Source organism: Neolewinella antarctica (genome assembly GCF_011927835.1).
GTDB classification, from domain to species: domain Bacteria; phylum Bacteroidota; class Bacteroidia; order Chitinophagales; family Saprospiraceae; genus Neolewinella; species Neolewinella antarctica.
Window position 1 is genome coordinate 1 of the sequence record NZ_JAATJH010000005.1, and the last position, 57,671, is coordinate 57,671.

At 53.6% G+C, this 57,671-nt stretch carries 50 protein-coding genes (1 of these 50 running past the window's edge); 23 read left to right on the forward strand and 27 right to left on the reverse strand.

Translation table 11 applies throughout. The features are described from left to right. Positions 1-533 precede the first annotated feature (533 nt). The 4 genes from GGR27_RS14200 (at position 534) to GGR27_RS14215 (ending at position 5,459) form a co-directional block, all read left to right on the forward strand. Positions 534-2,783 (forward strand): TonB-dependent receptor, encoded by a 2,250-nt coding sequence (locus GGR27_RS14200; protein ID WP_168038461.1) that lies wholly within the window; start codon positions 534-536, stop codon positions 2,781-2,783. A 23-nt stretch (positions 2,784-2,806) separates the two neighbouring features. Then, the gene (locus GGR27_RS14205) at positions 2,807-3,691 is read left to right on the forward strand and encodes a DUF4249 domain-containing protein (RefSeq protein WP_168038463.1); all 885 of its coding nucleotides are present in this window, start codon (positions 2,807-2,809) and stop codon (positions 3,689-3,691) included. A gap of 586 nt (positions 3,692-4,277) precedes the next feature. Next, a complete protein-coding gene (gene hisIE / locus GGR27_RS14210) occupies positions 4,278-4,886 on the forward strand; it encodes a bifunctional phosphoribosyl-AMP cyclohydrolase/phosphoribosyl-ATP diphosphatase HisIE (RefSeq protein ID WP_168038465.1) in 609 nt (202 codons plus the stop codon). A gap of 126 nt (positions 4,887-5,012) precedes the next feature. Continuing rightward, complete coding sequence (locus GGR27_RS14215) at positions 5,013-5,459, forward strand: GatB/YqeY domain-containing protein (protein WP_168038467.1); 447 nt, start codon at positions 5,013-5,015, stop codon at positions 5,457-5,459. Positions 5,460-5,537: 78 nt separating this feature from the next. On the opposite strand, the gene GGR27_RS20470 is transcribed toward GGR27_RS14215, so the two are convergent. The 12 genes from GGR27_RS20470 to carA form a co-directional block, all read right to left on the reverse strand. Further along, positions 5,538-9,059, reverse strand: coding sequence for a M36 family metallopeptidase (locus GGR27_RS20470; protein ID WP_168038469.1), 3,522 nt, complete (start codon positions 9,057-9,059; stop codon positions 5,538-5,540). A 365-nt stretch (positions 9,060-9,424) separates the two neighbouring features. Then, a complete protein-coding gene (locus GGR27_RS14225) occupies positions 9,425-10,180 on the reverse strand; it encodes a ribonuclease H-like domain-containing protein (RefSeq protein WP_168038471.1) in 756 nt (251 codons plus the stop codon). Between the two features lie 77 nt (positions 10,181-10,257). Then, complete coding sequence (locus tag GGR27_RS20475; protein ID WP_168038473.1) at positions 10,258-11,145, reverse strand: OmpA/MotB family protein; 888 nt, start codon at positions 11,143-11,145, stop codon at positions 10,258-10,260. Between the two features lie 33 nt (positions 11,146-11,178). Next, positions 11,179-11,964: a M48 family metallopeptidase gene (locus tag GGR27_RS14235; protein ID WP_168038475.1), complete on the reverse strand. Its 786-nt coding sequence runs from the start codon at positions 11,962-11,964 to the stop codon at positions 11,179-11,181. Positions 11,965-12,065: 101 nt separating this feature from the next. Next, positions 12,066-13,325: a 3-phosphoshikimate 1-carboxyvinyltransferase gene (locus GGR27_RS14240; protein ID WP_168038477.1), complete on the reverse strand. Its 1,260-nt coding sequence runs from the start codon at positions 13,323-13,325 to the stop codon at positions 12,066-12,068. Positions 13,326-13,442: 117 nt separating this feature from the next. Beyond that, the gene (hisA, locus tag GGR27_RS14245) at positions 13,443-14,162 is read right to left on the reverse strand and encodes a 1-(5-phosphoribosyl)-5-[(5-phosphoribosylamino)methylideneamino]imidazole-4-carboxamide isomerase (RefSeq protein ID WP_168038479.1); all 720 of its coding nucleotides are present in this window, start codon (positions 14,160-14,162) and stop codon (positions 13,443-13,445) included. Between the two features lie 289 nt (positions 14,163-14,451). Continuing rightward, a complete protein-coding gene (gene sucD / locus GGR27_RS14250; protein WP_168038481.1) occupies positions 14,452-15,324 on the reverse strand; it encodes a succinate--CoA ligase subunit alpha in 873 nt (290 codons plus the stop codon). Positions 15,325-15,504: 180 nt separating this feature from the next. Beyond that, positions 15,505-15,834: an FtsB family cell division protein gene (locus GGR27_RS14255; RefSeq protein WP_168038483.1), complete on the reverse strand. Its 330-nt coding sequence runs from the start codon at positions 15,832-15,834 to the stop codon at positions 15,505-15,507. Positions 15,835-15,936: 102 nt separating this feature from the next. Beyond that, complete coding sequence (locus GGR27_RS14260) at positions 15,937-16,392, reverse strand: hypothetical protein (RefSeq protein WP_168038485.1); 456 nt, start codon at positions 16,390-16,392, stop codon at positions 15,937-15,939. A gap of 126 nt (positions 16,393-16,518) precedes the next feature. Beyond that, entirely contained in the window at positions 16,519-17,856 is a 1,338-nt protein-coding gene (locus tag GGR27_RS14265) for a sugar porter family MFS transporter (RefSeq protein ID WP_209037951.1), read from the reverse strand. A gap of 225 nt (positions 17,857-18,081) precedes the next feature. Continuing rightward, complete coding sequence (eno, locus tag GGR27_RS14270; protein WP_168038489.1) at positions 18,082-19,377, reverse strand: phosphopyruvate hydratase; 1,296 nt, start codon at positions 19,375-19,377, stop codon at positions 18,082-18,084. Positions 19,378-19,602: 225 nt separating this feature from the next. Then, positions 19,603-20,709 (reverse strand): glutamine-hydrolyzing carbamoyl-phosphate synthase small subunit, encoded by a 1,107-nt coding sequence (gene carA, locus GGR27_RS14275; protein ID WP_168038491.1) that lies wholly within the window; start codon positions 20,707-20,709, stop codon positions 19,603-19,605. A 197-nt stretch (positions 20,710-20,906) separates the two neighbouring features. On the opposite strand from carA, the gene GGR27_RS14280 reads away from it, so the two are divergent. Continuing rightward, the gene (locus GGR27_RS14280; protein WP_168038493.1) at positions 20,907-22,229 is read left to right on the forward strand and encodes an ATP-binding protein; all 1,323 of its coding nucleotides are present in this window, start codon (positions 20,907-20,909) and stop codon (positions 22,227-22,229) included. 220 nt (positions 22,230-22,449) lie between these two features. On the opposite strand, the gene GGR27_RS14285 is transcribed toward GGR27_RS14280, so the two are convergent. The 3 genes from GGR27_RS14285 to GGR27_RS14295 all read right to left on the reverse strand — a co-directional run bounded on the left by GGR27_RS14285 (position 22,450) and on the right by GGR27_RS14295 (position 25,639). Continuing rightward, positions 22,450-23,148 (reverse strand): 3'-5' exonuclease, encoded by a 699-nt coding sequence (locus GGR27_RS14285; RefSeq protein WP_168038495.1) that lies wholly within the window; start codon positions 23,146-23,148, stop codon positions 22,450-22,452. Then, positions 23,148-25,088, reverse strand: coding sequence for a DUF294 nucleotidyltransferase-like domain-containing protein (locus GGR27_RS14290; protein ID WP_168038497.1), 1,941 nt, complete (start codon positions 25,086-25,088; stop codon positions 23,148-23,150). Before GGR27_RS14290 ends, GGR27_RS14285 begins: the two co-directional genes overlap by 1 nt. Before the next feature lie 101 nt (positions 25,089-25,189). After that, on the reverse strand, positions 25,190-25,639 hold the full coding sequence (locus tag GGR27_RS14295) for a hypothetical protein (protein ID WP_168038499.1): 450 nt from the start codon (positions 25,637-25,639) through the stop codon (positions 25,190-25,192). 305 nt (positions 25,640-25,944) lie between these two features. Between GGR27_RS14295 and GGR27_RS14300 the strand changes: the two genes are divergently transcribed. Next, entirely contained in the window at positions 25,945-26,829 is an 885-nt protein-coding gene (locus GGR27_RS14300; protein ID WP_168038501.1) for a glycoside hydrolase family protein, read from the forward strand. An 82-nt stretch (positions 26,830-26,911) separates the two neighbouring features. Here GGR27_RS14300 and GGR27_RS14305 read toward each other — a convergent pair whose 3' ends face one another. Beyond that, positions 26,912-27,613, reverse strand: a complete 702-nt coding sequence (locus tag GGR27_RS14305) for a hypothetical protein (RefSeq protein ID WP_168038503.1) — start codon at positions 27,611-27,613, stop codon at positions 26,912-26,914. A 364-nt stretch (positions 27,614-27,977) separates the two neighbouring features. Here GGR27_RS14305 and GGR27_RS14310 point away from each other — a divergent pair, with 364 nt between their 5' ends. The 4 genes from GGR27_RS14310 (at position 27,978) to GGR27_RS14325 (ending at position 34,303) form a co-directional block, all read left to right on the forward strand. Next, positions 27,978-29,549 carry an OmpP1/FadL family transporter gene (locus GGR27_RS14310; RefSeq protein WP_168038505.1) on the forward strand — a complete coding sequence of 524 codons (1,572 nt, stop codon included), beginning with the start codon at positions 27,978-27,980 and terminating at the stop codon, positions 29,547-29,549. A 242-nt stretch (positions 29,550-29,791) separates the two neighbouring features. Further along, entirely contained in the window at positions 29,792-30,817 is a 1,026-nt protein-coding gene (locus tag GGR27_RS14315) for a Kelch repeat-containing protein (RefSeq protein WP_168038506.1), read from the forward strand. 801 nt (positions 30,818-31,618) lie between these two features. Beyond that, a complete protein-coding gene (locus GGR27_RS14320) occupies positions 31,619-32,056 on the forward strand; it encodes an energy transducer TonB (RefSeq protein WP_168038508.1) in 438 nt (145 codons plus the stop codon). Positions 32,057-32,368: 312 nt separating this feature from the next. After that, positions 32,369-34,303, forward strand: a complete 1,935-nt coding sequence (locus GGR27_RS14325; protein ID WP_245184680.1) for a sensor histidine kinase — start codon at positions 32,369-32,371, stop codon at positions 34,301-34,303. 48 nt (positions 34,304-34,351) lie between these two features. Here the strand turns inward: GGR27_RS14325 and GGR27_RS14330 are convergent, their stop codons facing one another. Next, complete coding sequence (locus GGR27_RS14330; RefSeq protein ID WP_168038510.1) at positions 34,352-35,158, reverse strand: LytR/AlgR family response regulator transcription factor; 807 nt, start codon at positions 35,156-35,158, stop codon at positions 34,352-34,354. Positions 35,159-35,334: 176 nt separating this feature from the next. Between GGR27_RS14330 and GGR27_RS14335 the strand changes: the two genes are divergently transcribed. After that, positions 35,335-35,733, forward strand: coding sequence for an ANTAR domain-containing protein (locus tag GGR27_RS14335; RefSeq protein ID WP_168038512.1), 399 nt, complete (start codon positions 35,335-35,337; stop codon positions 35,731-35,733). Positions 35,734-35,814: 81 nt separating this feature from the next. Here GGR27_RS14335 and GGR27_RS14340 read toward each other — a convergent pair whose 3' ends face one another. Beyond that, positions 35,815-36,753 (reverse strand): hypothetical protein, encoded by a 939-nt coding sequence (locus GGR27_RS14340; protein WP_168038514.1) that lies wholly within the window; start codon positions 36,751-36,753, stop codon positions 35,815-35,817. A gap of 597 nt (positions 36,754-37,350) precedes the next feature. Here GGR27_RS14340 and GGR27_RS14345 point away from each other — a divergent pair. The 11 genes from GGR27_RS14345 (at position 37,351) to GGR27_RS14395 (ending at position 49,016) form a co-directional block, all read left to right on the forward strand. Next, positions 37,351-38,175 (forward strand): DUF2515 family protein, encoded by an 825-nt coding sequence (locus GGR27_RS14345; protein ID WP_168038516.1) that lies wholly within the window; start codon positions 37,351-37,353, stop codon positions 38,173-38,175. A 335-nt stretch (positions 38,176-38,510) separates the two neighbouring features. After that, positions 38,511-39,272 (forward strand): carbonic anhydrase family protein, encoded by a 762-nt coding sequence (locus tag GGR27_RS14350; RefSeq protein ID WP_245184681.1) that lies wholly within the window; start codon positions 38,511-38,513, stop codon positions 39,270-39,272. Positions 39,273-39,471: 199 nt separating this feature from the next. Next, positions 39,472-40,167: a DUF2490 domain-containing protein gene (locus tag GGR27_RS14355; RefSeq protein WP_168038518.1), complete on the forward strand. Its 696-nt coding sequence runs from the start codon at positions 39,472-39,474 to the stop codon at positions 40,165-40,167. Between the two features lie 81 nt (positions 40,168-40,248). Beyond that, complete coding sequence (locus GGR27_RS14360; protein WP_168038520.1) at positions 40,249-41,046, forward strand: mechanosensitive ion channel family protein; 798 nt, start codon at positions 40,249-40,251, stop codon at positions 41,044-41,046. Then, positions 41,043-41,846: a magnesium transporter MgtE N-terminal domain-containing protein gene (locus GGR27_RS14365; protein WP_168038522.1), complete on the forward strand. Its 804-nt coding sequence runs from the start codon at positions 41,043-41,045 to the stop codon at positions 41,844-41,846. The genes GGR27_RS14360 and GGR27_RS14365 overlap by 4 nt, the downstream gene beginning before the upstream one ends. A 173-nt stretch (positions 41,847-42,019) precedes the next feature. Further along, the gene (locus GGR27_RS14370) at positions 42,020-43,375 is read left to right on the forward strand and encodes a magnesium transporter (protein WP_168038524.1); all 1,356 of its coding nucleotides are present in this window, start codon (positions 42,020-42,022) and stop codon (positions 43,373-43,375) included. Between the two features lie 19 nt (positions 43,376-43,394). Further along, the gene (gene nhaA / locus GGR27_RS14375) at positions 43,395-44,705 is read left to right on the forward strand and encodes a Na+/H+ antiporter NhaA (RefSeq protein ID WP_168038526.1); all 1,311 of its coding nucleotides are present in this window, start codon (positions 43,395-43,397) and stop codon (positions 44,703-44,705) included. 475 nt (positions 44,706-45,180) lie between these two features. Continuing rightward, positions 45,181-46,278, forward strand: coding sequence for a Gfo/Idh/MocA family protein (locus tag GGR27_RS14380; RefSeq protein WP_168038528.1), 1,098 nt, complete (start codon positions 45,181-45,183; stop codon positions 46,276-46,278). A gap of 94 nt (positions 46,279-46,372) precedes the next feature. Beyond that, positions 46,373-46,915, forward strand: coding sequence for a mechanosensitive ion channel domain-containing protein (locus tag GGR27_RS14385; RefSeq protein WP_168038530.1), 543 nt, complete (start codon positions 46,373-46,375; stop codon positions 46,913-46,915). 199 nt (positions 46,916-47,114) lie between these two features. Then, positions 47,115-48,077, forward strand: coding sequence for a calcium/sodium antiporter (locus GGR27_RS14390; RefSeq protein ID WP_209037952.1), 963 nt, complete (start codon positions 47,115-47,117; stop codon positions 48,075-48,077). A 141-nt stretch (positions 48,078-48,218) separates the two neighbouring features. Continuing rightward, entirely contained in the window at positions 48,219-49,016 is a 798-nt protein-coding gene (locus GGR27_RS14395; RefSeq protein ID WP_168038532.1) for a patatin-like phospholipase family protein, read from the forward strand. A gap of 139 nt (positions 49,017-49,155) precedes the next feature. On the opposite strand, the gene GGR27_RS14400 is transcribed toward GGR27_RS14395, so the two are convergent. The 6 genes from GGR27_RS14400 to GGR27_RS14425 form a co-directional block, all read right to left on the reverse strand. Beyond that, positions 49,156-49,512 (reverse strand): VOC family protein, encoded by a 357-nt coding sequence (locus GGR27_RS14400; RefSeq protein WP_320060359.1) that lies wholly within the window; start codon positions 49,510-49,512, stop codon positions 49,156-49,158. 115 nt (positions 49,513-49,627) lie between these two features. Continuing rightward, positions 49,628-50,206 (reverse strand): NUDIX domain-containing protein, encoded by a 579-nt coding sequence (locus GGR27_RS14405; protein WP_168038534.1) that lies wholly within the window; start codon positions 50,204-50,206, stop codon positions 49,628-49,630. Then, the gene (locus GGR27_RS14410) at positions 50,199-50,555 is read right to left on the reverse strand and encodes a DUF4406 domain-containing protein (RefSeq protein WP_168038536.1); all 357 of its coding nucleotides are present in this window, start codon (positions 50,553-50,555) and stop codon (positions 50,199-50,201) included. Before GGR27_RS14410 ends, GGR27_RS14405 begins: the two co-directional genes overlap by 8 nt. Positions 50,556-50,619: 64 nt before the next feature. Beyond that, complete coding sequence (locus GGR27_RS14415; protein ID WP_168038538.1) at positions 50,620-51,216, reverse strand: Crp/Fnr family transcriptional regulator; 597 nt, start codon at positions 51,214-51,216, stop codon at positions 50,620-50,622. Positions 51,217-51,398: 182 nt separating this feature from the next. Continuing rightward, entirely contained in the window at positions 51,399-52,337 is a 939-nt protein-coding gene (locus GGR27_RS14420) for a sterol desaturase family protein (protein ID WP_168038540.1), read from the reverse strand. A 297-nt stretch (positions 52,338-52,634) separates the two neighbouring features. Beyond that, the gene (locus tag GGR27_RS14425) at positions 52,635-54,074 is read right to left on the reverse strand and encodes a M14 family zinc carboxypeptidase (protein WP_168038542.1); all 1,440 of its coding nucleotides are present in this window, start codon (positions 54,072-54,074) and stop codon (positions 52,635-52,637) included. Positions 54,075-54,543: 469 nt separating this feature from the next. Between GGR27_RS14425 and GGR27_RS14430 the strand changes: the two genes are divergently transcribed. After that, positions 54,544-54,975: a hypothetical protein gene (locus tag GGR27_RS14430; RefSeq protein WP_168038544.1), complete on the forward strand. Its 432-nt coding sequence runs from the start codon at positions 54,544-54,546 to the stop codon at positions 54,973-54,975. Between the two features lie 282 nt (positions 54,976-55,257). On the opposite strand, the gene GGR27_RS14435 is transcribed toward GGR27_RS14430, so the two are convergent. From GGR27_RS14435 to porX, 3 genes are all read right to left on the reverse strand, one after another. Continuing rightward, on the reverse strand, positions 55,258-55,728 hold the full coding sequence (locus GGR27_RS14435) for a GNAT family N-acetyltransferase (RefSeq protein WP_168038546.1): 471 nt from the start codon (positions 55,726-55,728) through the stop codon (positions 55,258-55,260). A gap of 119 nt (positions 55,729-55,847) precedes the next feature. Continuing rightward, positions 55,848-56,954, reverse strand: coding sequence for a hypothetical protein (locus GGR27_RS14440; protein ID WP_168038548.1), 1,107 nt, complete (start codon positions 56,952-56,954; stop codon positions 55,848-55,850). 113 nt (positions 56,955-57,067) lie between these two features. Further along, positions 57,068-57,671, reverse strand: partial view of a T9SS response regulator signal transducer PorX gene (gene porX / locus GGR27_RS14445; protein ID WP_168038550.1) — the end only. 953 nt of this gene lie beyond the right edge of the window; only the last 604 of its 1,557 coding nucleotides appear in the window; its start codon lies off the right edge, out of view; it ends in the stop codon at positions 57,068-57,070.

Consider the following 57,671-nt stretch of genomic DNA (forward strand, 5'->3'; position numbering starts at 1 on the left):
AAGGGTTACTGGTTCATACATTTGGTAAAATAACAGCCGCAATCCTTGGCAGAATGGATGAATTAGAGCTTATTTAGCCCATGATTCGCATTAATATTGATCCAAGGGTCAACTTTAATGTTCGGACCCGCCATTTTCGGAAACGAGGCTTCGTTTGGTTTGGTGTTCAGGCTGATGAATTAGGTTCCGATTGGGACCTATGGATTACTCACCTAACCCCTGCTGACGATGCTAACGGTACTCCGGCAACTACGCAGCGCTTTATCGGAGTACACATTGCCGCAGATGGCGATCAACAGAATACACGTGCTAGGCTTCTTAGCTTTAAAGATGCCACATCCTTCTATCAGCGTAGAACGAGTGGTTTAGCCGGGCTTCACAGTGCAACGCACAACGCCGAGGATGGTGGCGAGAGTCCTGAAACCACTTGTAACCTTTAATCTCCACCAATAAATCCAATCGTTATTTTAAAGGTTTTGAACAGCAGAAGAGGCAACGTCAGGGGAAGAACATTTCTTTCCCTGACGTTTGTTATGTTATGGACCACGTTTTTGTGTGGGCAACAGGATGGCAGTAGGGTATTAGCGGGCAAAGTTATCAGTGCCGACTCGTACGAGCCAATCATCGGGGCTACTATTTTCAGTGGTCAGAGAGGCACCCAGACGAATGAGGATGGCCTGTTTTCTATCCGCGTTGGCCCGGACGATTATCTAATCGTATCAGCTTTCTCCTTCAGGCCTGACACTATTCCCGTAAATACGATTGACTTCGGTGATCCCAAGCCAATAACGCTGCAGGCCTACACGTTTTCCGCGGTAACCGTACGGGCGAGGCGACCAAGGTCCGCCGTGCGGACTATCTCACCGGAAATAGCAGAATTAAGGGAACTACCTTCGTTACTGGGCGAGCAAGACTTACTACGCAACCTCAGTTATTACCCCGGCGTAGCGAACGGAGTGGAGGGCACGACCGGACTGCACGTCAGGGGCGGGGAAAGTGATCATAGTTTGCTGCTGTTGGATGGTGGAACCATATACAATAGCGCACACGCACTGGGTTTTTTGTCGGTGTTCAATCAAAACACGGTCAGTTCGGTCGATCTGTACAAAAGTTATATTCCGCCAACCTTTTCCGGGAGACTGGGCGGGGTGCTGGACGTAGCAACCAGAACGGGGAATAAGGTCAAATCCTCTGGGGAACTGAGTCTGGGCCTGATCAATTCAAGTCTCCTTCTGGAGGGGCCCATTGGTAAGGATACCACGCTGTCTTATCTCCTTGGTGCCCGGGGCGCGTACACCGCCCCGCTTACCTTGGCGACCAGTTTGTTCAGTGGGGGCGGGCCACGCATCAACGTAGGGCTTTACGACGTAAACTTCTCCTTGCACAAGTCACTATCAAATCTTGGTGATCTTTCGTTGCGCATCTTTCAGGGGAATGATTTCTACCTCGTATCTGCAGAAGACGACGACTTACAAGGATCGTACCGACTTAGTTGGGGCAATTCAGTAGTAAACCTTCAGTACGCACTGCCACTGCGGAACAATATGTTGAGTAAAACTACGCTCGTGCGCACCCGCTACGCCAATCGCTCCCTGATCAGCTCCTCCTTCACCGACCAGGAAGAACAATCGCTTTCCACCGTAGCGTCCATTACCGAAACCCAACTCAAACAATCTCTCGTAGCCGCTTTAAATCGCCATAGCTTGACCTGGACGGGCACCATGTTACGTCGGCGGCTTGCACCGGCGGATGTAGAATTTGACGATCAACCCACCGCAAACTTCGACAGCTACGTATTATCCACATCCATGGAGGACCAGTTTTCTTACGGCGGGTTCGACGTAGCTCTCGGGGTAAATTTGCGTAGATCCTGGCAGCCCAACCCGCGGTTTAATTTCACTTCAATCGAACCCCGGGCGGGAATCAGCCGAACAATGGGCGAAATGGGTAGGCTTTATTTTTCCTACACGCGCATGTTTCAGCGATTACACCGAGTGACCGCCTTTGCGGGGACCCTGCCGTACGATCTATGGCTTCCCTCCTTTGCATCCATCCCCCCGCAAGCCAGTCACAATTTCTCGCTTGACTATTCCCGCCAGGCTGCTACCATCAATTTTGAGGCGGGCCTATTCTACCGGACGTTCACCGGACAGGTCGTTCCCGGAATTAATAATTTTAACCTCTCGGGAGATGCTGGCCTCAACACGAATTTACTGGCTGCCAACGGCACGGGCAACTCGTACGGCGTGGAGCTGTTGTTCGAACGGGAGATCGAGGACGGGAAGTTTAGTTTTGCCTATACGTACTCCCGCAGTTTCCGCCGGTTTCCCGAAATAAACGATAATCGTAGATTTCCCTTCCGTTTTGATCGACCCCACGATCTATCACTAACGTACCGACAAGAACTGTCGGATAAGTGGTCCGTATCCGGTGGGTTTGTTTTGCAGTCCGGAATTAATTACTCCCTACCGACGGCATTTATCATTTCACCGAACGGTGATCCCGCGCCAGTATTTACGGACCGCAATAATGCGCGACTACCTACCTACCATCGTCTTGATTTGATGTTCAGCAAGTTCGGCACTACCAAGCGAGGCTACCGTAAACGATTGGACCTCGGATTTTATAACGTATACGCACGCGCTAACCCAAGCTTTGCTATCGTGAGGCAAAGTTTTATTAGAGAAACGTTTGCCGGCCCCGATGTAGCCAGAAGTTTGTTTCTGCTCGGTGGCGCGGTATTTAGAATAATCCCAACCGTTAACTACTCCGTACAATGGTAAAGTGTCTTAGTAAATTATGTCTTTTGCTAATTATGATGGGGTGCGGATTACTCGTCGTTAGTTGTAATTCAGGATTGCTTGAAATAGAACTACCCGACCAAAACAGCGAACAGATCGTGATGTACGGCTTTGTGGATACGGCGGGCGCGGAAATTCAACTTGCCCGCGCTGGAAACCCGAACGATACCTTCTTTCTGGCGGAAGATCGGTCGGTTGGCGGGGCGCTGGTAGCAATAACGAACCTTAATACGGGTGAGCAAATTTCGCTACGGGACCAAGGGAATGGAAGGTATACGTCGATGGATAGTTTTCAGTCCGATGCGTCGTATACCGTATCCGCTACCGTGCCGGGGTACGGAGAAATAATGGCCCGCGACATTGAAATTCCTCTTCCACTCCTGTCTAGCGAGTTACTACTCACGAACTTAGACCTCGATACTAATAACGTTATTAGAGCTAACCGTATTTCCGCCAGTATAGCCTTGAGTTACCTTAAGTACCCTTCGTTCTCAAATGGGATAACGTTATTTAATTTAATAGGCGAAGGATCGGTTAACGGAAGAGACAGAATATCACCGGACCTACTGGAAGAGATAACCGTCGGGTGTGGTTTCCAGAGCGGCGCTTTACTGGTTTGGCCGAATGATTGTTATGTTAATACTGATGAGGTTACCATACCGATACTAGTTCGGCAAGAAATAGAAGGCAGCAATGCACCAGATTCTTTACTGTTGAGATTATCCGTGGTGCAGAAAATATTTGTGGACAACGTTCAGTCGCTAAACATAAATACCTTTAATTTCGACAATATATTTATTGAAGCCAATACTTACCAGTCGAACATTTCCGGAGGTCTGGGGGTGGTTTCTGGTAGGTCCTTTAGCGAGCACGTGGTTCCTTTACGGTAGAACAGAGAATGTATATGGAATTTTCATAAGTTCCTACGTACGTGAGTTGAAGTTAGCGTGACTATATATTTGTTGAAGGCGGTGTAGCGTAGTGATTCGCGGCAGGTCGGAACAGGACTTATAAACTCTAATGAGTACGCTGGTTAAAAGGCTGGATATGACTGTGCCGGGAAGCAATCTATTGTTCTTCGTCGAAGCCATACCACCGAACGACGTACGGCCCGGATCATCCGATTGAATACGTGGGAAGCATAAATGTCGTCTGTTGGAGTCAAGGTTGCTCCGCGTCCGGACTAACCAGTGCGAAAGCAGTCAAGACAAGGATGGAAGCTAAAGTCCCGACACGCCTTATTACGTGATCGGCCGTACTATACGGCGTGCACTCGATCTATCCCGCTGAGTACAAAGAGCTCTCGATGAGCTTCGCTACTGCCTCCAGCGATTAATTACCGCACTTGGCCGGCCGCGGCGTTCGCCGCGTGGCAAGTGGTAAGCAGTTGATCACGAAGGCACATCTAATGGAACTGCCCTACTGATTCACGAGGCTACCGGGCTAAGAAAACAATATACTGCATACCTTTGCGCCATGAACGAATTGAACCTCGACCAGCTAGCCTTCGAAAAATCTCCCGACGGCTTAATTCCGGCGATCGTGCAGGATGCGAATACGCGGGTCGTCCTGATGCAGGGCTACGTAAATCGGGCGGCAATCGATAAAACAATAGCGAGCGGATTGGTAACATTTTACAGCCGCAGCAAAGATCGGCTCTGGACGAAGGGGGAAACCAGTCGCAACTACCTCCACTACGTAAGCATGGCGGCGGATTGCGATAACGACAGCATCCTGATCCAGGCAAAACCGAACGGGCCCGTGTGCCATACTGGAAAAGATACCTGCTGGGGAGAGACCAACCAGGGTGAGTTTCTGGACCACCTTGAACGGACCATTCAGGACCGGCGGGACAACCCCAACGAAAAAAGCTACACCAGCCAACTTCTTGCCCGGGGCATCAATAAAGTCGCCCAGAAGGTCGGTGAAGAAGCCGTTGAGTTGGTGATCGAGGCCAAGGACGATGACAAGGATTTGTTCCTCGGGGAAGCAGCCGACCTGATGTACCACTACCTCGTTCTGCTGGCGGCAAAAGGGTACAGCCTGGAGGACGTCCGGGAAGTGCTCCGGAGTCGGCACCAGTAAACTTTGCTTTTCTCGTTTTTAACCTTGCACCCGCGCCCGCGCCCACTTCACGGGACCATCCACCACCACGTGCAACCTTTCCCTACCGCGCACGCGTTGAAGAGCGGTACCAAAACCACCCAACAGATGACCCTCGAACAGCGCATTACCGCCGACATGAAAACCGCCATGAAGAGCCGGGACAAAGTGAGTCTACGGGGCATCCGCGCCGTCAAAAGCGCCATCCTGCTCCAGAAAACGGACGGCTCCGGCCAGGAACTCGACGGTGACGGTGAAATCGCCCTCCTCCAAAAACTGGTGAAATCACGTCAGGACAGCCTCGACATTTATACCAAGCAGAACCGTGAGGACCTCGCCGTGACCGAGCGCGAAGAGATCGAAGTAATCAGCAAATACCTCCCCGAGCCGCTTTCCGAAGCTAAACTGGGCGAGCTCGTGGAAGGCATCATCACCAAAACCGGCGCTTCCAGCATGAAGGACATGGGTAAAGTGATGGGCATGGCCAACAAGGAAGCCGCCGGGCGCGCCGACGGAAAAAGCATCGCCGCCATGGTGAAGGCGAAGCTGAGTTAAACGCCCCCACGCCAACAAAAAAGCCCGCCGTACGAACCGTACGGCGGGCTTTTCTACGTGCGTTTAGTTAAGTCCAGCTTACCGGACAGTCAGTTTGATCGTATTCACCCGGTCAGCCCCGGTCACCTGAACGACGTAGACACCCGCTGGTAACTGGTCCGTGGCAAAAGTGGTAGCATTTACGCCCGGTACAAGCCGTAGCTGCTTCAGTGCGAGCGACCGTCCGTCAATCGTGAGTAACCGCACCGTAGCCGAACCGGCCCGCTGCGCGGTGATGCGCACGTTGGTCACCGCGGCGGCGGGGTTGGGGAAAACGTTTACGGTTGTCTCGCCCGGGAGCGGATCGGGCGTGCTGCTGACAACGTCGTTACCACCGTTAGCGATCACGCCGAGGTTACCCGTCAGCGCGCGAACGTTGTCGCCATCGTCGGAGGTGAGCACGGCGGCGGATTCGTAGTTGACCACGTCGAGCACCTCGATGTCGTCGATCCACCAGCCCCGGCCGCGCGCCCGCGAGTCGGATATGAATCGAAACCGAAAGTAAACTTCCTGGCCGGAAAATTCGCTCACGTCGATAACAATCTCCCGAAAGCCTTCGCTGTCACCCCAGAAGGAGCCTCCCCCGGTGAGGGTTTGGGTAGCGACGGGAGAGACTTCCCCCCGGTACGCGCCACGCAGAAATTTGTCGTCACCCACCCGCGTCCAGTTTGTCCGGTCGGTACTGGTTTCGACGATGCCGGCGTCCCAACCGGCCTGCGTCCGGTACTTGGTGAAAAAGCGTAAACCCGGTTGGTCGCCCCGGATGGTGATGGGCTCGGCCAGTTGTAGCGCCTGGTCGTTGGTTTCGTCGGTGTTAATGATGTACCAGGACTGGTCTCCCGAGAATGGCGTCGTGTCCGTCAGCATCCACTGGCGATCACCCGCAAGCGTCGTTACTTCCCAGTTACCACCGTCATCCTCTGCTCCGTCGAAGAAGTAAGTCGTGGAGGCGATGGTTTCGTCGCTCTCCACGTTGTACTGGATGGAGACCTCCTCCTCGAAGGCCAGGTCACCGACCCGGAAGCGGATCAAATTACCCTCGACCGTGAAGTCGTCCACCCCACTAACCGAGCGCTCGAGGAGCGTCATTCCTTCCGGTATGGTGTCGGTAATAACGACGTTTTGGGTCGTTGTTTGGCGGTAGCTGAAAGCTTTTAGGAAGTAGCGAACTTCCTCACCGGCGTCGATAAAATCGGAATCAACGGATTTGCTCAGCGTGATCTCCTCCGTGCAGTAGGGCGTCAGGTCGTTGCCACCGCGGTTGTCCGTCCGGTCGTCGGCGGTGCCCCCGTCGGCGGAGAAACCAAGCCCCCGGTCGGCAAAAACCTGGTACAGTTCACACTGGCTTTCGCTGGCAAAAACCAACCTGTTCGCTTCGAGGATACCGTCGCGCGCGTCGAGCATGGTGGGGTTACACTTCGTGTACTTCATGCCCTCGACGACGAGCTGCACGGCCCTGTTGTTGCCACCGGTGCCGTTGATCAGGTCCTCGTCGAAACCGAACTGATTAACGTAGAGCCAGTAGACATCCCAGAGCGTCGCGGCCCATACCTCCCCCAGGGGATGCGGGGCACCCCGCTGGCCCGTGAAAATGATGTCGTCGTAGGATTTGTCGTTGATCGCGCGGTCCGTGCTGTACGGTTGCGAGCGAATACCCCCGTCCGTAGTCTCGCCGCTGATCACGTAGTTGCCGATGCCGCGCACTTCGCTGCCGTCCGGGTTGTCCTGATTGGTCCGGGGCGTGGAGGCCAGGGTAAAGAAATCCGACCAGCCTTCGCCCATTTGCTCGTCGTTGTTGAGGCAGCGGGTGTTGGAGGGGCCACCGACGAGGCGGTTGGAAACGCCGTGGCCAAATTCGTGGGCGATGATGCCGGCGTCGAAATCACTGTCGATGGCGCTGACGCCGATGTCTTCCAGTTTTATGCGCACGCGGTCCCCGTCGTCGAGCGCGGCGATGATCAGTTCACAGTCAGACTGTTGCATGGAGACGGCGGGGATCGTAATTTCTACGTCGCTGGTCCCCCCGAGCGTCTGGATTCGGTTCGCGTTATTGCAGACGATCACGGCGATGGCGCCGGCCGCCTGGGCGTTTTCTACCTTGGTTGTAAACAAGCACGTACCCCGGGTAACGAGGGCAATTTTCCCTTCCAGGAATTCACCATTAATGAGCGAATCGCAGGCGAAGTTACCGTCCGCCGTGCCGTCATCCGCCCGTGCGACGTCTCCTTCGTAAGGGCCGTTCCGTGCTACGCTAGGGCCAAAACTCGCGCTTCCCGTAGGGTAGAAACCCGCGATGGAGCGGGGGGCGAGTACCAGTACGTTACTATCCCGCGGGTTGAAAAGCTGCATTTGCATTCGGGGGCGGTCACCATCGTCGGGCGTAAAGAAGTTGGCGTTGTTGATGCCGCTGGCGTCCTGCACTTCGGCACGGACTGGGTCGCCATCCGCACCGCGCCCGCCGTAGTTGTTCTCCTGGAAGTTGCCCGCTGCTTCGTCAAATCCGGCCAGAAAGAGCCAGTCGTGCATTTTGTTGACGGTATAAAAGGACTGTACCATGGCGGCGGGGAGGATCGAATCCGCCCGCAGACCGGCCGCAAAGGGGAAATCAAACACCAGCCCCGCGCCGCCCTCGGCGGTTTCTCCGTCGGGGATGCCGTCGTTGCGGCCGTCCTCCCCGGGCGGGTCGCGGTCGGGATAGGCGTAGACGTTGTTGCCGCGGGTAATGGTGAATTCGGCACCCGCCCGCCCGTTGGTGTCGTGCCAGCCGAACGGGGAGGCAGTGAGGTCGGCGGGGTTGACCTCCAGCGTGCGGTCACCGTGGAGGGGGGACTCTTCGCCGAACGGAATGACCCGGTAACTAGCGCCGTCGACGAGTTCTTCCGTTGGGCGGAGAGCCAGTGGCGTAGCGGTTCTGCAGTCGGCGGCCAGGTCATGTTGGTGTTGGCTACCGAAGGCGCAGTGAAGGACGAGGTTACTGGTCTTGATCAATTCGCCGGTCGCGGCGTCGATCAGGACGAGGTAATAGTTGGCATCGGTTTGGTGCTGGTCGATCAGTATCCGCCAGGTAAGCCGCACGCCGTCGGGGCCGGGCAGATATACCAGCTTAGCACCGAGGGGCACGGAAGAGACGGCGGGCCAGACGAAGCGCTGTTCGCCCGCTACCTCCTCGGTAAAAATGGGCTGGCCGAAGGAAGGCGCAACGGAGGCGGCCGCGGCGTGTACGGCTTTGTGGGCGCTGAACGCGGGTGCCGTGGGTAACCCGAAAGAAGCCAAGTTCGCTACCAGGTCGATGGACTCGGAAACGACTCGTTTGTCCCGTAGGTGCACGATGGCTTGCGCGTTGAATACCGGAATACCGGCGTGGTACTGCTCCAAGTAAATATGCTCCGTGCCGTCGGGAGAAGCGTAGGCGTCGGTTACGCGCAGGTCGCGCACGTCGGCGTACGTAAGGCCGAGTTCATGGGGGCGCTTCTGTAGGTAGGCGCGGGCTACGCCTGCGGACTGTGCGGAGAGTCCCACCCCCACAAAAAGTAAGAGTAGTGCAGTAAAATATAGTTTCATGGGGACGCAGATTTACTGGCAACGATCAGGGTACGAGAGAAATACTTCTACGGCGTCGTAGGGTAGGAACCGGCCGCGGCGATCGACCGCTGGCTCGGGTGAATTCTCCAAAACTAAGCAACACCTGCTCAAATAGGTTAGGCTAAGCCGCTCAATTTTATGCGGTTATGGGTAATAGCCCGGGCCACGACACTTTGTGGGTGCCAATTGTACCGCAATCTCTAGCCCGATGAAGAGTAGCACCGTCGCCGAGCCGACGGGCAATCCATAATTTACCCATTTCCCCAACCCGAATAGCATACCCTACCGGGGCGCCCGGTACGGCCCTGCTTTGTACGAACACACCCGGCACCCGCGTCCACGCCCTACTGATCCGCGTACTGTACCTGTTCTTCCTCCAACAATGGCTTTAATTGGTAGCGCAGAAAAAGTTGGGCCGTTGCCAGTACGTCCTTTTCACAGTACGTAGCGATCCGGGGTAGATCGTCTTCCTCCCAAAAAACACGCCCGACGTCACTACCGTCGATGTCGTCCTTGGGCGTGGGAAAGCCGAAAACGCCGGCGAGTAACTTGAGGGAGGTGTAGTTCTTGTAATCCCCGAATTTCCACAGCGCCAGGGTGTCCAACAAATGCTTCGTTTCCCAGGGCTTTTTACCCACGATGTCCAACATGCGCGGCAATTTCAACTGGTTGATCACCGTGCGCCGGCACATGTACGGCACATCGAACTCCTTGATGTTGTGGCCGCAGATGAACTGGGTTGCCGTGTCGCCGTAATACTGGTCGAGCATGGTATTAAAGTCATGTAGCAGCTGCTTTTCGTCATTATCCGCGAAAGATTTGAGGCGAATGCGCAGCCGCTTATCGGCCTTATCGCGGAAGACAAACCCAACACTAATGCAAACAATCTTACCGAATTCCGCAAAAATACCCGCCTTTTCCAAATAGCTATCGGCAATCTCTTCTTCGGTCAGTTCCTCATTGTACCGACGCAACGCCGAAGGTGCCTTATAGCCCCAGAGTTGCTGCATCGTCTCGCCCATCTCGGCGTACGAGCGCGCGCCACTGACGGTTTCCACGTCGAGGAACAGTACTTTGGTGATGTCGATATTATCTAGCATAGCGGAGGAGAATTAAGTCCGCAAGATACGACAAATTGTATCTTTATGCGTATTAAAACACATTTATTCGCAATTTGCTAAAGCTTATCCAGTTCCCGGAGCAGGTTGCCGACATTGTTGCGCAGCACGAAGTCCACGCGGCGGTTCCGCGCGCGGCCTTCGTCGGTGGCGTTGGAAGTCAGGGGGCTGAATTCACCGTTGCTGGCCGCCATGACACGATTGGCGCTCAGGTAGTACGTACTGGTCAACTCCTCCGCGAGGCGGGTGGCGCGCAGCGAGGCGTATTCCCAGTTGTTGGTGCCCTTCCTGGGGTTGGGCTTGTTGTCCGTGTGGCCCACGACGGTTAATTTCAGCAGCGGGTCGGCCTGGAGGGCGTCCATTACCCCGCGCAGTACAACTTCTGCTTTGTCGGACAGCCTGGTGACGGAGCGGGGCGTAAAGAGTAAATCTTCCTGTACGCTCAGGCGTAACTCGCCGCCGGAAATACTGATGCGGTAGCCGTCGGTGGGTAACTTGCTGACGAAAGCGGTGTCCATCGCCACGCCGGCCCTGTCCAATCCGGCCGCAAACTTTTTGACCAACGCCGCTTGGTTCGTCTTCAGGCTATCCCGGGAAGCAATGGCGTCCGCGGCCTCTTTTTTGATGGTCACTAGTTGCCCGACCAGCCGGGAGCTGGTGTTACTCATGTTACCCCTCAATTTGTCCAGTTCGTCTTCCTGCGCGGCCATTCGGTCCTGCAGCTTGTCCTGTGTGGCCAGTAGCATCTGGTTGCCGCCCCGGGCGTTTTCGAGCTTGAAGAGTAGCGATAGAATACTGTCCTGCTGGTTCTGAATGCTGTCGCCGAGCGACGCCGCGCGGGCGTCGTAGGCGCGGCCCACCCGCTTGAATTTTCCGGAGCTAACGCAGGAAGTGAAAAATAACACGGACAGCAGCACCGTAGCACCGGAAATAGAAAGTATACGCACGTTGAGAGAATTAGTCAGCCGTAAAAATACACCTTAGCCGGCAAGCGGCGTCGGGTGAAACAGCAGCCCGCCCCCGTGCTTAAGCAACCACTCGTCGTAGGTCTTGTAATCCGGCAGCGCCCGGGCCACCTGCGCCCAGAAGCGAGCCGAATGATTGGCCTCCACCAGGTGCGCCAGTTCGTGGATGATCACCGCATCCATCACCTCCCCCGGCGCGAGCAAAAGGCGGGTGGCTACGTTGATATTCCCCTTACTGGAGCAACTCCCCCAGCGGGCGTAGGTATCGGAAAGTTTGACGACGTTGATGGGTCGCTGAAAGTGGCGGTCGTTGAGTTCGTGAACGCGCGCGGTAACTTCCGGGAGGTGCCAGCCGGCAAAGAATTTGGCGAGAAGCTTGGGAAGTAACACACCCCTTTCCAGGCGGGGGTCCGCTTCGTTAACGGTAACGAGTACGCTCCCGTCGGGCTGAATTTTGATGCCGTGACCGCCACCCTGCTTCGTCCGCAAATTGATTGGATAAGTTTTGCCGCGAATGGTAAACGTGTAGGCGGAAGCCAGCGCCCGACGTTGAAACCGCGCAAAACTAGCCGGCTTTTTTGAGAAATGAGTCCGCGCCCAGTCCAGCATTTTACTGATTTGATTTTCCCGTTCGCCGGCGGTCAGTCCGTAAGGGATGCGAATAATCAGGCCGTTCTGGGTAATGGAGGCGCGGGCGTTCGCGCGGCCGCGTTCGGTGATGGTGCGGACGGGCAAGTCGATGTCGCCTAGCCGGAGCACGTCGCGGCGTTCGCTCACTTTTTTCGGTCGTCGTCTGGCCATGGGCCACAAGAAACGACATCCTGAGTCAGTGCAAATAGCGTACTCAATTTTGGGCGCGGTCGCGGGTGCCGGGTAAGTTAAAAAAGCGGGGGAGATGAGTACTATCCGATAGCTCGGTACTCAATCCCCAACTTCTCCAGATCCCGATAAAAGTCCGGGTAGGATTTGCCGACGACCTCCGGGCTTTCGATCCGTACGTTACTCCGTACCGCCAGTGGGGCCAACGCCATGGCCATTCGGTGGTCGTGGTAGGTGGCGAACGTCGGGGGCGCGTCCGTGAAGGTGGCCTTTCCATCCTGGCCAAAGTACTGGAGGCCGGATTTGCCCGACATCTGTGCGGGAATCTTGTAGAGCGCGACGCCGAGTTTCCCGAGTTCCGTTTTCATGGCCCCTACCCGATCAGTTTCTTTAATGAACAGCGTCTGCAAGCCGGTAAATAAGCCCTGAGTTCCTAACCCGGCACACGTAGCCATCAGCGTTTGTGCGATATCCGGGCACTCGACGAAGTTTTGCTCGAAGAACTCCGGCGCGGCTGTTCCGGCCGATTTAATAACTCGCACACCGGTTTCGTTGAACTCAGATTTTACCCCAAACCGCTCGTACAGTTGAGCCACCACGGCATCTCCCTGCACGCTATCGGTAAATAACCCGTCTACTTGAATGTCGGCGGATTCGGGAGCCAGCGCCGCCAAACTATAATAGTAACTGGCTGCCGACCAGTCCGCCTCCACTGTGAATTCCTTCGCCTGGTAGTCTTGCGCCTCAACTTCGATCGTCTGGCCCACCCAACTGTGCGCTACGCCAAAATACCGCATCAACGACAGCGTCATCTTAATGTAGGGAACGCTAACGATTTCCCCTTCCAGCGTTAGTTTTAAGCCATTCGGCAGGGTCGGCGCCAGCATGAGCAAGCTCGAAATGTACTGGCTGCTGGTGTCGGCGGCGATGGTGAGTTCGGCCGCTTTGTCCAGCTCACTAAACCCAATCTTTAGGGGTGGGTAACCTTCGGTCTCCACGTACTCGATGTCCGCCCCGAGCGTCCGCAGCGCGTCGACCAAAATACCGATCGGCCGCTCCTTCATGCGCTGGCTGCCGGTAAGGATTTGGTGGCCGGGGCGGCGGCTGAGATAGCCGGTGAGAAAGCGGAAAGTCGTGCCGGCGGGGCCTGCGTCGAGTACTGCTTCCTCACTCTTCAGTAAGTTTTCCAGCCGAACGGTGTCGTCCGCGGCGGCGAGGCGGTGAATTGGGAAGTCCTGTTCACACAGCGCGCGAATGATCAGCGCGCGGTTGGCGATGGATTTCGAGCCGGTGAGCTGGATTTGCCCTTTGAGCGGACCTCCGGGGTAATTAAGTTCGTACATGTAAATATTCTGTAGGTCGAGGGCCTCTGGCCCGAATGCTCGTGCGGCAGCGCTATCACACCCCGATAACTATCGGAGTTGGGCAAAACCGACGAATTCAGCAGCGCAGCTAACCCCTCAACCTTGGTAACTAACTAATTCCTCCAAACTGATACGGCCCTCGTAAAAAGCCTTCCCGACGATAACGCCGTAACACCCCATGTCCCGCACGGCATCCAGGTCTTCCGTAGTCGCCACCCCACCACTAGCAATAAGCTTCAACTCAGGATTCTCTTTGATAATGCGCGCGTACATCTCAACCGAAGTACCCGCCAGCATCCCATCCTTACTAACGTCCGTACAAATCGTGTACCGCAAACCCTTGGCCACGTAGTTCGTGATGAATTCATAAACCCCCAACTCACTACTCTCCTCCCATCCAGAAACGGCAATTTTACCGTGCTTCGCATCGGAACCGAGAATGATCTTGTCCGCACCGTACCGCTCGATCCAACCCATAAATACATCCGGGTTCTTGACGGCAATCGTGCCGCCCGTCACCTGGCTCGCGCCGGATTCAAAGGCAATGCGCAGGTCTTCGTCAGACTTCATACCGCCGCCCCAGTCGATTTCCAAATTTGTTCCGGAAGCGATTCGTTCCAGTACTTTCTGATTAACGATACCCCCACCGCGCGCGCCGTCGAGGTCGACGACGTGGATCTTTTTCAGGCCGGCCGCTTCGAATTCGCGGGCCTGGGCGAGGGGATCTTCGTTGTAGACGGTTTTGCGGCCGTAGTCACCCTGGGTTAGGCGGACGCATTTGCCGTCGATTAAGTCTATGGCGGGGATTATTTGCATGGTTCGCAGTTACACATCTGATGAACTTTTTCAGCAAATCGCTTCGCGACTTACCTAAAAAGATGCATCCGATGAGAACTGCTTTGTCCTGGGGGTGGGACGTGCAATTTCATCGGATGCAATTGAGTATTAGTTAAATCTAGCTTCGGTGCTCATCCGATGCGGTAACTAGACGGAGCATCGGTTCTAGCTGCGCTGCTGCCAACGGCGGTCATCAGATGTATCTTTTAGGTTCACGCGAAGCGTGAGGCTAAAAGTTCATCGGATGTGTAACCGATGCGAACTAACCTTACTTCTTCAAAGCCGCCACCATAGTCTTACCAATATCCGCCGGAGAGTTCACCACGTGGATTCCACACTCCGCCATGATCTTCATCTTGGCTTCCGCCGTGTCTTCGTGGCCGCCAACGATCGCGCCGGCGTGGCCCATAGTGCGTCCTTCGGGGGCCGTTTGGCCGGCGATGAAACCGACGACGGGCTTCGTGCCGTGCTCTTTGATGTAGTAAGCAGCGTCGGCTTCCATCGTTCCGCCGATCTCGCCGATCATGACGATCGCGTCGGTGTCGGGGTCTTCCATGAGGAGTTGGACGGCGTCCTTGGTGGTCGTGCCGATGATGGGGTCGCCACCGATTCCGATGCAGGTGCTCTGGCCCATGCCGGCTTTGGTGATTTGGTCGACGGCTTCGTAGGTAAGCGTACCGGAACGAGACACGATACCGATGCGGCCGGGGGTGTGGATGAAGCCGGGCATGATGCCACACTTGGCTTCACCGGGCGTCATGACGCCGGGACAGTTGGGGCCTACGAGGCGTGTATCGTAGTCCTTAATGTAAGAACGCACCTTGACCATATCCTGGACAGGAATGCCTTCCGTAATGCAGATGATGACCTTGATACCCGCCGCGGCGGCTTCCATAATCGCGTCACCGGCGAATGCTGGCGGGACGAAGATGACGGATACGTCCGCATTCACTTTTTGAACGGCCTCCTTGACGGAGTTGAAAACGGGGACGCCTTCCGCCTCCTGGCCACCCTTACCGGGCGTTACGCCGCCAACGAGGTTGGTGCCGTATTCTTTCATCTGGCCGGCGTGGAAACCACCTTCCTTGCCGGTGATGCCCTGGACGATGATGTTGGAATCTTTTCTTACTAGTACTGCCATGGTGTTGGTCTTTGGTCTTTAGTGTGGTGATTCGGTACGGCGTGGCTATTTCACCACTTGACTTTGTACCTGCGCAAGCGCCCAGAACTGTGGACGCCAAACGCTTGGGGCCGCGAAGATAAGCAACGCGGGGCGGGGGTAGAAATGGAATTTTATAAAGGCTCGAATCTACCCGGTCGACTAGCGATCCTTAGTCTTGTCGACAATGATGAACACGTCCTCGTCGTCCTTTTGCATATAGTAGCTCTCCCGCGCGAACCGTTCGCGGTTGCTTTCCATGTCCTGCTTTTCGGCTTCGGCGCGGTCGATTTTACCGTCGAAGGCGTGGAGCTCGTTTTCCAGCCGGTCGACGGTGGAGCGAAGTTGGAACTGGGTGAGCACGTCGTGGCGGTCGAAAAAGACCATCCAGGCGGTGAACAGGACGAGGGCGATGAAGTAGCGGTTGCGGACGTACGGGGGAAGCTTGTTGAGAATTTCCTGGACGGGGTCTTTGGGTTTGCGGGCGGGCATTGGGTGAAGGTAAGGTATTGTTGGAAGGTGCTGAGTATAAATAGCAAGCCCCCCGGACGAATCACCCGGGGGACTTCAATTACCTTAAACGTAATTTTCTGTTTACTTACCGCTCAACTTATCCGCTCCGGCTTGCAGTGCATTCGCCAGTGCGTCGAGGCCGGGTGCCTTATCGCTCACGTCGCGGGTGTTACCGGCCATGGACGAGAGGATGCCCGAGATCTTTTCGCCGTCGAGGTCACCGCCCAGCAAGAACTCTTTCTTCAGCTCGGCTAGGTCATCAACGATGGCATCAGTGCCGTCAAACTGGCTCAGTTTCGTAATCCAGCCGTTGATGTTGTTTGCGGCAGCTTCGGGGGAAAGCGCGGTGATGTCACCACCGGCGGACTGTACGGCCTGCACCGTAGTTTGTAGGAAGCCGGCGGCTTCAGTCTGCTGGGCTGCCATTGGGTCCTCTACCGCGGTGGTTACTACGTCTACGTCGGAATCCACGGTTTCGGTAGCGTCTCCGCAGGCAACAAAGAATAGCGCGAGGATCAAAAGGGGAAAAAATTTCATGCTGAGTGGTTTACGGTTCCGAACCCAAATTCACACATAATGTTCGCTTCCACTGCGGCTTGAGGGCTAGGCGCTAAGCGGCTATTCCGTACGCGGTCGTCCCGGCAGCCATCGGGGCCGGGAAGGTTACAAAACAGGCCGGTTAGTCCGTAAGATGACCCCCAGATCCTCCAACGGCACACCCTTCGTTTCGGGCATCATCCGCCACACGAAGATCAGTTGCAGGACCATCATGAAGGCGAAAAAGGCGAAGACCGGTGCCGTGCCGACCTCGGTAAACAGCACGGGCACCAACGACGGAATGATCGCCGCCAACACCCAGTGCACGGAAACACCGAACGAAACGCCACTGGCCCGCAGGTGATTCGGGAAGATCTCGCTCAGAAAAACCCAGATAACCGTCCCCTGCCCGATTGCGTGGGAAGCGATGAATACGAATAAGAAGAGCGGTACGTACCAACCCTGCCAATTCAGTCCGAACGCCAGGGCGACCAAACTCAGGGAGATGATGTAGCCCACCGAGCCAATGTACATCAGCTGTCGGCGGCCAAATTTATCGATCAGCGACAACCCGATTAGCGTAAAGACAAGATTAACCACACCCACCCCAACGCTACTCAGCAGCGCCGAACTCTGCTCCAGACCGGCCGTCTCGAAGATGCGGGGCGCGTAGTAGAGAAAGGCATTGATGCCAGAGAACTGGTTGAAAGCAGCTAGTAAAAATGCTAGGATTAAGGGATAGCGATAGCGGGGCATGAAGATCGATTCCGAATGATCCGCTTTACGGTCATCCTCGGCTATTTCCGTCATCATGGCACCCGCGTCCGCGCCCGGATTGATGAGCTCCAGCACCCGCTTCGCCTCTTCGGGTTGATTCCCCTGCACCAACAGCCAGCGTGGCGAACGGGGCACGCCGAAGACCAGCAGGGTGTAAATAAGCGCCGGAATCGCCTCCACGCCGATCATCCACCGCCAGGCATTCTCGCCAATCCCACTCAGTAAGAAGTTCGACAAAAAAGCCACGAGAATGCCAAAAACGATGTTGAACTGGTACGTCGCCACGAGTTTCCCCCGGTCGGCCGCCGGGGCGATCTCGGAAATATAAGCGGGCGCGGCGATCGTACTCACGCCAACACCGACGCCCCCCAGAAACCGCAACGCGGCAAACAACCATGGGTCGCTCACCAGAGCGGAGCCCAGCGCCGAAACGAAGTAAAACACCCCGATCCAGATCAGCGTCGTCTTCCGCCCGAGCCGGTCCGTCGGGATGCCCCCCAGCAGCGCGCCGGCCACCGTGCCCCACAACGCCGAAGCCATCACGACGAAGCCGTGAAACAGCTCGCTCCGCCCCCACAGCTTTTGCAGTGAAAGGTCGGCCCCGGAAATAACCACGGTATCGAAGCCAAACAGGAAGCCGGCGAGGGCTACGGTAATGGACCAGAAGAATATTTTGTTGTTTTTCAAGGGGGCGGACTTTGGTGTAAAGTACACTTTTGGTGCCTTTTCACTGACCGATCACAAACGCGAAGCCAGGGTTGGCCCTGCCGTCCCTTCCAATCATGCCGGGAAGGAAGTGGGTGACGGGGTAATTTCGGGCGGGGCCGACCTAGGAGGATGGTCTAACCACAACAAAAAGAGCGGCACCAACCAAAGTCGATGCCGCTCTCCTGATTAAATCGTTCGGGCTACCTACCGCCCAATCTTCCGCAACAAATCACGCCCCGGAAAGTAAGCCGTACTCCCCAACTCCTCCTCGATCCGGAGCAACTGGTTGTATTTAGCGACCCGGTCGGAACGACTGGCGGAACCCGTCTTGATCTGACCACAGTTCAACGCAACGGCGAGGTCAGCAATCGTCGTGTCTTCCGTCTCGCCGGATCGGTGGCTCATTACGCTCGTGTACCCGGCACGGTGGGCCATGCTGACGGTATCGATCGTCTCGGTCAGCGTACCGATCTGGTTGACTTTTACCAGGATGGAGTTGGCGGAACCTTCCTCGATGCCCCGGCTGAGGCGCTCGGTGTTGGTCACGAACAGGTCGTCACCAACGAGCTGGCAGCGGTCGCCGAAGCTCTCGTTGAGCGCGGCCCAGCCTTTCCAGTCATCCTCGTCGAGGCCGTCCTCGATGGAGAAGATGGGGTACTTATCCACCCACGTCTTCCAGTAGTCGACCATGGCGGCGGATTCGATCTTGCGGCCGTCGGATTTGTGGAAGTGGTACAGGTTTTCTTTCGCGTCAAAGAATTCAGAGGCGGCGGCATCCATGGCAATCATCATGTCTTCACCGGGCTTGTAACCGGCTTTCTCGATGGATTCCAGGACGATCTCGATCGCCTCGTCGTTGCTCTTGATGTTAGGGGCGAAACCACCTTCGTCACCGACGTTGGTGGAATAACCCTTGCTTTTCAACACTTTTTTCAGGTGGTGGAAAGTCTCCACGCCCATCCGTAAGGCTTCCGAAAAGGTGTCAGCGCCGAGGGGGATGATCATGAATTCCTGAAAGTCGATGCTGTTGTCCGCGTGGCTGCCGCCGTTGAGGATGTTCATCATCGGCACGGGCATCGTGTGCGCGTTCACGCCGCCGACGTAGCGGTAGAGCGGCATGTTTTGCTCCAGGGCGGCGGCCTTGGCGCAGGCCAGGCTTACACCGAGGATGGCGTTAGCACCGAGCTTATTTTTGTTGGGCGTGCCGTCGAGTTCGAGCATCGTCTCGTCGATGTAGCGCTGGTCGGTCACGTCGACGCCGATGAGCTCGTCGGCAATTTTCTCTTCGATGTTGGCCACGGCCTTGAGGACGCCCTTGCCCATGTACACGTCTTTGTCGTTGTCGCGGAGTTCGACGGCTTCGTACTTACCCGTCGAGGCACCGGAGGGCACGGCGGCCCGGCCGATGATGCCTTCGCCGGTGATGACTTCTACTTCTACGGTTGGGTTGCCGCGGGAGTCTAGGATTTGGCGGGCGCGGATGTCTAGGATGCTACTCATGGTGTTACTTTATTTTGGTGGTTTTGATTTTTTTGTCCCGACTAAGTCGGGACAGGTGCAGGGGAAGTTGGATTAAAGAGATGGGAGTAAAGAATATAGAACGTTGCACTCGATCGCTTCGCTCACTCGGCCGTGGTGTTTCATGGACTATGCCCCGTACCTAGGCCCGGCCGAAAAGGCGAAGCGACCCCGACCAAATACGGGACCATCTTTATTCTTACCTCTTTACTCTTTCTTCTCCCTAATAAGCTCCACAAACTGATCAAACAAATAATCAGCATCGTGCGGCCCGGGGCTAGCTTCCGGATGGTACTGCACTGAAAAAGCCGGCTTCCCAACGATGCGGATGCCCTCGATCGTGTCGTCGTTGAGGTTCCGGTGAGTAATTTCTACCTTATCAAGGTTGGCCGCGATGGCTTCCGGGCTCACCCCGAAACCGTGGTTCTGGCTGGTGATCTCGGATTTGCCGGTAATGAGGTTCTTGACGGGGTGGTTGATGCCGCGGTGGCCGTGGTGCATCTTGTAGGTGGGGATGTCTACGGCGCGGGCCAGGATCTGGTGGCCGAGACAGATGCCGAACATCGGCTTTTCTTCTTCCAGCATGGCTTTGGCCGTGTCGACGGCGTAGTCCATCGCGGCGGGGTCGCCGGGGCCGTTGGAGATGAACAGACCGTCGGCATTGAAGGCGCGGATTTCGTCCATGCCGGTTTTAGCGGGGAAGACCTTGACGAAGCAGTCGCGGCGGAGGAAGTTGCGCAGAATATTTTTCTTGGTACCGAGGTCGAGCACGGCGACGCGGTATTTTGCCTGCTCTTCTTCCCCGAGTGTGTAGGCTTCCTTGGTGGTCACCTTGCTGGATAGTTCGAGGCCGTCCATATTGGGCGCGGCGGCGAGTCGCTTGTTGAGCTCGTCCAGGTCGAAAATTTCGCTGGAGATGATGCCGTTCATGGCACCCTTCGTACGGATGTGGCGAACGATGGCACGGGTGTCGACGTCACTGATACCCACCAGTCCGCCTTGCTCCAGGTAATCCTGGATGGAAGCGTTGGCCAGGTTTCGGCTGAAGGGAATGGTGAAGTTCTTGACGATCAGCCCCGCGATCTTGATGGAGTCGGACTCGATGTCCGCGTCGGCCGTTCCGTAGTTGCCGATGTGGGCGTTGGTGGCCAGGAGGATTTGTCCGTAGTAGCTGGGGTCGGTGAAGACTTCCTGGTAGCCAGTCATGCCGGTGTTGAAGCAAATTTCACCGACGGTGGTGCCGATCTTGCCGGCGGCTTTGCCTTCGAAGGTGGTGCCGTCGGCGAGGAGGAGGATGGCGCGTTGTTGATCCATGGGCGGGTGTGTGGGGTGGATTTGCGCAAATATATGGTATTGGGGAGTAGGTATGCGGGTTTACCGTAGTCGTTATTAGTTACACTTTCTGATGATTTCCGTAGCCTGGGTTCCTGGAATCTTCGTTCCTGAAACCTGCATTTCCGAAATCTGCATTTCAGAAATGCAGGTTTCGGAAATTCCCTTACCTTTATAGCATGCAATTTTATGGAAGATCGATGGAACTTGAAGCGCTTGCGAGATCGCGCGAGCGGAGTCTGAAAAATAGTCAATTCACTGTATTAATTGGCAGACGCCGCGTCGGGAAGACTCGTCTCGTTTTACAAAGCTTAGACGGTGAAGATTACCTCTATTTCTTTGTCAGCAAAAAAACGGAGAAGCTGTTGTGCAGAGATTTTGCCGAGGAGATTCAACGCACGTACGGGGAGACAGTACTTGGCGAAGTGACTGAATTCCAGACAATTTTCAAATACTTATGTCGAGTAGCGCAACAACGCACGGTTCATCTATTTATCGATGAGTTTCAGGAGTTCACCAGCATTAACCCATCGATTTATAGTGACTTGCAACGCGACTGGGATTTGAACAAGGACAAGATGAGTATGAATCTAATCGTCGGGGGTTCGATCCAGTCAATGATGAATCGACTCTTTCTGGATTACAAAGAACCACTTTTTGGCCGAGCGTCCTCAATTTTACGCGTCCAGCCATTTAGTCTACGTACGCTAAAGGAGATAATTAGAGACCACAATCCGACGGTTACCGCAGAAGATCTACTGGCTATCTATACCATAACTGGGGGAGTCGCTCAGTACGTTGAATACCTGGTTGATAACCAAGCGTTGACCCATGACGCCGTATTTACCGCTATTTATCATCCCCAATCCCCCTTATTAACCGAAGGAGGGAACTTACTGATTCGGGATGTGGGCAAGGATCATGCTGTTTACTTTTCCATATTATCGCTCATCGCTTCAGGGTTCACGACCAGGCCAAAAATTGAAAGCGTTTTACAAAAGCCAATCGGTGGTTACTTAACCAGACTTGAGAAGATCTACGGCATCTTGAAAAGAAACCGACCCATTTTCAGTAAAGAAAACTCAACGGATATTCACTTTTTCATCGCCGATAACTTTCTCAGGTTCTGGTTCAGATTCGTTCATAAATACCAGAATATGGTAGAAGCAAATAATCTTAAAGCCCTACTAGAAATAACAAAACGCGATTACAGAACCTACGCTGGTTTAACCCTGGAGTCGTTTATGCGGCAAGAAATGATTGAAAGTAGCAACTACACTAACATCGGAAACTACTGGGAAAGAGGCAACAAAAACGAAATAGACGTCGTAGCCGTGAACGAACTCGACCGAACCGCCATCATCGGCGAAGTCAAATGGCAAAGAGACCGCGTTAATCTTGCCAAATTAGAAATCAAAGCGGAGAAGATGGTTCGGGAAAATTTGAAGGGTTATCAAATTACTTATCAGGCATTCGGAGTGGAGGACATTCAAGTTACCTGACTAACTGATGTTACGCAGATTTTTACCACATAAACACAAAAGCACAGGAAAGCGGTGTTCGGCTTTGCCGAATCACCACTTGCTTATTCTTTTGTGTTTTGCTTCGCAGTACTTCGTGCTGTGTGGCATAATCCGGTTACGTAAGATAAATTAAATAAGTAGGCGCTTTCACCACGCGTACCTACGCAAATCCTCCCTGCACCCGCGACCGCGCCCCGAACTACAAATCCTCCACCAACAGCGCCCGCCCCACCCGGTCCCCCAGCCGCCCCGTCAGTTTCAGCCACAACACCGCCGTGATGTAAGCATCCCCCAGCGCCGTATGCCGGTCCGAAAGCGGAATGTTGTAGCGGCGCGCCAAACTATCCAAACCGAACGTTTCCGGGGGCGTCCAGTAGCCGGCGGGCTGAACGCGCTGGGCGAGTTGGCCAGTATCAATGACTCGATTACGTAGTGGGCCGGCGCCCGCACGAATCAACGCCCGGTTAATAATCTCCACATCAAAGCCAATGTGGTGGCCGACGATGATACCGTCCGCACCGATGAATTTCACGAACCGGCGCAGCAGCTCCGCCTCGCTGTCGTAGACGTAGCGCCCGGAATTCGGAATGATGCCGTGAATGGCCACCGCGCGGTGATCGAGTTGGTCCGGCGGCGTGGGCAGGTAGGCTTCGAACTGTTGCCGCACGAAGATCGTCCGGTCCGTAACCGGCAAGCCCGCCAGACTCAGTAATCGGTCTTTTTTTACGTCCAGGCCCGTGGTCTCGGCGTCGACCACGCAAATGCGCGCGGTACTTAAAGGGTGACTTCCGGGCAAGGTACCGGCCAGGCAAGCCGCCGTGTATTGTTGGTACCAGACTGGCCAATCCGGGTCGATCCGCGTACTTTCTCCCGGCAATAATTTATTCCACCAAGCCATCAGCGAAGGAAATTGAGTTGGAACCGCGTTTCTAATCGCATCTGCATGTCCCCGACCGGGTTGAAGCTATTCCGCAGCAACACCCGCTGCATACTCGTCAACTCTTTAGGCTCCAGGTAGCGGCCGGAGTCCTGCCGACGCAGACCCACCGTGGCCCGCAAACGAATCAACACTTCGTAAGCCTGCGCCGCCTCCCGGTACCCACGCGCGTTCTGCGGCTCCAGTTCCGCCATCGTTTCGTACCGGCGGAAGGTGTTGTTGACGTTACCGACCCTGGCTTCCAGCATGAGCACCCGGGCGGCATCCGTTAGTGGGCGCATCGCGCGGGATTTCAGGTCGAACTGGTTCTTGTGCTCGCCCGATCGCTCCACGACGAAGTTGCGAAAGAAGGTGAGTGGGCTAGGATAGTTGACCGCCATTTGGGCCAGAGAAGCCAGGAAACGGGTTCGACTGCCGGGGCGCTCCCGGAAGATGTGTTTGGTGAGCTGCGCCGGCAAACTCCCGTCGCCCCAGACGCCGCGGAAGTCGAAAAAGATACTGACGTTGAGCAGATTTTCGGCCGTATTATCATCCATCCAGTGGGTGAACTGCTCCTTCCACTTACTCACCGGGAGGCACCAGGCGGGGTTACTGGCCATCATGTCGGCCGTACAGTATTCGAAGCCGACTTGGTTCAGGGATTCGGTGACGTAGCCGGCTAGTTGCAGAAAATAATCTTTAACGGTGTTGTAGCGGGCGGCGGGGACGTCGGCAAAAATGAGCGCGTTGTCCTGGTCGGTGCGTAGGAGTTGTTCGCCCCGGCCCTGGCTGCCGAGGGCGAGCCAGTCGAACAGCGCGGGCGGGTTGCCCCGTCCATCGGCCTGCATCCGGGCCAAGCCCATTTTGATGCAGGTGCGGATGATCTCGTCGTTGAGCCGTGTCATGATGGTGGTAATGAAGACGATGCTTACCTCCTGTTCGAGGTAAGTGGCCAGCATTCGTTCGGCGCGCTCGCGCAGGGTACGCAGATAAGCGGCGGACTTAGCGCGGCCGATCTCGCGGATCAAGACGGCCGGGTTGTTGCCCTGCAGTACGAGCAAGTCATGCTTACTGACGACCCCGGTGATGGGGCTGTTCCGCGTGCCGTCTTCCGTCTGGACGAGGTGGTTGATGCCCCTGCGCAACATCTCAATCTGCACGTCGGCGGCCGTCAGCGTGGGGCCGATGCAGACGACGGGTTTTTTCATGAGCTTGATCACCCCGTCCTGCGGGCTACGGACGCCGGTAGCTACTTTGCTCCGGAAATCGCGGTCGGTGATAATACCGACGGGGTGGTGCTCGCGGCTGACGACGACGATGGAGCCGACGTTGTGCTCCGTCATCAATTTCGCCGCGTCGACGATGCGGGCGGTGGCGAAGCAAGTGATCGGCTGGCGAAGGTTGCCCAGGCGTTGGGACTCCAGCAAGCCGAACGCGAGGGATTCCGCGCCCAGTTCGGCCGTGGCTTCCGGGCTGGGTTTGGTGGCCGTGATGGCGTAGCGGTTACTGCCCGCCATGGTCGCCGCGAGGAATTGGGTGACGCGTGGGTACAGCGGCAACAACTCCCGAAAACCGGCGGTATTGATGGCGTAAACAAGGCTTTCTTCGGCGGCGCGGGCGAGGAAGAGGTAGTTGTCTTCCGCCAGTAAGGGCCGGATGCCGAAAACGTCGCCTTCGCCACAGCGTTCGACGAGCTGTTCGCCGGCATCGTCGACGCGGAACAGTTCTACGGCACCTTCCTTGACGACGAAAAAGCGGTCGCGCGGGGGTTCGCCGGGGCGGAACACTACGGTGCCGGGCGTCAGGTAAGTCACCTCCACGCGGCTGGCTACGCGTAAGAGGGCAGCCTCGTCGTCGACGTAGTTGAAGGGCGGCACGTCCTTGAGGAAATCGTAGAGGCGGCGGGTGACTTGGTTGGCCATGGCGTGACCAAGGTAGGGACTTCGCTCGGGTTTTTTGCGCGGTCGCGGGTGCCAAGTTTTGGGGATAAGAAGCAAAGGAAGTCAGCTACTCCCCGAGTCAATTACAACTTCCGGAACTTCTGTAGGCAGGGCTCGATGCACAGGTATTCCAGAATCAAATCCCCGTCGGCAAAACTCATTCCCAGGGGGGCTTGCAGCGGCGGGACGTTACGGCAATCCTCGGGGGAAAGGAGCAGTTCATCCAGGTTGAACTTGCCGTCCGTGAGCACCGTCAGCGAGTTCGTTTCCGTCGTAAATTCACAAATAATGCTGTTGGACTGGTAGGTGCTGTCCGTCAGAAATTCGATCGTCCGGCTACTGGTGACGGGTTGGAAGGTGCCGGAGCCGTCGCCCGGGTCGGCCAGCACTTCAATGAGTTGCCACTGACCGGTAAGGGTCATGGGTGTGGTAGGGTCGGGGTCCAGAAAAACTAATGGGTCTTCGTCGTCTTCGCAGGCGGTGAAAGCTAGTAGGCAGATGAACAAGGGGTAAAGAAAGTGACGGGGTTTCATGACGTTTGAATTTAGAGGGTGAATTGATAATGAAGGGGGGGAACACACAAAACACATAAGTAGAAAGAGAAGCACAGAAGCTGGTACGCGTTACTTAGTGTTGCTTTTGTTCTTTTCGTGCATTGTGTGTTAGAAAATCGCCCGTACGGACCTGACGGTAGAATCAGGCGGGCGATCTCAGCTGGTAAGGACGTTGTTTCGTGCTGCCCGCGTTGGTGATAGAACTAATCAAAATGGACTACGAAGCGGTTGCTTCTTGCTTTCGCGTACGATCTTTACTGGTGCCCCCCATTCAAATCTCGCTCATGTTACTTTCAGCCCGTGCCCTAATTTTGTTGCTCCTTCCGTGCTTCCTCGGCACCTGCGCCCGCGCCCTCCCCTACCCGAAAACGGTCCGCCTCCCGCCGCAGCTAAAGGAAGCCTCAGGCTTGGTAATCGACGGCGAAAACTACCGCTTCCACAACGACAGTGGTGACGGCCCCTACGTCTACACCACCGACCGGATAGGCCAAATAAAGTACGTGGACACCCTCGCCGCCGATGCTCACGACTACGAAGACATCACCCGCGACCCCGCCGGCAACCTCTACCTCGCCGACACGGGGAACAACCGGGGGAAGCGCACGGACCTGCGTATTTATCGCTATAATAGGACTAGCCGACGAACGGATACGATCAAGTTTCACTACCCCGGCCAGGACGGCGGTGGCCGCGACGCGCCGAGTAATTACGACTGCGAAGCGATGGTCTACCAGGGCGGCTACCTCCACCTGTTTACTAAGGACCAACTCGGCGGCAAAAAGCAATTCAACATCTACCATTTCCGCGTCCCGGCCAGCCCCGGCGACTACGCAGCCGAGCTCATCGATAGCCTCTACCTGCCCCGCCGGGTGGTGACGGCGGCGGCGCTGGATAGCGTAAATAAGCAACTCGTGCTGACTTCCTACAGCTTCAAGATGGTCCTCGGTATCATCCCCACGAGCGCGGCTTCGCTCATTACAATCAGTGACTATCCGGCGGGGCGCTTCCTCTCCGGAGATTTACGCCGGCAGAATCTGAGCTGGGGTGCCCCGACGCAGTTCGAGGCGGTGGACTTCCTGGACGACAAGTGGCTGTACGTTTTTAGCGAGGGGACGGTGGTGCGGCGGCGGGCGGTGGGGAAGTTGAAGCGGAGGAAGGGTGGGCGGTAGGGAGAATTAGGCGGTTTGGTCGGGATAAACGAAAACGTGGGGAAGCATCCCCACGCTACGAGAGACGACCCTCCGGGCCTAGCTAGTCTTCCTCCGGGATTTCGTCGGGATAAGCGGTAACGACGTAATCATTAGCGGGGTTGAAGGCATCCAGCCAGTAGTCGGAGCTGAAGACGGTGATTTCGGTGGCGCCGTTTTCGCCGGGTTTGGTGGTGACGTCCCAGGTGATGTTGGGGGCGGAGGGGAAGGATTCGCTAGCCAGTTCGTCGCCGTAGAGGCGGTGGAGAAGGGCGTGGTCGTCCATGCCGCCGGCGAGAAGGCGGAGCACGAAGGCGGGGGTGAGCTCGGTGAGGTGTTCGGCACCGGCTTTCTTTTCGGGGGTGACGCTGATGGTGACTATGCGGCCATCGACGCGGGGGAAGCCGCCGTTGTAGGCGCGGTAGAGGAGGCTGGCGGCGCGGAAGAAACCGCGGTGCTTGTCGGGCTCGGGGTATTCTTCCCAGAGTTTTTCGCTGGCCATTTCGTGGCTGGCGTTTTCGATCTGGCCGGTGTTCAGCTCTTCGTCGGTGAAGACGTGCTTGAGGAGAAGCTCGGCGGATTCGGGTTTGTCGAGGTCGGCGAGGGACATGCAGGCCATTTCGGCTAGTTCCTCGTCGCTCAGGGCGCTAGTGTCGCCGTATTCGGTGGCGTCGAGGATGGCGCGGTAGTCGGCGGGCGTCCAGTCGGTGGGGACTTCGGCGATGGATTCGGAGCCCAGGGGGCGTACTTGGTAGGTTGGGTGCATTTTTGGTCTTTGGTCTTTGGTCTTTGGTCTTTGGTCTTTGGTCTTTGGTCTTTGGTCTTTGGTCTTTGGTCTTTGGTCTTTGGTCTTTAAGGTAAGGTATGGTCTTTCGGGTTCGGTTACGACAAGGTTACGCCACAAAAAACAATGCTTCTCTTTGCTTAAACCAGGCACCTGCGTCCGCGCATCGAAAAACCATAACTAGTTATTAGGCCTGAAGGCCAAGCCGGCGTTAAACAATCCTTACGATCCACCATTCCGTCGCCCACTAAGTGAACCCCGTGATTAAATTGGTTTTAAGTAGGCGGAACCGACCGCTGAAGTTGTTTCCTTTGCAGTAACCAAGCTACGCTAAATTCACCCGACCATGACGCGCCTCCCCCTTCTCGCTGCCTTTTTTCTTTGCCTGTTCGGCGCGGACGCCTTCGCCCAGGCCGACCCGCCGCCGCGCTTTCTACCCGTCCGGGTGGAGGATGCCCTGAGGTTTGGCAACACGAACGTGATGGGTTCGGCCCGCTTCATGGGCACCGGCGGCAGCATGACGCCGATTGGCGTGGACTTCACCAGCCTGCACACTAACCCCGCCGGCATCGGGTGGAACCGGAGTTCCTACGCCGCGCTATCCGCCGGCTTCGCCAACACCGCCACGAACGCTAACCTGCGCCGTATTTCGGGCAGTAATGAGTCCACGAGTGAGTCCGCCGGCAGCTTTTCCGTGCCCAGCGCCGGGCTCGTCTGGTCGGGCGACACGCGCTCGCTCCTGTGGCCGACGCTTAACTTCGGGTTCAGCTTTACCCGTTTGGCCGACTACAACGAAACCATCAACTACGGCGGTCAGAGCCAGGGCTCCATCATCGACGCCATCGTGGAGGACTTCATCGACCTATACGACGCTGATTTCGGCGACACCGGAGAAGGCTTCCGGGCCGATTTGATTTTGGACATTGAAGACCGAATCGGTGAAGGGGCCCTCCTACCGTTCGAAGACGATCGTATCCTGCGGCTCGATGAGCTGGGTTTCTACAGCGAATTCAACCTCGACGTTAACGAGGGCGCGGAAATCGAGCGGTCCGGCACGGTCGAGCGCAGCGGCAGCATGAACGAGCTGGCCTTCGGTGTGGGTGGTAACTACGACAACAAAGTACTCTGGGGGCTCAGCATCGGCATCCCTTTCATGCAGTTCACGGAAAACAAAACTTACCAGGAGATCGACCGCGACAACCAGTTGGAAAACTACGAAGACGCTTCCTTCAACGAAAGCCTGGAATTAGACGGCACCGGCGCCAACTTCAAACTGGGCGCGATCTACCTGCCCACGCCGGAAGCCCGCGTGAGCGTTTCCCTCCAGACACCGACTTTCTGGACCATCGACGAAACGTACTTCACGGACCTGGAGTACAACTACACGGCGGACGACGAGGCCAGGGGCGGTAACGCGCTGAGCCCCGTCAGCCAGGCGGTCGTCAACCTGCGCACGCCCTGGCAGTTCAACGCCGGGTTCGGCTACCTGATCAACCGTAAGGGTTTCCTCTCGGCCGACGTGAACTACACCAACTTTGCCGGTAATGAATTCAGCACCGAGGATTTCGCCACGCTGGAAGAGGCCGCCAACGACGATATCGACGCTACCCTCAAGAGTAGTATCAACGTCCGCGTGGGCGGCGAGATCAACATCGACCCCCTCCAGGTCCGGGCCGGCGTCGGTTACCGCACGGTGCCCACCCAGGATTTTCGTTACGATGAGTCCGAAAGTTTACTAACTTATTCCGGCGGCGTCGGCTACAACGCCGGCAAGTTTTTTGTCGACGTGGCGGCGCGCTACGAGGGTGGCAACGCTTTTTATGCCCCCTACAAAAGCTTCGATTTCGAACCCCAGGTGGTCGATACGGATCGCTCGCGGATCACGGGCGTGATTACGGTAGGGTTCCGGGGCTTCTGATCGGCGTCGGGGATTGTGGAAAGGATCAATTTTCACGGTGGCGCGGACGTAGATGCGGGGTTTGTGGGTAGCGCAGTGGATACTGGCGGAAGTCTCAAATGCGCTAGTCATCTAATTTGAGGCCACGTCCCGGCAACTCACTACGGGGCAATTCATAAACACCGCAACTGGTTGTTTCTCCCGCCCCCACCCTAAAACCCGTTAACTAATAATACCTTGGGTGCCCACCCAATCCCTCCGTCGTGCGCTACCTATTTTCCTTACTGCTGCTTGCTACCCTTACGGCTTGTTTCATTCCGCCCAATGGTGCTGACTCCGAGACCGGGATGGCCGATGAAGTCAACCTCACTGGCCTTTGGGATTCCGTCACGATTGCTGATGGCTCTTCCCCCACCGCCCGCCACGAAGCCGCCTTCGTGCGGGTCGGCGAAAAAGCTTACCTCCTCGGCGGCCGGGGCGTGCTGCCCGTCGACGTGCTTGACCTCGCAACGATGACCTGGACGGCGGGTGCCAGTAGCCCCGTCGAGATCCACCACTTTCAACCCGTCGTTTACCGCGGTGAGATTTACCTGATGGGTGCCATGACCGGTCGCTACCCCGGTGAAGTGCCCTTACCGGAGATTCACATCTACGACCCGATTCAGAACGAGTGGCGCACGGGGGCTACCATCCCTGAGTCTCGCCGCCGGGGCGGTGCCGGCGCCGTACTGCACGACGACCAGATCTACCTCGTCTGCGGCATCACCGACGGCCACCGGGGCGGCCACGTTGCCTGGCTCGATCGCTACGACCCGCGGGCGGACGCCTGGGCGCAACTCCCCGACGCCCCCCGCCCCCGCGATCATTTTCAAGCGGTTACCCACGAAAACAAGATTTACGCCGCCGCCGGCCGCACGACCGTTGCCGCCGCAGGGCCCTTTGGCAACACGATCGGCGCGGTCGACGTGTACGATATTCCTTCCCAGACCTGGCGCTCCTTACCCGACAGCTTACCCACCCGGCGAGCCGGTAACGCGGCGATTGTTTTGCGGGACCGCCTGTGGCTTCTCGGTGGCGAATCCAACACCCAAAAAGTGGCCCACGCCGAAGTAGAGGTCCGCTCGCTACCGGACGGCACCTGGGAGTCACTGGACAGCCTGAGCCGCGGGCGGCACGGAACGGGCGTAGTCCGCTACGGCAATCAGCTAATTATGGCGAGTGGTTGCGGCAACCGCGGTGGCAAGCCGGAGTTAGCGGACGTGATCACGGCGGAGATTGCGGTGAAGTAACGCACTTGCCGCCCGCCCAAATCGCCCGTGAGCCTTGCTTACGTCAGCTCCGACGGGAGTGAACGTGCCGCCTCCCCAGCGAAAAATCGCTAAAAAAGGAGGTTTGCAATCGTTACTTGCCTGACAATAACTCCCCGTTCCCTGAGAAATACCCCCCATTCCCTGATGTCATTAAATCACAAATTGAAATAACCCCCATATTTGCACTGTTAGCGATTGAAAAGCTTTGATAAATTCACTTGTACAACACTTACAGTTTACGATTCCTTAAATATTGAACAACAACACATTATTCACACTGTTTGAGTAAATCCGCTGAGAGACGGAGACGCTTACTGCCGCCGGGGCCACATCTAAAAAGATGGGCCCCGGTTTTTTTGTGCCCACTGTCGAACGTTCGCTACCGCTGAAGTCAACCCCACCAGTATTCTCCCGTCACGTACGGGCCAGCCCACCGTGTGCCCCGGTAAAAACCAGTTGCACCATTTATTTACTGACACGCAGCGCTTTTTTTTCTTACCACAAAGAGCAGTCACCCTTTGTGGCCTCTGCGTGCTGTGTGGTTAAGCCCTTTGCGTAAGATCAGTAGGTGAGAGAGGGCGGTCTGCCACTTGCCGGGGTCCGTTACTCGGGCACGCTACTCACCCGCCGCCCTGCCTGCCGTCTATTTCCCCGTCCCTGGTTATTGGTTACCGTTCCCTGATTTAAACCTGTATTTAGTCGCTCAGTCCCCCATATTTGAATCATCAGTAGCATAACTACTGCGGTTAGCACACTTTCAAACACATCAATTTTCACCTTATGATCCGCCTCACTACGCTCTTTCTGTTCGCCTGTTTTTCCTTCTACGTCTCCGCACAGGAAATGGCTTTTCAGGGAGACCCGTCCACGGACGCACTACTGGTTGCGCCCGCCCCCGCCCCGGCCGTTTACTTCGCGGACCGCATGGTCCCCGCCTTCCCCGCCGAGGAGGGCAACTTTGCCGATTTCATTCACCAGAACCTGAAATACCCAGAATTGGCCCAGGACTACGCCGTGGAGGGCACGGTCGTCGTTGAAGTCAACGTGGCGAAGAACGGTAAGGTGACTTACTCCCGCGTGGCCCAGTCCCTTTTTGCCCCGCTCGATAGCGCCGCCATCGACCTGGTCCGTGAGCTACCCCGCTTCAAGCCCGCCGCCAGGGGTGGTAAGGCGGTAGCCAAAAAGATGATGATTCCCTTCAAGTTTAGCCTTCGCTAAGCGCTGGCACTACTCGAGTTAAGTTACTCGCCCCCACCTTTTATCTTGAACAACACTTCGATCTTCACACTGTCTGAAAACTCCGCTGAGAGACGGAGACGCTTTGCCGCCGGGGCTCCGATCGTATGCATCAGGGCCCCGGCTTTTTTGCTTTTCGTTGGAGGCCGCTCTTTGTACGGTCGATTACCACGGGCGCTTATTTGTAGCCAAATGATCAGAACCCCTTACCTTTCCTGGGGCCTTCTCTCCGTTTTTTGAAGATTTGTACGCCCGGTAACGGCCCCGGGCGGGTTTAATTTAAATTTGCGAACCATGAGCTACCGGCTGATTTGCCTATTCTGCCTGCTTCCCGGCCTGGTCGCGCAACCCATGGCGGGTCAAACGCCCCCCGAAACCACCGCCGACCTCCTGAAACTGCTGCGTAGTAACGCGGCCTTTGATTTTGAAGACCTGGAGTACGTCCTCGAACGGGGCTTCGACGATCCCGACTTAGCACCTCAGACCAGGGCCTTCCTAGATTCTGCCCACGCAATTATCCAGCGTTCGGACCACCAACTGGCTGCGGCGTACGTGGAGCTAGGCGAATCGATGTACCACAACATGTTCACGATGGAAGACGGCGGGTACGAGAAATCCATCGAACACACCCGTGCCGCCCTCGCTATTTTTCAGCAGCTCGACCGCCCCGTGGATGCTGCCCTGGCCGAGATGGAAATTTCTACCCACCTCACCAGTCTGGATCGGCCGGCCGAGGCGGAACAATACATCCTGAACGCCCTACCCGTGCTGGAGCGGCAGGCGGAGCGGGATAACCTGGCCGAAGTGTATTCCCGGATAGCGTTCGTCTACTATAGCCTTTTAGAATTTGAACTGGCCCGCAATTACGCTCGTCGTTCATCAAGCTTACTGGACAATGGGCCTTACTACACGACCCTCGACAACCTCGACCTAATTACGGCCGCCAGTTATGGCCTGGGCGACCACGCGGGCGTACTTACGGCGGCCAATCAGGCTACGGAATTTCGGGACAGCCTCCGTAGCCACCACGACGTGTTCATCTACGCCCGCATCCTCGCGTGCCGCGCCCTGGCGGAACTAGCGCTCGGTAGGCCAGACGTGGCGATAGCCCGCATGGATTCCGTGCGGGCATTACACCTCCTGTTTCCGGAGGCGACTGAGTTTATCGACGAACACAGCGATACCGAAGCGCGTATTTGGGCGGGCCTCGAGGAGTGGAGCAAGTCGCTCGGCGCGATGGAAAGGTTGCTGCGGTTTAATCGGGATTTTGGCGTGCATTCGATTAGTTCCAGCGCGATCGAAACCGCGTGCATGCTCGTGCCCGTCCTGCAAAAAGGCGGAGACCCGGAGCGGGCGCTGTTTTACTCCGAGTTCGCCCGCAAGGCCCAGGCGTCTCATGATTCCACCGAAATCGCTTCTCTGCGCACTACCCAACGGATTCGGTTCGAAACCGAACGAAAAGTCAAGCAGATCGATCTCCAAAAAGGTCAACTCGGTCAGCAACGCGCTTTTCTACTTGCGGCGCTGGGTGGCTTCCTGGCGGCCCTGATCGCGGGCGGCATCTTTTACGTGCTCTCCCGCCGCCTGTCCCGCAAGAACGCGGAAAACGAAAGAATGGTGGCGGAAAAGGAAGTGCTCATCGGGGAGATCCACCACCGGGTCAAGAACAACCTGCAGGTCATTTCCAGTCTACTGCAATTGCAAAGCCGGGGCCTAAAAGAAGAAGACGGCGGGGCGAAGGAAGCCCTGCGCGAAAGCCAGAGCCGCGTCCAGGCCATGGGCCTAATTCACCAAAAACTCTACCAGGGGGCGGAAATGACCAGCGTCCACATGCCTGAATACCTGCGGGAGTTGGGAGAAACGCTGCTGGATACTTACCGCCTCGAAGACCGCGTCGATCTTTTTGTTGACGTGGAAGACCTTTCGCTGGACGTCGACACGGCCATCCCCCTCGGCTTAATCATCAACGAGCTCGTCACCAATTCCCTGAAGTATGCTTTCCCCGCCGACCGGGAAGGCACGATTGAACTCGCCCTGCACCGGGAGAATGACGGCTATCATTTGCGGGTGGCCGACGACGGGGTGGGCGCCGGCGACGCGGCCATCGGGGCCGGCGGCACGGGGTTTGGCACGAACTTGGTTCACCTCCTCACCCAAAAACTGAGGGGTAGTCAGCAGCAGCAGCAGCAAGGCCCCGGCTACGGTACGGAAATTGTCTTCCCGGCGTAACTACCCGGCACCCGTCCTGATTAAATCGGGGCCAAAAATCTTACTCCGCTAAGGATTTTGCAGCTGTGCGATGATTTTATTCCGCTTTGACCGGCTTACCGGCACCTGGCGTTTCCCGAAGAAAACGTAGATCTCTCCGATCTCGGTAACGCGCCCGAGGTTGACGAGGTAAGACCGGTGGCAGCGTGCAAAGACGGTGGGCGGCAGCAGCGCGCTGAGCTTTTTCAGTGTTTTCGTGACGAGGTATTTCCGCTCTTCCGTCACCACCTTGCAGTAGTAATCATCCGCCTCCACCCAGAGAATATCCTTGATCATCAGGCGCGTGAGCCGGTCTTTAACCTTGATGAACAGCCGGTCCTGAAACACCATGGCCGTCTCCCCTTCCGGCAGGTCTTCGGGCGTAGGTTGCGACCCCGGGCGCGTTGATTCAAGGGGCGCGGACGCGGGTGCCGGGGTACTCCGGGAAGCAGCCGTGTTCGTGGGGGCACCGATGGCCAGGTCGATCGCGTTGGTCAAATCCCGGCCCCGGAAAGGTTTGGACAGAAAGGCCTGGGGCAGGGCGGCGCGTGCCCTGGCGAAGGTGACGGCATCCGAATTACTCGTCAGGAAAATTAGCGCCACGTCCGTCAGTTTGCGGATGGCCAGCGCCGTGTCGACGCCGTCGAGTTCGCCCGCCAGGTTAACGTCCATCAGAATAACGTCCGGGGTTTGCTGCCTCACGATGTCCAGCGCGGCCTCACCCGTGTCCACGCTGGCGATGACGTGATAACCCCGGTCTTCCAGCCGGTCGCGCAAATCGGCGGCAATGATGGGCTCGTCCTCGACGATCAGAATTTTTTGGGTTGTGAAAGACATGGTTTGACGGTGGCGTGTAAATTGGAATAGTCGAAAGTATTAACTTTTTCGCGCTCCCTAAAATATTTCTCCGCCTGATGCACGGCCCCCGTTCCCTGAAACCTGCCGCTAGCTCACTGGTTCTTTTGCCACCCTTCAGTCTACCGTACCTAATTTTGGGGAAGCGCCCTACTCAAATGAACAGTCTTCAGCAAAATACCGCTCGGCCAGCCTGCGTGCTGTTGTGGGAGGATGACCCCATCCAGGCTCTAGCCCTGACTGGTTACCTCGAAGAACTAGCTTACCGCATCATTGCGGTCACGAGCGACGGTGACGCCCTGCGCAGGTGCCGGGAAGAAAAGATCGACGTGGCTATTTTCAGTAGCGGCCCGGCGAATTTGGCCGCCCGTATGACGCTGGCTGAGCATTTTACCGGTGCCAGATTATCACCCGTGCTTTTCTTGTCGAGTACGTACGCCGCTGTCTCCTCGGCAGCCCTTCCCAAGGACATTTCCGTTCTGCAAAAGCCCTATACTTTTACCAGTTGCCGCCGTTGCATCACGCAGCTGGTGGAGGACTGGCTCAATTTGGTTTGAAAGCGTGCGTCCACCAGTTAGCCGTTTGGAAATAAACTACTGTAATTCTCGCGCCACCGTACCTGCCTTCACTCAACGTCGCTAATAATCCCCCTCCTCCACCGTCGCCTCGTTCAAAACAGCATTGGAAGCAGCGTCCTTTTCGTAGAGATCGTGAATGAGGAGGACGAGATACCCGAAGAGCACGGCACCGATAATGAGTAAATTATTCACAATCCCCGTAGATAGAAAGGAAACTTTGATCAGGATGGTAGAGATCACGAATCCGGAGTTGCGGATGATCTTGTGGAACTTATCCGAATAGAAAAAGGAGAATAGTAGTAGCAGGACGTCCACGATGATGAGCACGGAGAAGAATTCATCGAAGAAAACGTTATTGATCTTTTTGAACTCCAGCACGCCGTCGCCGTAATCACTGATCGTCGCCAGCCCCCAGTGCACCAGCGTGTAGACGGCGAGCAGGAAAAGGATTGGAACCAGCACGGTGGCCAGCGCGCGTTTGAGTAGTACGAAACGCCGGATGTTCATCCCGGTTTCGGTAGTCTTATTTATTGATTTGTATCCCGTCTTCTTTACGTTCCGGTAGAATAAAAAGATCAGGAAAAAGAGAATTAGAGACGTTAGAACGTCGAAAGTGAACTGCAGATCGTCTTTATCCTGAAACCAATCCGACGTTAATTCAACGTAGGCGATGTCTTTGAAAATTCGCCGAATGACGATCAGCGTAATGATCTCGTACTGTTTACCAATGTAGACCGTGATGGACTTCGGCAGGAAGTAGAGTAACAAATAAACCTCGTAAAGCAGGATGAAGGAGAACGGCGTGTAGATCGCCGCGATGGGGTTGGTGAAAAAGGTATCGTCCAGCACGATGATGCCCCTGACGTTCAGAAAGATCAGCAACAGGTGGATCAGGTAACTAAAGATGGCGATGGTGAGCGTCACCCGCTCGATGCGTTCCTTCGCAGCGTGAGAAAGTAGTTTATTGAAGCTCGCCGTTATGAATTGCTGCGTGTTCATTTGTCCGTATTTCCTAACATTAAGTTAGCCAACCTGGTGAGTATTAGCCCGGCGGATGCTGCTGAAGCTGGGCCACGACGTGAGTAAACTATGGATGGTCCGCCATGCCGCCTACTTTCGGCCGCGCGGACACCTTAGCGGACGTGGTTATTTTGGAATAGACATTGTCGTTCGAATGTTGCGGCTACGAATCAACTAACCAAATTCATTCTATCACTGCAGTAATAGTACTTACTGACTGATGTTACGCAGATGTTTTCGCCACATAAACACAAAAGCACAAAAAAGCGGAGGGTAGCTACGCCAAGCCACCGCTTACTTACTCTTTTGTGTTTGTGTGTTTTGCTTCGCAGTGCTTCATGCTATGTGGCATAATCCGGTTGCGTAAGGTCAGTTACTGAGAAGCCAAGGACCTTGTCGCACCGCGAAGCGACGTGGCGGAGATCCGAATAATTAGTTTACTTTGGGTGGGTACAGGTCAACGAACGTCAAGGCTTGCAACCGGTCGGCGAATTATGTTCGAGGCGTGCTGGCAAGTGGACTACTAGAGTAAACTAACTTACGCTCGTGAAACAGCCCTGAAGGAATTATTAGCAAATGGATAAATACAGCTTTAGTCTCCCCCCCGAGGAACAGGTCATCAAACGCAACCGTACCATTACGACCTATTACGCTCAGTTGTACCAAAATGAACCCCAGCTATACAAGTGGGCGGGCATGGCGGCGTTTGCCTCTTTTCACGTCGGTGAGAAGATGAAACGATGGAACTGGGAAGCGGAAGGAATCAAGCCATTATCCTTCACCTGCGAAAAAAGAAACCGTACGATTGAGGATGATTTCCAGATTATTAGAATTATCAACAACAGAATTTTTTCGGAAATAGGCTGGGTGCACCTTGCCTTTGGTCAAATGGATTTTCAATCCTTCCGCGCGCTTTTACTGGAAAAAGGCAGGCACCCAATGATCGTTCGGGCTTTTGAGAAGCTTGACGGCGCGAGAATGCGGTTGAGAAGCGGAGAACGGTCGGGATCGATCAACGAACTGGTTTGGGAAGCCAATACGGAAATTCTTTGGCACGAGCAGTCGGAAGTAGTCCAACCTCTGTTCGACCAATTAAGCGAGTTGTTCTCACACGCCATGACCTTTTTTGCCAGCTTTGATTATAAAATCAATCATCACGGTACCACAAGGAACACTCGCTCCAGGTTTGTACTATATATGCTTTTTAATGGCTTTCGCTCAATGCGGAAAGGCTGGATGGTCCCTAAAGTCACCAACCTGCAACACCGGTGGTGTTGGATTTCTAATTCGTTATTGAATAATTGGATATTAGTGGAATCAGACCGCCAGTTAATTGCTACCGAGATTAAATTCCTGGCGGAACTGGAGCAGAGAAACCTGAGATTTCAAAATAGCTTGTAATTTTTAATGACCTACTCGAAGCGGGCAACCCGAGCTAGGCCAGTCCCGCCTACCATATTTTTTAAGGGCACGTTTTTAGCGTCAAAAGGTTTGGGAGTTACACCTGCTCGGTAAAAATACGGCCTTGGTTCCACCATCCGTACGAGGGTAAAGAAGAAAACTGGAAAGAAACAACATTGGGGAAAAGTGTGTCTTATCGATCAGGAGGATTCCTTAGTAAACGCTTCGGTAACTTAGTTGGATCGTATAGCAGTACGCTTAACGATTCTAACGACCGTTTCGCCTTAAATTACAACGGAGAACCACCCCATTATTCAACCCTTTTAACCACTAACATGACTTTATTTTCGAAGATCCTGGCAACAAGCCTGATGAGTGTACTAATCATTTCTTGTAATCCCGCCGAAGAGAACACCGTATCAGATGACCTCACTACCGTCTCCGCCCAGCGCGCCAAACCCATGAAAGGCGTCGTGGAGGAAGTGTTGACCAAAGAAGAACAAGAGGCATTGACCCCCGACATGGTCATCCAATCCTTTAAAGAAGGAAACAACCGCTTCCTGAGAAACGACCTGACGGCCAGGGACCACTCCGAGCAAGTAAGGAAAAGCACCAACGCCCAGTTCCCCAAGGCGATCGTACTATCCTGCGTAGATAGCCGCGTGCCCGTAGAGGACGTATTCGACCGGGGCATCGGAGATATATTCGTCGCGCGTGTTGCGGGCAACTTCGTCAACGAAGATATTCTCGGTAGTATGGAATTCGCTTGCAAAGTGTCCGGCTCCAAACTGGTCTTGGTTATGGGCCACGAGCACTGCGGGGCGATAAAAGCCGCGGTGGACGACGTTAAGCTGGGTAACATTACGCCGATGCTGGAAAAGATCAAGCCGGCCGTAGCGAAAGTCGAGTATGACGGTGACCGTAGCTCCAAAAACGCGGAGTTCGTCCACATGGCCTGCGAAAGTAACGTCCGTAACACCATCGAGCAGATTCGCCTGAAGAGTCCCATCCTCAAAGAAATGGAAGATAACAACGAAATCAAGATCGTCGGAGCCGTTTACGATATGGATAACGGGAAGGTCGACTTTCTGCGCTAAGACGTTCAAGTGTCGTAGCACGGGGCTCGGTGTGGGCGGAAGCATTTAGCCAAACTGCCACCAACGCCAATTAGCGTCCAGCCCGGGATGAATCTTTCGCTTAAATGTGCCGGCCAGTTCAGGATTTCCCTGTTGGCTGGCATATTTGTTTCTATCTATGCGGTACCGAGCTATTGCTCCGCTAACTGAAAATTAAAATATGCTAAAGCTTTCACTCTCCCTGCTGCTGATCTTTTCGTGCCTCCCGATCGGCGCTCAACAAGCCATTGACGAAAACCAACTCGGTAGCTGGTATATGTACTTCTACAATAAATCGTTCGGGGAAAGCCGGTTCGGCCTTCAGGGCGACTTTCAGTACCGGGGGTGGAACGCGGGCGGTGATCTGGAGCAGTTGCTGCTAAGGAGCGGGCTTACGTACAGACCGGAAGAGGCCAACGTTTTACTGACGCTGGGCTACGCCAACATCACGACTGGCGCATTCGGAGACAGCGACAACACGAGCGGAGAAAGCAGAATATACCAGGAGGCCCTGTTGCCACACAAGATCACGGATCGCGTGCTCCTGGCCCACCGCTTTCGCTACGAACAACGCTTCGTAGACGACCAGGATTTTCGCACCCGCTACCGCTATAATATTTTTGTTAACGTACTGCTCAACAAGACCGTAATGGAGCAAAAGACACTCTATCTAGCATTGTACAACGAGATTTTCATCAACGGCGAAACCGGTATCGGAGACGGGCGCACCGTTCAACGCTTCGACCGGAACCGGACGTACGTTGGCCTCGGTTATGGTCTCCGTAACAACCTTAGAGTCCAAGCGGGGTGGATGCGCCAGACTACGGTAAATTGGGGAAAGAACCAGGCCCAGCTCAGCTTACATCATGCCTGGTAAGTGGGTGCGGGAAAATTAACCAAGGGGAAGTGCCCTCCTTCACTGTATCTTTTTCAAAAATACCTACAACCATAAATACCTATGCTAGAAGAACTTTATGAAATTGGCATAGCCCTGAGGGTTCGGCTACTGGAATTCTTGCCGCAGGCGACGATGGCGCTCATAGTTCTGATAATTGGCTACGTACTGGCGCGCCTCATCGAAATGCTGGTGATAAGGTCGTTGCGGCACACCGGCCGGTTGGTTAGCAGACGGTTTGTACAACTTAACCTGAGTCAGTACGCGACGGTGATCGGGTTGATTGTTTTCTGGTTCGTGATACTCCTTACCTTTTTGCTTGTCTCTGACATTTTAAAATTTACGCTCATTACGGTGGGCATCAAAAGCCTGTTACAGTATTTACCAAATTTACTAGCCGCCGGTTTCACTGTTCTACTAGCTTATATTTTAGGAAAGTTCTTGGCGAATCTTGTTGCCTCGGTCGGTACGAAAGTCGGCGTCTCGTACGGCCTTACGTTGGGCAGAATTATTCAGTACGGTATTGTGATCATCGGGGTCATCATCGCGATCGACCAAATCGGTATAGAGATCGCCTTTTTCATTAATATTATCAACATCATACTGGCTGCGCTATTGTTTGGTGCTGCCCTGGCGTTCGGTTTGGGTGCCAGGACTTCGATCAGCAACATCCTCGCTACCTTCTACGTGCGCAAAATGTATAAGGAAGGGGATGAGATCAGGATTGGTGACCTGGAGGGAAAGATCACCAAAATCGATACTACGGCGGTGGTGCTGGAGACTAAACTCGGCCAGTGTAACGTACCCGCAAAAGCGTTCAACGAAAGTACTTCCCTGTTGCTCAAAAAGACCGAATCATGAATACGGATCAAGTAATATTAAATCAGTTCATCAAGAACCATCCGCAGCAGGCCGCAAGCGCCCTCAGTGAATGTTCGGAAGAAGAAATGATCACTTTTCTGGAAGCGAGCTCACCGGACGTGACGATCAGCATCATCAGTTCGATGAGTAGCTACAAAGCCGCGAAATACCTGGAAAAAATAGATATGCAGCTAGTGCTCGTGATCGTGGACAAAATGGATCTACGGGCAAAGAGAACCGTGCTGAGACAGTGCAATGAAGAATTCCGAGACCGCCTTCTGGACAAAATGCCCCCCAAGCAGTCATCTATCCTGAGACGTAAACTAGCCTTCACGACGGAGACCATCGGCTTCTTGATGAACCCCTTATTTCTCGGTTTTAAGAACGATCTCACCGTAGCGGAGGCAATCGTCATCGCCAAGAACGGAAAAGAGCGGGTGTCCACCAATATTTTGGTGGTCGACGATAAGGGGAAACCGGAGGGCGTAATTAAATTACGCGATCTGTTTTTTGCGGCGCGCAGTACCCGAGTATCTGCCCTAATGAAAACGGAGTTCCCAAAATTTTACGCCGACGAATCCGTCGAATCCATCAAAAATCACTCCGGGTGGTACGAATATCAATCCATCCCGGTAGTAGACAGGTACGAAACCCTTATCGGCATTTTAGATTTCAAAACGATCGGTGAAAGTCAGCTAAGCAAAGAAGAAAAGAACAAGAATATGGGGGAAACCGGCAGTGCCCTCGGGGAGCTGTACCGCATCGGCCTGACGGGGCTTCTCCAAAGTGTCAGTAAGTAACCGATTTGAGTGAGAATCGGAAGATTTTTTAAACACAAAAACACAGAATAACAAAAGGCACAAAAAGAAAACCCGATAGAATAAGGTCACACACACGGTTTCGTGCTTTTACTTTTCTTTTGTGCTTTTTGTGTTCCCCGCTTCCCCCTTACCGCTAGTAATACATCCCCAGCATGCGGTCAGCAAATGATAACACCCCTAGTCACCCCAACACCATGGAAAACACCGCCTCGATACCCAAGCAGCTACTGATCGAAAACTACTTCCAGCAATACCCGATGGAAGCTGCGCTGCTGCTCGATACTTTTCCGGTAGACACGATTCTGACTTATCTCGGAAATGTCCCCACGGATGACGCGGTTGCCGTTTTTTCCCGGCTAAATCCCGACACCGCCGCGACGCTGATCGAAAACATGGACGATCAATTGTTCTTCACCTTGTTTTCGCAGATTGATTCCCACTTAGGCGCACGCTTGTTATCCAGGTTGGACAAAGGAGAAGCTGACAGCAAATTATTGTTGCTATCCGGTATTCTGTCTACCGAGATTCGGGAATTTATGGTGTACCGGCCACAAACGGCGGGCTACCTGATGGATACCTCCGTCACCACCTTCAACTTAGAAAACACGGCCCAAAACGTCCTGGATAAGATCAGGAAACTTGCCGACCGCAGGGTCACTTCCGTATACATCACCGATGAATCCGGAAATCTATGCGGAATGATACCCTTACAAGTCATCGCAATCTCAGAGCCCAGCGAGAAACTGAAAAACCTGATGCACGTAGCTCCCACCATAAACGCGCTTTCCCCACGCGAGGAGGTACTGACCATCATGGAAAACGAAGACCTCCTGCAAATCCCGGTCACGGACATCAACAACAAATTCCTGGGCATCATCAGAAACGAGGCCCTCATCAATGCGACCAGGCAAGAACTAACCGAAGACATGCAAGCCATGTTCGGAGCCAGCCGGGAAGAGAAGGCGTTGTCCACGGTCGGCACCGCGATCAAGAGTAGGCTCCCTTGGCTTCAAGTCAACTTAGCTACCGCTTTTTTAGCTTCTTTCGTGGTCGGTATGTTTGAGGAGACCATTGCGCAGATCACCATCCTGGCCGTATTTTTGCCGGTGGTGGCCGGACAGTCAGGGAACACGGGCAGCCAGGCACTGGCCGTCACCATGAGGGGCTTGGCACTCCGAGAAGTTCGAATCTCCCAGTGGTTCGTCGTCGCGCGCAAGGAAATACTCGTCGGCTTGATCAACGGTTTTGCCGTAGCCGCTACCACCGGATTCATTGTCTATTTTTGGGCCGACTCTTTTGGTATCGCCCTGGTCATCGGTATTTCCATGGTAATCTCGATGATGATCGCGGGCTTTGCGGGCGCGGTCATTCCGATGGGCTTGCAAGCCATCGGGCAAGACCCGGCTACCTCCTCTTCCATTATTCTGACGACGGTCACGGACATCTGTGGCTTCTTAAGCTTTTTGGGCTTAGCCAGCGCGCTAGCCTCCGTTTTGGGTATTATCTAGTGTAGAAAATGTTTTTAGTATGATCAGATCTTACCTGCTCACCCCCTTTCAAAAATTCGTCAAACTTGAAAGCCTGAGTGGCATCCTGCTGTTCAGCGCAACGATCGTCGCGATGCTGTGGGCCAACTCTCCCTACGGAGATACTTACCAGGCATTGTGGGAAACCAAAGTGACCGTCGGCGCGGAAGGCTTCGGCCTCGAAAAAGCCCTCATCCTCTGGATCAACGACGGCCTGATGGCCATCTTCTTTTTTCTGATCGGGCTGGAGATCAAGCGGGAACTAATGGTAGGCGAACTGAATACCGTACGCAAAGCGACCTTCCCGATCTTCGCCGCCATCGGCGGTATCCTCGTGCCATTCGGTCTGTTTTGGCTGCTTAACGACCGGGACGCAACCTCGGCGGGCTGGGGCATCCCCATGGCGACCGCCATTGCCTTTTCCCTGGCAATTCTGAAGGTGCTGGGCAAATCCGTTCCCCTGGGCCTCAAGATCTTCCTGACGGCCTTCGCCATCGTCGACGATTTAGGGGCCGTGCTGGTCATCGCCGTCTTCTACAGCGGGGGCATCGCCTGGTCGTTACTGCTCTACTCTTTCGCGCTACTGGCAATCCTTTACGTCCTGGCGTACCGGGGGATTTACTTCAAATACCTCAACGTGATCTTCGGCGTCATCATCTGGACGCTTTTCTTGAAGTCCGGCATCCACCCCACCATCGCCGGCGTTTTACTGGCTTTCGCCGTCCCCATCCGCCAAAAGATTGATACCTCTACCTTCGCGGGTGAGCTTACGGCCATCACGGATAAGCTCAAAGAGATTACCCCCGCCAGCCACGAAATCCTGACCGGCGCACAGTTGAACACCGTTGCCAGACTAGAAGACCTAGTGGATGATTTTCACTCTCCTCTGCAACACCTGGAGCACAAACTACACGGTTGGGTCGCCTACTTCATCATGCCCATCTTCGCGCTGGCCAACGCCGGTATCGTTTTCGGTACGGATATGCAGCTCGACACCGCCCTGATCTTGAATATCGCCATTGCGTTGTTCGTCGGTAAGCTTTTGGGTATCTCCCTATTCTCCTTCCTCGCCGTGAAGCTGGGGCTGGCGGAGCTACCCGACGGTGTCAACGCGTGGCAAATCGTGGGCGTTGCCATCCTGGCGGGGGTCGGTTTCACCATGTCCATCTTCATCGCAAATCTGGCTTTTCCGGGCATGCTCGTACTGATCGATTCGGCCAAAATTGGCATCCTTGCGGGTTCCTTGGTTTCGGGTATCGTGGGGGCGGTAATTCTCAAAATTAGCGGTAAGCGAAGCGCTGCTACCGTGTAACCTTCTTCCCTGGAGTATACATTTCATCCCTTTAGGGCCATACGTTTCTTTTTCTGGTAGTGGGCGCGGTCGCAGGTGCCAGGTAAATACCGGTACAACGAGCGGAGAAACTACGCTGCGCCTTCGTCATCGGGCTCACTGTTCGTGTATTTAGGGAGGGGGACGTACCGGAGAAGCCAAAAAACATGGCTCTTCCACCTTTCTTTGCACCTGCGGCCGCGCCCAAAACGGTCAACGACTCAATGCGACCAACGCTGAATGCTGACCGCCATCGGCCTATTTTGTGCGGTAAATAAGCGTTAAAGAAAAGGTGACGAAAGTCGAAACGCGACTCCGTAGATGGTAGAGAATTCCGCGTGTGATCGGCCCGTAAATAATGAACCAATTAAAAAGGGCTTACTATTGCTAAAATAATCACGGTTTCCTGCGCCCCTATCGGTTCGTTGCAGTACGATAAATAATAATAACAATAAAGATGATTAAAATAGGCGTGTTAGGTTGTGGAATGATCGCGGAACGGGGGCACCTCCCGGCCATCCAGCAAACCCCTGGGTTGATTTTAGAAGCACTATTCGCCCCCCGGTGGGAACGGACCGTGGAGATGCAACAGCGCTTCAACGCAACGCACGCCTACCCTACGGAAGCGGCATTCTGGGAGTCGGATTTCGACGCGGTCGTCATTTGTACGCCCGCGCCGTTGCACCTCGAACACGTCATCCAGGCCGCGAAACACGGTAAAAATATCTTGTGTGAAAAGCCGCTGGCCATGACGGAAAGTGATATCGAAGAAATGATCCGGGTGACGGACGCGGCCAGGGTTAAGCTTTATACCGGTTTCACGTATCGCTTTAGCCCTTCCGCTTTAGAAATTAAACGATTGGTGAAGGACGGCAGTATTGGAGAAGTAAGGGCTTTGCGGTTGATCTACCTGTGGAATTTACACGGTAAATGGCAGTACGATGCGTCGGGGACGATGATTCCGAGTCGATTAAGAGTCGGCAGAATGGAAGAAGGTGGGCCAATGGTGGATTGCGGCGTCCACCAAATCGATCTGGCCCGGTGGTGGCTGGGGTCGGAGGTCAGTTCCTTTAAGGGCATTGGCGTGTGGGTGGAAGACTTCGAAGCCCCCGACCACCTGTATTTGCACATGGGCCACGAATGCGGTGCGCACACGATGGTCGAAATGAGCTTTTCGTACAACGCCACGTCCAAGGAACCCCGCAGCAATTTTCAGTACGAATTGATCGGGACCGACGGCGTTATCCGGTTCAATCGAGAGGAGCATACGTTTGAAGTCCGAAACTCCCGCGGTACGCGGCACCTTCCCTGGCACCCGGAAAAGAACTTCCGCGGTATGTACACCGAGCTTCACCACGCGTTGACGAGTAATGACGACCGGAATATGCCCCTGGCAAAGGATGGCCTCGTGGCAACCCGGATCGCCCGGGAAGCAACCGAAAACGCTATCTTAAACCGGGCCCCGAACAGCAGCAAGCACAAATCAACGATGCTCAGGGTCGGTGCTGATTTTATGAATGAAACCGTGCCGGCGGATAGTGCCGAGCCAATTTAGGTTGTATCGTAGGTAGCGCACTTAGTAAGCAATAAAAGAGCGTGTGCCTTATTAACTATTATACGCTTTTACGGTAGCGAAAAAACCCTTTGAAATGGAATTATACTACGCGAAAATCATTGAGTCACTGATCATTCTTGTGCTGTACGTTTTGATTAGAAACGTCAGCAATAGAATCATTGACAAGACGCTTGGGGAAAGGTTAATACAGGAATCTCGCGGTATTGTGATAAAAAAGTTCATCAGCGTCGCTTCCGTATTCGTGCTTGCGCTCTTTATGTTGCTCGTATGGGGCATTAACCAGGATGACCTGGCCGTCTTTATCGGATCGGTGCTCACCGTTTTGGGGATTGCCTTTTTTGCGCAATGGTCCATCCTGTCGAACATCACTTCCAGCATCATTATTTTCTTCAACCACCCCGTGAAGTTCAACGATACTATCTTAATTATGGAAGCCAAGGACTACGTAATCGAAGGAAGGGTAACTAATATAGGATTGTTTTTCATTACGCTGGAAACGGTTGAATCCGAAGTGATTACGCTACCGAATAACGTATTCATTCAGAAGAGTGTGAAGAACGTAACCAACAAGTCCGAAAGCGCGATTAGTACCGAGCAAGAGCAACTCAGCTTATGACGCGAGGGCAAAATTAAAAATTCGCCACCGCTGCGACCGCGACAATCCGGCAAGCACATCTTTACTACCAAACGGGTTGTTTTTAGTTTTGGCGGCACAACGCGCGCCCGTAATTTTCCCATGGAGGGAGACCGCCTACCTACAGAAGACAACTACGCTTCTTCCCCAAAATATACCAGCGCTCACCCGTCACCTACTCATGGCCATTACCCTCTCCATTCTACTGATCGTTCTTGGCTTCGGCCTCCTGATAAAAGGTGCCGACTGGATGGTTACGGGGGCCTCCGCCCTGGCGAAAAAGAAGAACATATCCGACCTGGCGATCGGCCTGACGGTGGTTGCTTTCGGTACGTCCGCTCCGGAATTAGTCGTTAATGCGATCGCATCGAGCGAAGGCTACGCTGACATTACGTTCGGTAACGTGCTCGGGAGCAATAATTTCAACTTGTTCGCCATACTCGGCGTGGTGGGCCTCATCCTCCCGCTGAAAGTGCAAGCTTCTACTGCCTGGAAGGAGATTCCCATTTCCTTTTTTGCCCTGTGCGTGGTGTTCTTGCTCGCTAACGAGGTAGTTTTTCAGCCGTCAAACATCGTCTCCCAAGTTGAAGGGCTGTTTCTTCTCCTATTATTCGGCGCTTTCCTAGCCTACGTATTTTTCCAGATGAAGGCGACACCGGTAGCGACGGAAATAGCCGTCGAAAGCCCGGCCAACCTCAAGATCGGCAGCCTGATCTTGTTTGGCCTGGCTGGGTTGATCCTGGGTGGCAAGTTGGTGGTCGACAACGCCGTAGACATTGCGGCGGGCCTGGGGGTGAGCGAAAAGATCATCGGCCTGACCATCATTGCGGCGGGGACGTCCCTCCCCGAGTTGGTCACCTCGGTAGTCGCCGCCCTGCGCAAGAACAGTGACATGGCCATCGGCAACATCATTGGTTCTAATATTTTTAATTTACTGTTGGTACTATCCGTGAGCTCGATGATTGCCCCGCTTGATTACAACCCTACCTTTAATACGGATATGTATCTCCTTGGCGGGGGAACGATATTCCTGTTCCTGGCCATGTTTACGGGTAAAAAGAAGACACTGGACCGGTGGGAAGCAGGAGTCCTATTGGTGGTATTTGTTACCTATACCGCCTCTTTGATCGGTCAGGAGCTTTAAACGTCCGTCAGTAAATAACCCGCCCCGTAAAAAGCTTGGCCGTCCGGTAGCCTAAAGATCGGTCCGGCAACTAAGCCAGCCGGGCGGGGTTAAAAACTACCGTACGGAAGCGAATCACCCGTGGGGAGACCGTTAATTTCAATGAAGAAAATCAAAACGATAGGCTTAGTTCTTTCCGGCGGCGGCTTCCGGGGTGTCGTGCACGCCGGCGTCATTCACGGGCTGGAAGAACTCGGCATCCAGGCGACTCACGTAGCCGGCGCGAGCATCGGGGCTGTGGTCGGCGGTATGTACGCGGCCGGCATGAACGGCGAACTTATCCGGGATATGCTGGCGCAAACCAAACTGTTTTCTCGCCATAACCTGGCTTTCCGCTGGTCCGGTTTACTGAACGCCAACAAGATCGTCGAGCCGATCCTACCCTATTTTACGGACGATACGTTCACCGCGCTCACCAAAAAACTCTACGTCAGCCGGACGAACCTGGAAACCGGGGCCTCCGAAATCGTGTCCAGCGGTTCCGTCCTGGACGCAATGAAAAGTTCCGCCGCCCTCCCCTTGCTCTTCGCGCCGGTGGAATGCGGCGATAATATTTACGTCGACGGCGGCCTCACCGACAACTTCCCCGTCCAGGTGATCCGCGCCGATTGCGACGTCGTGATCGGCGTATCCGCCAACCCCGCCCAGTTTCGTAAACGTGACGATTTGCATTCGCTCTTTAGCCTCCTCGATCAGGTTATGGAGATTAGCGTTAGTCAGACGGCGGTCGATAAATTCGGGCAGTGCGACGTGATGATCATTCCGGATGGGCTACGCGCTTATTCTCTGTTGGACATTAAGAATGCCGATGCGCTGTTCGAGCTTGGGTATCAGACGGTGCTGGGGCGGCGGGGGGAGTTGTTGAGATTAGTCGGTACTGGAGTGCCGGACAATGTTTAGTATTTACGTATGGCTACCGTATTCCTCTAAATGTTTTTAATTGGCGCCCCGACAAAGTACGGGACTAGCTTATGCGTCGCGGACGCAGGTGCCAGGGAAATGGGCAAGAAGCATAAGGACAAACTGCCATCATTATACTTCAGTCCGTTACCGGTTCGCTATACCGGACTATATCGATTCCAATACCATTGGGATCCTGAATAGCAAAATGCCGGTCGCCCCAAACCTCATCCCGAATGTCAATAACGATCTCAACGCCTTTCTTCTTGGTCTCTTCATAGATGACATCTACTTCAATCGTCAGGAACATTCCTTTTCCGTTGAACGGTTCTTGAAATAAAGGTTGTTGGGAAGGGTGGTTCGGTAATAAGAATACTAGATTGGTCTTTTTATCCGGGGTATGGAGTAACAGGTAGAATTCGTTTTCAAAGGTGATGCCGAAGTTTAGTATTTGGGTGTAGAAAGCTTTGCTTTCGGCGAGTTTATCGGTGGTAATTCCTGCGTTTAGTTACATGGTGCGGGTAATTTTGGCTAATGATTGTGAAGATATGAAATAGCTACGGTAAATTCACGCCCCGACTTCAAGTGCACTTAACTCACCGTATTTTTGTCTATAAAATTCCTTGCACCCGCAAGTGATAAATTAACATGATCGTTTTCCCGTCGCAAATCTCATTAGACGTAATCCTACGCATGGCATCGTCAAAATCCATTTCTAAAATCTCGATCTCTTCAGTTTCTTCTTGTACGCCTCCACCGTCCGACTTTTTAAGACTCTCGTCGTATTTAGCAATGAAAAAGTGTATTATTTCGGTAACGGACCCTGGGGACATATAAGCTTCGAATATTTTCTCGACCTTAGTAACGTGATACCCAGTTTCTTCGATCACTTCTTTCTTGATACAGTCGAGTGGGTTATCACCATCCAAAAGACCAGCACAAGCTTCTACCAAAAAGCCACCTTCGTTTCCGTTTACGTACGTGGGAAGTCGAAACTGACGCGTTAGAATAATGGTTCGCTTAACGGTATTGTACAAAAGTATCGTTGCTCCGTTCCCTCGATCGTAAGTTTCTCGTTCCTGGGGTTCCCAGACCCTCTTAGAATTAAGGTAATCGTAAGAATACTTCTTGAGCGTATACCAATTATCTGAAAGTAGTTCAGCTTTAATATTCCTTATTCGCTCAGTCATTATTCGGAATTTGATTTAGGTGAGTAAAGATCTGTAGCCCTAGCGATTTAGCTACTTCAACGTCCTTATCAGCACCGTTTGATGCTCCCGCTATTCTCAACACGCCATCGCAATTCCGGAGTATCCGGTGTGCTATCGGGTAAGAGATGGAATTATACACCTCATCGCCAACTTCCTTGGATCCGGCGATGGTCATAAGCGGAAGGGCTAGCCACTCGCCGACCATTGGCGTGTGGCCTTTCAGGAAAACTTCGTAGGCGTTTCTTTCCAGATTATCCAGGTTGGTTTTTATGAGTGCCTCGTCATCGTTAGTTCCACTTCGGTAGGGACCGGAGATCATTATCATCATCGCATTAAGACATTTGGTCAGCCGCAAAAATACGGGGCCGGAGGCCGTTATCACTTAATGTAGCTTAAGATTGCACTGGACTATTCTTCAGTTCTCGCCGGAGGGAAGATAGAAACTCCGGGGAAATGCCGATATAGGAAGCAATATTCTTTTGCGATACTTGCTGCTCAATATCTGGAAACCTACCTATGAGCGATAGGTATCTCTCTTTCGAAGAATGAGCGATCAGTTCAAACGACCTCCGCTGTTCCCTGACGTAAGATTTTTGCATCATTATTCGAAAGGCCGATTCGAACGCTTGCGACGTTCGGATAAGGTCATCAAAATCCGTCTTGGATAAAGAAAGCAGTACGCTGTCCTCTAACGCATCTATCGTGACTACCGACTTACTTTCGTTCAGGAAGCTATCGATGTCCGTGATCCACCAATCCGGGAAGCCAAACATGATAACCTTTATTTTATTCTCATCGGTGGCTATGAAGCTTCTGATGACACCGCTTACGATAAAGTGAAGCTTTTTGCAGGTTTGGCCTGCCGTAAACAGGCGTTCTCCCTTTGTGCATCTTTGGGTGTTGAATTTTGATAAAATTACGTCGACTTCACCAGCCGTCATTTTCCTCCGGGCGGTTAAATGGTTTTTTAGTTGTATTAGTTCTCTCATTTCCTTTGTAATTTCTTGATCGATGGTGGATCACCCCAATTGTACTATGGGTTAATTTTTGATTGAGAACGTGGGGCTGCCCCGCTACAAGTGACGCCCTTCCGGACCACTAGGGCCTAATAGTGTACTTCCAAAGCAACCATTAATCTAATGAATAAAATCGACGGTAAAGCTGCTTCAATTCACGTAGAAATCTGTCCCTTTTCGATCGATTCTGTATACTTGCGCCGCGTATTATCCGCCTCGTCCGCTTGCAATTGTTTACTAGTCCGCCGGCTGCCATCGTGGCTCCAGCCGGGTGGGCCGAACAGATAGCCAAGGCGGCTGCGCCAGTCGGGGGCGTGCCGGAGATCCCGCCCGATGGCCGCCCACTCGTGGGTAGCGATGCGCAGGGGATTGTGGGTTTTAATATTGGTAACCAGGCCGTAAGTAGGTCTTTCTTCTTCGGGGGTAAAGGTACCGAAGAGCCGATCCCAGATGATAAGGACGCCACCGTGGTTGCGGTCCAGATACTTGACGTCGCTGCCGTGGTGGACGCGGTGGTGGCTCGGGGTGTTGAAAACATACTCCAGCGGTGCCCAGAGTTTGTCGATCAGCTCGGTGTGGATCCAGAACTGGTAGATCAGGCTGACGCTGCCGAAGATGGCGATCATGATGGGGTGAAAGCCGATCAAGGCCAGGGTAGCGGAAAAGAGGAAGGCTCCGGAAAGACTACCCGTCCAGGTCTGCCGCAGGGCGGTGGAGAGGTTGTACCGCTGGCTGCTGTGGTGAACGACGTGGCTGGCCCAGAAGTATCGGATCTCGTGGCTGCTGCGGTGAAAAGCGTAGTAAGCCAGGTCTTCGACGAAAAAGCAGAGCACCCAAACCCACCAGGCGTAACCGAGATCGAAAAGCCGGTACTGGTAAAGGAAAAAGTAAACCCCAATAACGATGATCTTGGTGAATAACCTGATCACGGCGTTGCCGACGCCCATGGCCAGGGAGCTGATGGTGTCTTTAGTATCGTAACTATCGCGGCCATCCCACATGGCCAGACCGATCTCCAACAGGAGTAGAACCACGAAGGCCGGGATGGCATAGTGGATGGCTAACGGGTTGTCGGTGAAAATAAATTCTGGCATGATCTTTTAACTGGCAGGAATGGCAAGTTAGAGATTCCGTAGCTCTTGACTAATCTTCCGCAGCGGATATGTACCATAAAAACCAGTTGAAGTAGGGAACACAAAAGCCACAAAAGAAGAAAGAAAAGCACGTAAAAATTTGAGTAGACTGTCCAACGCTAAGATTCATTCTTGTGTTTTACTTTGCAGTGCTTCGTGCATTCTGCTCTTTTTGTGCATTACGTTTTCAATGCCCACCACAACCTTGCTTCCAGGTACTCTTCTTTGCACCCGCGGCCGCGCCCAATAAGGTTAATTCTATTCTAACGGCCGATACCGCCCGTCAAATACCACCCCCACCGCCCGGTCCCCCCGGTACAATACTAAGTCGACGGAGGAGCCGGGCACTACGGAATCCGACGCCTTACCCCGTGGCGACAACATCCGTAAATGTTTACCCGCCGGATGTCCGGGCATCGAACGATTTCCCACCACGGCGGTGATGCCCCGGCGATATAAATCATTCACGTCGAGTTGCGCTATTTGCAGACTATCCAGTCGCCCCTTCAGCGTTTTGCCAGGGATGATTCTTAGCCCATCGGCGTTAATGATTTCAAAGGCGCCGAACGTATGCAAATCGCCCACGTCACTAACGACCGCCAGTGAACTGTATTTCCGATAATCCGGTGGCAAACTGCGCTCATTACGGCGATAAGCAATATCTAATAAATACTCCCCGTCCGGGCGCACGAGCATCCCACCTACGATTTTCAAATCGTGCATTCCGTTGGATTTATTTTCCGGAATATCCCAATAATCTGCCCTCAAATACGCCTCCTGCCCACCGGTGGCGATGCCGTAGAGACAGGCAATGAGGCCCAGCACGTTGAGCCGGCGAATCTCTTGCTTTTCCGGGTCACCGCCGTAACCGCCCGACTCGATCAGGATGGTCCGCGTGCCCCATTTTTGAAGATTATCACCGAAGGCGCGGGGCTCGAAATCATCATTGTACCGACCAATTTGCCCGGGCACTTCGGTTTGCCACGCGGCGTTCATCAGGGCAATTAATTGCATAGCGTCTTCCCGCTTTTCATCCACCGTTTTTTCCCAATCGTAGGCGGGCGCAAGGATGGAGGCCACGCAGCCGCGCACGGCGGGAAAACCGGCGCTGTAATAAGTGCTCTGGTCGTGCAAATTAAAGCCCCAGGCGGCATCGAGCCGGTCGCGTTCGCCCTTGAGAAACCGGGCTTCGGGGCTGGTCAGGCGTAGCGCGTCGCGGTTCAGGTCGATGCCCAGCGCGTTGCGGCGCTCGTAGCGTTCCGCGCCGTCCGGGTTCAGCATCGGCAGGAAAGTGAGGTGCAGTTTTTCGTTGATTATTCGGCGAACGGCATCCAGCCCGTCGCCGTTCCCTTCCAGCCAGGAAAAGAGGTCGAACAGGGCGGCCGTGGCGGTCGGTTCGTCGCCGTGCATCTGGCTCCAAAGCAGGACTTCGGTATCGCCGTTTCCCCACGCGACGCGCCACAGCGGGCGGTTTTCTACGGAGCGGCCGGCGGTATCTACCGTGAAGGCACCGGGTAATTTATTAATTAGCGGTTGGAGGTCGCATTGCTTGAAACGTCGGGTAGAGATGGCGGTAGTTTCGTGGGTCGGTAGACTTGCTTTTAATTGATCGAGGGGTAATTCGGGGAAGGTTTCCTGGGCGCGGGCGCAGGTGCAGAGTAAAAGGGGGAGGAGCAAGGTTAGGAGGGGGCGGGGCATGGTTTTTTTTGTTGGTTGGTAGGAAGATAGGGGGAATTAAGGGCTCCTAGTAATAGCCATGTTACCCGGGACGGGGTATGGAAAAGGTTTTAGATTCCGGTCTAATTTGCGAATTAGTATGGTTTTTTAAATTTATTCGTGAATTACCATGGTTTTTACGCTTGGATCAATTACAGCGTTAAGTGGCACCAGTACGAGAATTCCTGTACTACCTCCACGCCGAAAACTTACCCTTTAGAGTGAGCAGGATCAAGGTTTGGAAAAGATACTTACTTCGCCGCATAGGCACAAAAGCGCAGAAAAATCGCTTTGACTGTTCTTCTATGTTTGAGTGTTCATATGGCAGTGTACGGTTACGTAAGGTCAGTTATTGATGTTATGGCGAAGTCTAGCCGGGTTTATTCGTGTCATAAACGTAAGCGTATGCATTCAGCAGTTCACGTGCATCTGAAAATGAAAATCAGTCAAAATGGAAAAATTTATCTTGTTTCTACTGTTCCTGAGTACATCACTAATAATAATCGCTCAAACTGAAGTTGATGTCTTGACCGATGAGGGATATACAGCAAGAGTTGGGTCCATGTGTGTGGAAACAATTAAACCGGACCCCTGCGCGGGCACGGAAACTTACCTAACCCTAAACTTCGAAGAAGAGCTTGTTTTGGTGACGGATACGGAGATTTCTACTTGTGGTTCAGCATCCATAAATTCGAAATTAGCGTATAAATGGGAATTGATGCAAGACGCTGAAATTAAGATTTATAGTAACGCTGAAAAGCTAGGACATAAATTCTTGGAAGACTTGGTCTTAAAAGTGAAAAATAGAACAGTGATTGGTATCAGGCCGACTTGGGCCAGTCGACCTGATACGATTGTTTTTAGTAAAATTGCCGGAAAGTAGAGCGTATTACCATATGATGTATTATTAACTGACCTTACGTATTTAAGCTGCGTAAAGACTTAAAGCAGAATTTTCAGCACGTGAAACGCAAAATGAGGTAGATGCGCACAGTACGACAAGGCAGAACACAGAAATGAATGCAACATTGCGACACTACCCTCGCAATCTTTATGTGTTTTTTATTTTGTGCCTTTTGTGTTCCCCTTCAAAAGCTAGCTCTCATTCAACATACTCAATACGTAACGATCAGAAAATAATTTTCTTTAACAAACCCGCCATTTTTTATGTTTTCCTAAATTCATATCGAATCATATCATCTGCCACCTTTCGGTCCGAACCCTGACGCCACCCATTTTTCTCAAAAAAACGCTGCGCTAACTCATTATCTACCTCCACAAAAGCAACCCAGTAGTAGTCAGCACCTAATGCATGCAAATTGGTTAAGCCGCTTAGAATTTGTGAACCCACACCTTTTCTAAATAGGGCCGGGTTAACGGCAATGTCAGTGATAACGGAGTAAGGATGATCTTGCGCTGGAAACAGTACGCCCACCACACCCACTAGTGTTTGCTCGCCGTAGACTGCGTACTGGATTCCGTCCTTCTGGTTCAGTACGTGTGCCAACCATTCTCCCTCCACGTCGTAGAGGGCTTCTTTGATTCGCTCGTTGTTATACCAGCTACGGTACTCCTCGTAGTTTTCTCGCTTAAATTTCTTAAATGTTAATTGGCTACTGATCGGTTTAGCTATCATTTGCTTCGAGTTTGTTATTTAAATAGTGATTCTCATACTACCACTACTAACTACAGTGCCGCTAACTGCTTTTCCCTCACCTTTTTGATTCCAGATTTTCCACTTCTTTGTGCTATATATTAGAGTAAACTAACAGGGTAAAAATATCGATTCAAAATCAATTTAACGCCTGAAATTTCAGACACTAAAACTATATGACCATTCGCGTTTGGAAGCCCTTTCGTAAAGTTATATGGATAATAATCTAGTCTTCCATCGCTTTTATATTCGCTGTTTTTTGATAGCGTACAAGAATAAGATATTACTTGAATCTTATCAATGAATAAATTAACGTAAAGTTCGTCTTGCTGTTGTCCGCCATTGACATAACTTTCTTTGACTATCTTATAGTCTATCCGTACTTTATCATCGTCTTTAGATTGATATGTCACGGTCCTACTTTGAAGATTTTGATAAACTCTCAAATGCCAACCTTCAAAGCTAACTATATTACCGTATGTGTCAACAAGTTTTGTAGTAAATTTCATCTTATCAAATACCTTTGTTAGAACTATTTGCTTACCAGTAGTTCGCGAAGGTAGTACCAGTGATTTTTCGTTCATCACTAGGGCTGCGTTCCAAGATTTTTTATAAATTGGAAAATCCCCTAAGTTAGTACGCAAGCTAAAAATAGCTAATAGGAAGAATAAAATGATAAAAACACCAATTAATAGTACAGTACCATACGCAAAGAATACTAGAAGCTTAATAGAAATCGCTTCGAATTGTTCTGTTTGATAGATGAAATACACAACTAGCAACAATATTGTAACTACAGACGCTATTACAAGTAACTTTAAAACTATACTAATATTCAGAAAACTTAATTTATCATTATTACACTCTATGTCAATCAAAAGCCTTAGTAGTCCTTTCTTCTTTTCTTGTGTCAGAAATTTAGCTCCTCGTACCGTTGACCGTATTCTGATAACCATATCGTCTACAGTAAATAGTTTTCGCTTTATACTATTACCAAGTAACGCCATATTAATTATATCCTGTATTTCATTTCTATTCAGCAATTTGCCCTTGTGTAATAATTCATAAGTTTTACCAATTGCCAACTCAAAAGTCCGTTCCCTCCACCTTCTAATTGAAGATGCGACCAAGGTGATTGTGATGGGCAAACTGATAGTAGAAGCGAAATTTCCGTAGTTGGAGACAATATGATCTAAAAGTTCTTTCAACTGCTTTATGATTTATGCTCTTCCTTTCAATACTAGAAAAAGCAATACGACATTTTAATCAATGCATCAACATATTATCTATGCTATTTATCCATTAATTGATGCTAAAGCCTTCAACGACTACGCAACCGAATAACCGGACAAATAACCTCCTCCAGCGAAATCCCCCCATGCTGAAAAGTATTCTTATAATAATTATTATAATGGTTATAATTATTAGGATACAAAAAGAACTTATCCTCCTTAGCGAAAATGAACGTCGAACTAATGTTCGGACGGGGAAGATGCGCTTTCAACGGGTCCCGAATCTCCAGCACGTCCCGCTCCTCGTACTTCAGGTTGCGGCCTAATTTATACCGAAGGTTCGTACTTGTATCACGGTCACCAACGACGCGGCTGGGCGTGTTGACGCGGATCGTGCCGTGGTCCGTCGTGACGATGAGTTGCACGTCGCGCTCGGCGAGTTTGCGCAGGGTCGCCCAGAGGGGGGAGTTTTCAAACCAGCTGCGGGTGAGGCTGCGGTAGGCTTTTTCGTCGCCGGCTAATTCTTTTAATACTTCCATCTCCGTGCGCGCGTGGCTGAGCATGTCGATGAAGTTGTAGACGATGACGGAGAAGTCGTTGTTCAGGAAATCCAGCGCGCGGTCCTGCATCTGGCGGGCGAAGTTGGTGCGGGTGACTTTGGTGTAGTCCCACTTAATGTCTTTGTGCTTGATC

Excerpts from the sequence above, each read along its gene's own strand:
- GGR27_RS14395 (WP_168038532.1), top strand. The coding sequence starts at position 48,219 with ATGAAGAAAATCAAAACGATAGGCTTAGTTCTTTCCGGCGGCGGCTTC.
- hisA (WP_168038479.1), bottom strand. The coding sequence starts at position 14,162 with ATGCAAATAATCCCCGCCATAGACTTAATCGACGGCAAATGCGTCCGC.
- GGR27_RS14260 (WP_168038485.1), bottom strand. The coding sequence starts at position 16,392 with ATGAAATTTTTTCCCCTTTTGATCCTCGCGCTATTCTTTGTTGCCTGC.
- GGR27_RS14410 (WP_168038536.1), bottom strand. The coding sequence starts at position 50,555 with ATGATGATAATGATCTCCGGTCCCTACCGAAGTGGAACTAACGATGAC.
- GGR27_RS14330 (WP_168038510.1), bottom strand. The coding sequence starts at position 35,158 with ATGTCTTTCACAACCCAAAAAATTCTGATCGTCGAGGACGAGCCCATC.
- carA (WP_168038491.1), bottom strand. The coding sequence starts at position 20,709 with ATGGATCAACAACGCGCCATCCTCCTCCTCGCCGACGGCACCACCTTC.
- GGR27_RS14385 (WP_168038530.1), top strand. The coding sequence starts at position 46,373 with ATGGAATTATACTACGCGAAAATCATTGAGTCACTGATCATTCTTGTG.
- GGR27_RS14285 (WP_168038495.1), bottom strand. The coding sequence starts at position 23,148 with ATGGCTTGGTGGAATAAATTATTGCCGGGAGAAAGTACGCGGATCGAC.
- sucD (WP_168038481.1), bottom strand. The coding sequence starts at position 15,324 with ATGGCAGTACTAGTAAGAAAAGATTCCAACATCATCGTCCAGGGCATC.
- GGR27_RS14335 (WP_168038512.1), top strand. The coding sequence starts at position 35,335 with ATGAACAGTCTTCAGCAAAATACCGCTCGGCCAGCCTGCGTGCTGTTG.
- GGR27_RS14215 (WP_168038467.1), top strand. The coding sequence starts at position 5,013 with ATGACCCTCGAACAGCGCATTACCGCCGACATGAAAACCGCCATGAAG.
- GGR27_RS14320 (WP_168038508.1), top strand. The coding sequence starts at position 31,619 with ATGATCCGCCTCACTACGCTCTTTCTGTTCGCCTGTTTTTCCTTCTAC.
- GGR27_RS14235 (WP_168038475.1), bottom strand. The coding sequence starts at position 11,964 with ATGGCCAGACGACGACCGAAAAAAGTGAGCGAACGCCGCGACGTGCTC.
- GGR27_RS14290 (WP_168038497.1), bottom strand. The coding sequence starts at position 25,088 with ATGGCCAACCAAGTCACCCGCCGCCTCTACGATTTCCTCAAGGACGTG.
- GGR27_RS14295 (WP_168038499.1), bottom strand. The coding sequence starts at position 25,639 with ATGAAACCCCGTCACTTTCTTTACCCCTTGTTCATCTGCCTACTAGCT.
- GGR27_RS14340 (WP_168038514.1), bottom strand. The coding sequence starts at position 36,753 with ATGAACACGCAGCAATTCATAACGGCGAGCTTCAATAAACTACTTTCT.
- GGR27_RS14345 (WP_168038516.1), top strand. The coding sequence starts at position 37,351 with ATGGATAAATACAGCTTTAGTCTCCCCCCCGAGGAACAGGTCATCAAA.
- eno (WP_168038489.1), bottom strand. The coding sequence starts at position 19,377 with ATGAGTAGCATCCTAGACATCCGCGCCCGCCAAATCCTAGACTCCCGC.
- GGR27_RS14360 (WP_168038520.1), top strand. The coding sequence starts at position 40,249 with ATGCTAGAAGAACTTTATGAAATTGGCATAGCCCTGAGGGTTCGGCTA.
- GGR27_RS14365 (WP_168038522.1), top strand. The coding sequence starts at position 41,043 with ATGAATACGGATCAAGTAATATTAAATCAGTTCATCAAGAACCATCCG.
- GGR27_RS14350 (WP_245184681.1), top strand. The coding sequence starts at position 38,511 with ATGACTTTATTTTCGAAGATCCTGGCAACAAGCCTGATGAGTGTACTA.
- GGR27_RS14240 (WP_168038477.1), bottom strand. The coding sequence starts at position 13,325 with ATGTACGAACTTAATTACCCCGGAGGTCCGCTCAAAGGGCAAATCCAG.
- GGR27_RS14425 (WP_168038542.1), bottom strand. The coding sequence starts at position 54,074 with ATGCCCCGCCCCCTCCTAACCTTGCTCCTCCCCCTTTTACTCTGCACC.
- GGR27_RS14420 (WP_168038540.1), bottom strand. The coding sequence starts at position 52,337 with ATGCCAGAATTTATTTTCACCGACAACCCGTTAGCCATCCACTATGCC.
- GGR27_RS14415 (WP_168038538.1), bottom strand. The coding sequence starts at position 51,216 with ATGAGAGAACTAATACAACTAAAAAACCATTTAACCGCCCGGAGGAAA.
- hisIE (WP_168038465.1), top strand. The coding sequence starts at position 4,278 with ATGAACGAATTGAACCTCGACCAGCTAGCCTTCGAAAAATCTCCCGAC.
- GGR27_RS14370 (WP_168038524.1), top strand. The coding sequence starts at position 42,020 with ATGCGGTCAGCAAATGATAACACCCCTAGTCACCCCAACACCATGGAA.
- GGR27_RS20470 (WP_168038469.1), bottom strand. The coding sequence starts at position 9,059 with ATGAAACTATATTTTACTGCACTACTCTTACTTTTTGTGGGGGTGGGA.
- GGR27_RS14255 (WP_168038483.1), bottom strand. The coding sequence starts at position 15,834 with ATGCCCGCCCGCAAACCCAAAGACCCCGTCCAGGAAATTCTCAACAAG.
- nhaA (WP_168038526.1), top strand. The coding sequence starts at position 43,395 with ATGATCAGATCTTACCTGCTCACCCCCTTTCAAAAATTCGTCAAACTT.
- GGR27_RS14380 (WP_168038528.1), top strand. The coding sequence starts at position 45,181 with ATGATTAAAATAGGCGTGTTAGGTTGTGGAATGATCGCGGAACGGGGG.
- GGR27_RS14430 (WP_168038544.1), top strand. The coding sequence starts at position 54,544 with ATGGAAAAATTTATCTTGTTTCTACTGTTCCTGAGTACATCACTAATA.
- GGR27_RS14300 (WP_168038501.1), top strand. The coding sequence starts at position 25,945 with ATGTTACTTTCAGCCCGTGCCCTAATTTTGTTGCTCCTTCCGTGCTTC.
- GGR27_RS14310 (WP_168038505.1), top strand. The coding sequence starts at position 27,978 with ATGACGCGCCTCCCCCTTCTCGCTGCCTTTTTTCTTTGCCTGTTCGGC.
- GGR27_RS14390 (WP_209037952.1), top strand. The coding sequence starts at position 47,115 with ATGGCCATTACCCTCTCCATTCTACTGATCGTTCTTGGCTTCGGCCTC.
- GGR27_RS14225 (WP_168038471.1), bottom strand. The coding sequence starts at position 10,180 with ATGCTAGATAATATCGACATCACCAAAGTACTGTTCCTCGACGTGGAA.
- GGR27_RS14405 (WP_168038534.1), bottom strand. The coding sequence starts at position 50,206 with ATGACTGAGCGAATAAGGAATATTAAAGCTGAACTACTTTCAGATAAT.
- GGR27_RS14355 (WP_168038518.1), top strand. The coding sequence starts at position 39,472 with ATGCTAAAGCTTTCACTCTCCCTGCTGCTGATCTTTTCGTGCCTCCCG.
- GGR27_RS14435 (WP_168038546.1), bottom strand. The coding sequence starts at position 55,728 with ATGATAGCTAAACCGATCAGTAGCCAATTAACATTTAAGAAATTTAAG.
- GGR27_RS14325 (WP_245184680.1), top strand. The coding sequence starts at position 32,369 with ATGAGCTACCGGCTGATTTGCCTATTCTGCCTGCTTCCCGGCCTGGTC.
- GGR27_RS14280 (WP_168038493.1), top strand. The coding sequence starts at position 20,907 with ATGCAATTTTATGGAAGATCGATGGAACTTGAAGCGCTTGCGAGATCG.
- GGR27_RS14305 (WP_168038503.1), bottom strand. The coding sequence starts at position 27,613 with ATGCACCCAACCTACCAAGTACGCCCCCTGGGCTCCGAATCCATCGCC.
- GGR27_RS14200 (WP_168038461.1), top strand. The coding sequence starts at position 534 with ATGTTATGGACCACGTTTTTGTGTGGGCAACAGGATGGCAGTAGGGTA.